Here is a 53611-nt window from a genome sequence, read left to right as displayed (position 1 = left end):
AATGACCATGCACTGAACTGCGATACAGTGAAGAGCTATATCCAAGTTGTGGGAGATGTATTGGTATTGAAAGATGATTTAGCTGGTCCAATTGCAGGAGTTAATCATCCAGTAAATATTATTAATGTTTTAACAAACGATACTAAAAATGGATCGCAAATTTCAGCTTCTGATGTTAATCTTTCAGTAACAGTTGCTGATTCATCAGGATATTTAACATTAAATCCAGACGGAACAATAGTGTTAAAAGAAAATGCACCAGCTGGAACATATGGACTGACTTATCAAGTTTGTGAATTGAACACAACAAATTGCAAAACAGCTGATGTTAAAGTAACTGTTGTTCTTCCAACAATGACTGTAGCAGCAACTAGTTACTGCTCTAATGATGTTCCATATGTGTCATATAATGTAACACCGGATAATTTTACAACAAATAATTTATTGACTGTAAAATGGATTGACAGTGACAACAATGTGGTGGCTACTCAAACGAACTTGCCATTGAGCGGAAGTATCTTATGGCCAGGAGCGATTGTAGACAGTAACGGAATTGGTATTGACTGGCCAGGATGGTTGTTGGCAAATGGACAATGGATTGAAGGTGCAGACGGATTTGAGAAAACAAGAACTGGCGTAACAGTAGAGTTTTCATTAAATCCTACAGTAAGTATAATGGTGAATTATCCACCGGCAACTCCACAATGTAATGCAAGACCAACATTTGAGATTAAAGCTAATAATGACAATGCAGGCCCAATTGATGCTAAAAAAGGTATTAGTACAGCATTAAATATATTCAGTAATGATCGTTTAAATGGAAATTCATTTAATCAAACGGCTGTTGTTTTAAGCACTGCTGTTGCAAATCCTAATTTAATTTTAAATGCAGATGGCTCTGTCGATGTAAAATTAGGAACGCCTTCAGGAACATATCAATTGACTTATCAAATCTGCGAAGCTTCAAACTTATCAAATTGTAGTCAAGCCGTTGTTAATGTAACTGTGGTGAACTCAGAAGATCCTATACCAGCACCACAGATTATTACAAAAGATGATGTACAAGTAAGTGTTGATGGTGTTAATGGACAACTTGAATTTGTAAATATTTTAGATAATGATTTATTGAACGGCTTACCTATTGATCCTACAAATGTGGTGATTTCTAATACACCAAAAAGCCCATATTTTGAATTTAATGCAGACGGGACAGTAAATGTGAAACCAAATACACCTGCAGGAACTTATGCTTTAGTTTATCAAGTATGTGAAAAAGCAAATTCATCAAATTGTAGCTCATCGACATTGAATGTTTTTGTTGAAGTTCCAAATATTGCGATTATCAAAACAGCGGTATTTAATGACGAAAATGCAAATGGATTTGCAAATGCAGGCGAAACCATCAGCTATAAATTTAAAGTAACCAATACAGGTAACGTTCCATTAAAAGGAATTACAATTACAGATCCGTTACCGGGTGTTGTGGTTTCTGGACAAGCAATTAACTTGGAGATTGGCGAATCAAACGACAATAATTTCACAGCTAAATATAAAATTACTCAAAGCGATATTATTGCTGGTACAGTGAGCAATCAGGCGACTGCTCTTGGGAAAAGCGCAAGAGGAGTTGAAGCCGAAGATAAATCTGATGATGTGAGCAATACAGGAGATAATCCAACAGTATTGGATTTAGATGGCTGTAAGGTAAAAGTGCTGAATGCTTTTTCTCCAAATGGAGATTTGAAAAATGCCAGATTCTATATTCAAGGAATCGAATGTTATCCTGACAATACGGTTGAAATTTACAATCGTTGGGGTGTCTTGGTCTTTGATATTGACCACTACAACAATGAAGACCGAGTTTTTGTTGGGTTCTCAGGAGGGCGTGCAACTGTAAAAGAATCAGATGGATTGCCAGGAGGAACGTATTTCTATACGTTGAAATATAAAGATTCTAATTCAAATCAGCACGAGCAGTCAGGTTACTTGTATCTAAATAAATAAAAAATAATAAACGGCTTGACTTTTAGCTGAGCCGTTTTTTAAAGCTTACTAAATGAAAAAATTAATTTTAATTTTCATGTTTTTTTCGGTTGTGTGTTCCGCTCAACAAGATGCGCAGTATACGCAATATATGTATAATACAATTTCGGTGAATCCGGCTTATGCAGGTTCACGAGGCGTTTTAAGTTTGTTTGGATTGTATCGTACACAATGGATTGGGCTTGATGGCGCGCCAGAGACAAGTACATTTTCATTAAACACACCTCTAAGTGATAACAGTAAATTAGGATTGGGTGTTTCTTTGGTCAATGATAAAATCGGGCCAACGGTTGAAAATACTTTATCGGCAGATTTGTCTTATAGCATTCCAACTTCTGAATCATTTAAACTTTCATTCGGAGTAAAAGCAACTGCGAATCTTTTTAATCTTGATGTAAGCAAATTGAGTTTTGAAAACCAAGGAGAGGAGCAATTTCAAGATCTGCAAAATAAATTTACACCAAATGTTGGTGCCGGAGTTTATTGGCATTCAGATAGAGCTTATTTAGGATTTTCTATTCCTAATTTTATCGAAACAAATCGCTATGATGATAATACGACTGCTATTCTTAAAGATAAAATCAATTATTATTTTATTGCAGGTTATGTATTTAATCTTGACAAATTGGAATATATAAGATTCAAACCGGCACTATTAACAAAAATGGTTCAAGGAGCACCGTTGCAAGTAGATGTTTCAGGGAATTTCATGTTTTATGATAAATTTACTGTCGGTCTTGCTTATCGTTGGAGTGCTTCAGTAAGTGCAATGGCAGGTTTTCAGGTATCAAAAGGAATGTATATTGGTTACGGATATGATCATGAAACCACCAATTTAAGACGATACAATTCGGGATCTCATGAAATTTTCCTTCGTTACGAGTTTTTCAATAGTTATAAAAAAATGATCTCTCCAAGATTCTTCTAATTCGATACCATTATGAGAATTAAAATTTTAAGCTTTTCTGTTTTATTTGTTTGCTTTTTTTTCAATGCAAATGCACAATCTACAAACATAAGCTCCGCAGATAAAAAGTACGATGATTATGCTTACGCAGATGCTATAAAAGCCTATGAAAGCCTTGTCGAAAAAGGAACAAAAGATGAAAAAATATTGCAAAGGCTGGCTAATTCCTATTATTTTTTAAGTGAATTGCAATCAGCGTTGCAATGGTATGATGAGTTATTCCGAATGAATGAAGAGCAAGAGCCTGAATATTTATACAGATACGCTCAGTGTTTAAAAGCGTCTGGAAATTATCAAAAAGCGAATGAAGTTTTAGAGAAATTCAATCTAAAAGCAGGTTCAGAAAAAAGAGCTTCTTTGATCAGAAATGAGAAAAATTATTTGGACGGAATTAAGTTTAATTCTGGAAGATATGAAATTGCTGATGCCGGAATAAATTCACCTTATTCGGATTATGGAAGTGTAATTTATGACAAAAAAATTGTTTTTACTTCAGCCAGAGATACGGGCGGAATTACGAAAACAAGTTTTAAATGGACAAACAAATCGTTCTCTAAATTATATATCTCTGATTTGATGCCAGACGGAAGTGTTGGTAACCCAAAGCTGTTTCGTAAAAATCAAAAATCAAAATTCAACGAGTCAACGCCAATTTTTACAAAAGATGGCCGAACAATGTATTTTACCAGAAATAATTTCACAGACGGCAAAAGAGGTCAAAACGACAAACAAGTAACACTTTTGAAACTGTATAAAGCTGATTTTATTGATGGTCAATGGACAAATGAAAAAGAGCTTCCATTCAACAGTGATCAGTACAGTACTGCACATCCAACTTTGAGCATTGATGAAAAAATATTGTATTTTGCCTCAGATATGCCAGGGACTTTAGGACAATCTGATTTGTTTAAAGTTGCAATAAATACCGATGGAAGTTTTGGCCAACCTCAAAATTTAGGTCCAATAATTAATACTGAAGGAAGAGAAACTTTCCCTTTTATTTCGGCAGAAAATGAACTTTATTTTGCTTCTGACGGACGCCCGGGGCTTGGCGGACTTGATGTTTTTGTTGCCAAAATAAATGCAGACAACACCATCGAAGATGATGTGCAAAATGTTGGAGAGCCAGTGAACAGCAAACAAGACGATTTCGGATTTATGCTTGACGGTAAAAACAGAAACGGATATTTTTCGTCTAATAGAAATGGAGGACACGGTTTAGACGATATTTATCGTTTCACTGAAATTAAGAGATTGGTTTGCGAACAAGATTTAATGGGAACAATTACTGATGCGGAATCAAATGAAGTTTTAGCGAATGTAACTTTGGCATTGTTTGACGAAAATTTAAATCCGCTTGCAACAATTGTAACAGATGAAAAAGGAAATTACATTTTTCCAAAGATTAAATGTGGCAAAAAATATTCAATAAGAGCTTCAAAAAGTGATTATGGAATGAAAGATGTTTCAGCATTGCTCAAAAAAGAAAATGGCAAAACAACGTTGGATTTTTCGATGCAAAAAATATTCAAGCCTTTAACAGCTAAAACCATTGAAATTAAAAAGACAGCAGTAAAACCAGTAAAAATTGGTCCAATAAAAATAGGAACCGATTTAGCGAAATTGCTTCATATCCCAATGAACTTTTTTGATTTAGGAAAAGCAACCATCAAAAAAACATCTGAACCAGATTTGCAGAAAGTGGTAGATGTTCTGAACCAGTATCCAAATGTAAAATTAGATATTCGTTCGCATACAGACAGCCGTTCATCATCTGAAAGCAATCAAATTTTATCTGATAAAAGAGCACAATCCACAAAAGATTGGCTTATTAGCAAAGGAATTGATGCAAACCGATTAACTGCAAAAGGATACGGAGAAACAAAATTAATAAACAAGTGTGCAGATGGTGTAAAATGTACCGAAAAGCAACATCAGCAAAACAGACGAAGCGAGTTTATAATCGTTGGTTTGTAATATAAAAACAAAAAGAGCTTTTTTCAATACTATGAAAAAAGCTCTTTTTTTATGGAGATGAAAAAGCGTTAAAAAAACTTATTTTTCACAAAAAACATTTATTATTAATTTCATTCTTTGCAGGATAATTTTGAAAAGCTGAAATACGGTGTATTTTGTTTAAAATGAATGTGTTATATTTTTAAAAAGTTTAGATGGACAACAAATTGTGTCAATTTTTTTATAACTTTATAAATCTAAAATTTTTCAGATATGACTGTAAATCAAATACTAAACGCAAAAGGAAGAAATGTTTATTCCGTGCTTTCAACTACAACAGTTTATGAAGCATTGAAAGTAATGGGCGAAAAAAACATAGGGGCAATTCTTGTAATTGATGGAACTGACCTAAAAGGAATATTATCTGAAAGGGATTATGCTCGAAAAATTGTTTTGAAGGATAAATCGTCAAAAGAGACTTTTGTTCATGAAATTATGGAAAGCAATGTTATCACAGTAAATCTTTCAAATAATATTGAAGATTGCATGGAGCTGATGAGTACAAAAAGATTCAGACATTTGCCTGTTTTAGAAGATGGAACTGTAGTGGGAATTATTTCAATCAGCGATGTTGTAAAAGCAATAATCGAGATTCAAAAAGACACTATAAATCACTTGAATTCTTATATTTCGCAATAAAAGAAAATCAAAAAATATACTTTTATAAATAGTCCTGATTTTGAAGGACTATTTTTTTTGACACCTTAAATTGTTATTTTAACAAAAGAAAGCACTAAAAACGTCCCATTTTAAACTAAGACTTATATCTTTGTAAGCTAGAATAAAAGCTAAAAATAATGAACAAAGAGAGTAAAAGAAGAGAAGCGCTGCTGTATCACGCAGAGCCGACTCCAGGAAAAATTCAGGTAGTTCCAACAAAAAAATACGCAACCCAAAGAGATTTATCATTGGCATATTCGCCTGGTGTTGCAGAGCCATGTTTAGAAATCGCAGCAAACGTTGAAGACGTTTATAAATATACAGCAAAAGGAAATTTAGTTGCCGTAATTTCAAATGGTACAGCTGTTTTAGGACTTGGAGATATTGGACCTGAGGCAGGAAAACCTGTAATGGAGGGGAAAGGTTTGTTATTTAAAATATTCTCTGATATTGACGTTTTTGATATAGAAGTTGATACAAAAAATGTAGAAGAGTTTATCCAGACAGTAAAAAATATTGCGCCAACTTTTGGAGGAATAAATCTTGAAGACATCAAAGCACCAGAATCTTTCGAAATCGAAAGAAGACTTATTGAGGAATTAGATATTCCAGTAATGCACGATGACCAGCATGGAACAGCAATCATTTCTTCGGCTGCGTTGATTAATGCACTTGAATTAGCAGGTAAAAAAGCTGAAGATGTAAAAATGGTAGTTTCTGGTGCAGGATCTGCGGCAATTGCTTGTACTGATTTATATGTTTTATTAGGTGTAAAAGTTGAAAACATCTTAATGTATAATAGTAAAGGGCTTTTAACAAAAGATAATCCTTCACTTTCTGACTTGCAATTAAAATATGCTGTTGATGGTCCGAAAATTGAATTGGCAGAAGCTGTAAAAGGCGCTGATGTTTTCATCGGATTATCTTCAGGTGGTATTTTGTCGCCAGAAATGTTATTAACAATGAAAGACAATCCGATTGTATTTGCAATGGCAAATCCAAATCCGGAAATTGATTATAATTTAGCTGTAGAAACTCGTAAAGATGTTATTATGGCTACAGGCCGTTCTGATTTTCCTAATCAGGTTAACAACGTACTTGGATTCCCATATATTTTTAGAGGAGCGCTTGATGTAAGAGCTAGAAAAATTAATGAAGCGATGAAAATGGCTGCCGTAAAAGCTTTGGCGATTTTGGCAAAAGAACCAGTTCCAGAGCAAGTTAACGTAGCTTATGGTGCAACAAAACTTGGTTTTGGGCAAGAATACATCATTCCTAAACCATTTGATCCACGTTTGATTACAGTTGTAGCTCCTGCAGTTGCAAAAGCTGCAATGGAATCTGGAGTTGCAAAAAATCCAATTACAGACTGGGCTGCTTATGAAGATAAGCTTCGCGAACGTATGGGTAATGATAATAAAATGGTGCGTTTGATTACAAACCGTGCTAAATTAGACCCTAAAAAAGTTGTTTTTGCAGAAGCTGATCAGTTAAATGTATTAAAAGCTGCGCAAATTGTACACGAAGATGGAATTGGTATTCCTGTTTTATTAGGAAACAGAGAAACGATCTTAGAATTAAAAACTGAATTAGGTTTTGATGCAGATTTAGAAATCATTGATCCTAAAACAAACGAAGAAGAAGCGAGACGCAATCGTTTTGCAAATTCATATTGGGAATCAAGAGAACGTAGAGGTGTTTCATTGCTTGATGCTCAGAAATTTATGCGCGAAAGAAATTATTTCGCAGCTATGATGGTGAACGAAGGTGAGGCTGATGCTGTTGTGACTGGATATTCAAGAAGTTACCCAAGCGTAGTAAAACCAATGCTTCAGTTAGTTGAAAAAGCACCAGGAGCTTCACTTGTTGCAACTGCAAACATGATGCTTACGGCACGTGGGCCAATGTTCTTGTCAGATACAGCTATTAATATCGATCCATCTTCTGAAGATTTGGTGAATATCGCATTAATGACGGCTAAAACTGCAAAAATGTTTGGTATTGAGCCAGTTATTGCAATGGTTTCTTATTCGAACTTTGGATCATCCACACATAAAAATGCATCAAAAGTAAGAGAAGCGGTAGCTTATTTGCATAAAAATCATCCAGATATGATTATTGATGGTGAAATTCAAGCAGATTTTGCTTTGAATTCAGAAATGCTTAAAGAAAAATTCCCTTTTTCTAAATTAGCGGGCAAAAAAGTAAATACATTGGTATTCCCTAATTTAGAGGCTGCTAACATTACTTATAAGTTAATGAAGGAATTAAATAAGGCTGGTTCAATTGGTCCAATCATGATGGGACTTGGCAAACCAGTACATATTTTTCAATTAGGAGCAAGTGTTGAAGAAATGGTAAATATGGCAGCAATTGCTGTGATTGATGCTCAAGAAAAAGAAAATAAAAAAAATAAATTAGCCCAATAGTCCGATATAAATAGAAGGTGTTTTTTGTCTTATTTTATGTATATTTGGTGCTATAAATTATTTTTATGATAGCACATTTGCAAGGGAAATTAGTTGAAAAAAATCCCACAGAAGTTGTAATTGATTGTAATGGAGTGGGATACCATGTGAATATATCTTTACATACCTTTTCGCTAATTCCTAATGCTGATTTTATAAAATTGTATACGCATCTTCAAATTAAAGAAGATGCGCATACTTTATTTGGCTTTGTAGAAAAGTCGGAGCGCGAAATATTTAGGATGTTATTGTCTGTTTCAGGTATTGGTGCCAATATTGCCAGAACAATGTTGTCTTCAATAGAACCTAAACAAATTATAAATGCTATTGCATCTGGTGATGTGGGAGTTATCCAATCGATTAAGGGGATTGGTAATAAAACAGCTCAGAGAGTTATACTTGATTTGAAGGAAAAAGTGTTAAAATTGTATGATTTGGATGAAGTTTCAGTAGTTCAAAACAATACAAATAGAGATGAAGCGTTATCTGCATTGGAAGTTTTAGGATTTGTTCGAAAAGCTTCTGAAAAAGTAGTCGAAAAGATCGTAAAAGAAGATCCAGAAGCGACAGCAGAAACGATCATAAAAAGAGCATTAAAAAGCTTGTAACTCAACTAACATAAACCAATTGTATGCGTAAAATTTGTATTTTTTTACTGGTTTTATTTTGCGGTAATGTTTTGCAATCGCAAGTAAATCCGGCAGTTCAAGATACAACAAAAACTCAATTTTCTACAGGAAAAGTAGAGTTGAAAGATCCTCCAAGCATACTTTCGGCATATAAATACGATCCAATATCTGATCGTTATATTTACACCAATTCAGTTGATGGTTTTCCAGTCAATTACCCAATTATTTTAACGCCAAAAGAATATGAAGATTTAGTTCTGAAAGAATCTCGCCGAGATTATTTCAGAAAAAAAGCCGATGCGATAGATGGAAAAAAAGCCGGAAGCGAAGCCGCTAAAAAGAATTTGTTGCCAAGGTATTATGTCAATTCCAATTTCTTCGAAAGTATTTTTGGAAGTAATACAATTGACGTAAAGCCAACAGGTTCTGTCGAAATGGACCTAGGTATAAGATACACCAAGCAAGACAATCCATCATTTTCACCTAGAAATAGATCCAGTCTTACGTTTGATTTCGATCAGCGTATCAGTATGAGTTTAATGGGAAAAGTTGGTACGCGATTAGAAGTAAATGCCAATTACGATACCCAATCTACGTTTGCTTTTCAGAACTTATTTAAATTGGCTTATACGCCTTCTGAAGATGATATCATTCAGAAAGTCGAAGTGGGAAATGTCAGTATGCCTTTGAATAGTACTTTGATTCGTGGTGCTCAGAGTTTATTTGGTGTGAAAACACAATTGCAATTCGGAAAAACTACAATCACCGGGGTTTTCTCTGAACAAAAATCCCAAACTAAAAGTGTTGTAGCCGAAGGAGGTGGAACAGTACAAAATTTTGATTTATATGCATTGGATTATGACAATGACAGACACTTTTTTTTGTCACAATATTTTAGAAACAATTACGATGCTTCATTAAAGAATTACCCACTTATTGATAGCCGTGTACAGATAACAAGGTTAGAGGTTTGGGTGACAAACAAGCAAAACAGAGTAAGTACTACAAGTAATAACCTCAGAAATATTATTGCGCTTCAGGATTTGGGAGAAGGTCAAATTACAGGTATTCCAGATAACGAAGTTGTTGTGATTAGTTCACCAGCAGGTTTTTTTAACAACCCGCCAGATTCACCTTCAGATAATGATAATAACAAATATGACCCTGCTGCTATTGGTCAGCCAGGATCTTATTTGAACTCAAATATTAGGGAAATCGTTACGGCAAAATCAGGTTTTAACAATGCCAATGTTAGCGAAGGAACAGATTATTCTGTTTTAGAAAATGCTCGAAAATTGACTGCAAACGAATATACTTTTAATCCTCAGCTAGGATATATCTCTTTGCAACAGCGTCTTGCTAATGACGAGATTTTAGCTGTTGCGTTTGAATATACAGTTGGAGGGAAAGTGTATCAAGTTGGAGAATTTGGAAGTGATGGTGTTGATGCAACTGTTGTTACAGGAAGCAATAATTCAAATCAGGCCATTATTACCCAAAGTTTGATTTTGAAAATGCTTAAAAGCAATTTGACAAACGTGCAGAATCCGGTTTGGAACTTGATGATGAAAAACGTTTATCAAATTCCGCAGGCGTATCAAATCAAGCAGGATGATTTTAGAATGAACATCTTATATACAGATCCTTCGCCTATAAATTATATTACGCCAGTTATAGGAACTTCTTTTCCGTCTAATCCAACTGCTGATAATAAAGTAGATCAAACACCTTTATTGAATGTCTTTAATTTGGATAGATTGAATTACAACAATGATCCACAGACAGGAGGAGATGGATTTTTCGATTATCTTTCAGGAATTACTGTTGACGTTCAGAACGGCCGAATTATTTTTACGACCAAAGAGCCTTTTGGGGAATTGCTGTTTAAAAAATTACAAAATTCAGGTTCAGGCGAAAATTATAATGATCCAAATACATATAATGCAAATCAGCAGAAATATGTATTTAGAAATATGTATCGCAATACACAATCTGGTGCTTTACAGGATAGCGATAAGAATAAATTCATGCTTCGAGGAAAATATAAATCTTCGGGAAGCAACGGAATCCCAATTGGAGCGTTTAACGTACCGCAAGGTTCTGTTGTTGTAATGGCAGCTGGACGTCGACTTGTTGAAGGTATCGATTATAGTGTGGATTATCAATTGGGGCGTGTCCAGATTTTAGATCCTTCGCTTCAGGCCTCAAATACGCCAATTGAAGTTTCGTTAGAGAATAATTCTATTTTCGGACAACAAACTCGAAGATTTATAGGGTTCAATGTCGAGCACAAAATTTCAGATAAATTTGTTGTTGGTGGAACTTATTTAAAAATGACAGAAAAACCGTTTACACAAAAATCAAGTTATGGCCAGGAATCTGTAAATAATGCAATTTTTGGATTTAACGGAAACTATGCAACGGAGGTTCCGTTTTTAACAAGATTGGTAAATAAACTTCCAAATATCGATACCGATGTTCCTTCTAACCTTTCTATTCGAGGCGAAGTTGCGTTTCTAAAACCTGATGCTCCAAAAGCTAGTGATTTTGAAGGTGAGGCAACTATTTATGTTGATGATTTTGAAGGTTCGCAATCAACCATCGATATGCGATCGGCATATGCATGGAGTTTGGCTTCAACTCCTTTTTTAAATTCAATTACTGATAATACATTTAATGCAAATTCAAGTACACTGGAATATGGATACAAACGTGCAAAATTGGCTTGGTATACTATTGATCCCGTTTTCTATTCTTCAAAACCAGACGGTATTTCAAATGATGATTTATCATTAAATACAACAAGAAGAATTTACAGTAAAGAGTTATATCCAAATACAGATATTGCGCAAGGACAAATTCAAGTAATCAATACGCTGGATTTAACTTATTTTCCATCTGACAGAGGACCATATAACAATAATCCGAATTTTGGTTCTAGCGCAGCTTCCTCAAATTTTGGAGGAATTATGCGCTCGCTTAATTCAACCAATTTTGAGCAAGGAAATGTTGAGTATATCCAGTTTTGGGTATTGGATCCTTATGTAGGAAATGGTGAAGCTCCTGCAAATAATACAGGAAAAATTTATTTCAATTTAGGTGAAATATCTGAAGACGTTTTAAAGGACGGAAGAAAACAGTATGAAAATGGTTTAGGGCCAGATCAGGTAATGGTAAATCCACAACCGCTTTGGGGAGATGTTCCAGCTTCACAGTCGTTGATTTATGCATTTGATACTAATCCAGACAATCGTAGAAATCAAGACGTAGGTCTCGATGGTTTGCCTGATGCCAAAGAAGCTTCTATTTATACGAATTATGCAGCAGAAGAAGATCCGGCTGCTGATAATTACAAATATTATTTAAATACAGATGGAGATGTTATCAACCGTTATAAAAGATACAATGGAACAGAAGGAAACTCTGCTGTAAGTATCGATGATCCAAATCGTGGGTCGACAACGTTACCAGACGTAGAAGATATTAATCGTGACAATACAATGAGCACGATTAATGCTTACTATGAATATAGTATTGAACTAAAACCAGGAATGCAGGTTGGGTCAAATTATATTACAGATATTCGTGAAGTGAGCAATGTTGAATTGCCAAACGGCGGAACTACAAATGCAAGATGGATTCAGTTTAAAATTCCCGTATCAAAACCTCAAAATACAATTGGAAACATCACTGATTTTAGATCGATTCGTTTCATGCGTATGTTTATGACCGGTTTTAGTGATCAAATGACCGTTCGTTTTGGAGCTTTGGATTTAGTACGAGGCGAATGGAGAAGATATACAGGAACTCTTGATGCAAACGATCCCAATCCAGATGATGATGGTGTTCAGTTTGATGTTGCAGCTGTTAATATTCAGGAAAATGGAACAAAATGTCCTGTGAACTACGTAATTCCACCGGGTGTTCAAAGAGAGCAATTGTATAATAATAATACGATAATCAATCAAAATGAGCAGGCTTTGGCAGTTCGAATCGGCGGAACTGGATTGCAATATCAGGATTCAAGAGCAGTATTCAAAAATGTAAGTGTTGATATGCGTCAATACAAAAAATTAAAAATGTTCCTGCACGCAGAATCTCTTCCAAATGAAACCACTTTGTTAGATGATGAGATGGTTGGATTTATTCGTTTTGGTAATGACTTTACACAAAACTATTATCAAGTCGAAATTCCTTTAAAAGTTACACAAACAGGAGGGTCATGTACGATAAGCCCAGATTTGGTTTGGTTGGAAGAAAATAATATTGATTTGGCGCTAGAATTATTGACAAGAATGAAAATCAAGGCAATGCCACTCGATATAAACTCTCCTAAAAGAGATATTAATGGAGTGTATTATCCTGATGATGATCCAGACATGATTTCAAGCGGTGGGGATGGCGACAGCAATTTAAAACTTGGTATTAAAGGAAATCCGAATTTTGGTTTGGTTCGAAATTTAATGGTCGGTGTAAAAAGCAGGGCTGATCATAAGGACATTAAGGGAGAGGTTTGGTTCAATGAGCTCCGTATGTCTGATTTGGATAATAAAGGCGGAATGGCGGCATTGTTGAATGTTGATACCAATATGGCCGATTTTGCAACAATTTCTGCTACAGGAAGAAAAAGTACGATTGGTTTTGGATCTTTAGAGCAAGGTGCTAATGAAAGAGATCGTGAAGATATTCAGCAATATAATATTGTGACAAATTTGAATTTAGGAAAATTATTGCCTCATAAATGGGGAATTAATTTGCCGTTTAATTATGCTATTGGAGAAGAGGTAATTACGCCAGAATATGATCCATTCAATCAGGATATTAAACTGGATCAGTTAATTAGAGAAACAACAGATCCTGCTGAGAAAGAAAACATCAGAACTCGTGCAGTTGATTATACAAAACGCAAAAGCATCAACTTTATAGGAGTAAGAAAAGATAGAGCTCCTGAGCAAAAACCACATGTTTATGATATTGAAAATTTTACGTTTTCACAATCTTATAATCAAGTAGAGCGTCATGATTATGAAGTGGAAAGCTATGAAGATGAGCAGTCGAATTCGGCTGTAAATTATGCTTTTGCTTTTCAGCCAAAAGAAGTTGTGCCTTTCAAGCAGACCAAATTCATGAAGAAAAGTGATTATTGGAAAATTTTAAGTGATTTCAACTTTAATTATTTGCCTTCTAATATTAATTTCAATACAAATATTTTGAGACAAAGCAACCGCCAGCAGTACAGACTTGTTGATGTTGAGGGAATTGGTCTTGATCCGTTATATAGAAGGAATTTTGCCTTTAATTATCAATATGGATTTGGTTTTAACTTGACCAAGTCTTTGAAATTAAATTACACTGCGGCATCAAATAATATTGTCAAAAACTATTTAAATGAAGATAATACGCCTAAAGAAGATTTTAATATTTGGGATGATTATTTAGACATGGGTACGCCAAATCAGCATTTGCAGCAATTGGTGCTAAACTATGAAATTCCGATTAATAAAATTCCAGTTCTGAGTTTTATAAAAGCAAATTATGAATACAAGGCAGATTACAGCTGGCAACGTTCTTCAACAGCTTTGTCTGAATTTGTTGATGATGATGGAATTCAGTATAATTTAGGAAATACAATCCAGAACGCGAATTCAAATACGTTTAGCACAACACTAAATATGAATATGCTTTATAAATATTTAGGATTGACACCAGGTGCAAAGACAGCGGCAAAACCTAAGCAGACAGCACCACCAAAACCAGGAGAAAAAGTGGTAAACACAGCCAAACCTGTGGCTAATAATAGTCCGTTTCTAGATGGTTTGATTGGAGTTTTGACAAGTGTAAAAAACGTTCAGGTAAATTACACTAAAAACAGTGGTACTGTATTGCCGGGTTATACACCAAGTATTGGTTTCTTCGGAACGGCAAAACCATCGTTAGGGTTTATCTTTGGAAGTCAGGATGATGTTCGTTATGAATCTGCAAAAAATGGCTGGTTGACGAATTACGATAATTTCAATCAAAACTTTACTCAGGTTACGAACAATATTTTAAAAATTGCAGCTAATGTTGATTTATTGCCTGATTTAAAGATTGATTTGGCGATGGATCGTACTTATTCTCATAATTCATCAGAGCAGTATAGCGTGATAAATGGCGAATATACACCGTTATCTCCGTATCAATATGGAATGTTTTCGATATCAACGGTTTTGATTAAAACTTCTTTTGCAACAAGCAATGAGTTGGAATCAGCGGCATTTGATGATTTTAGAAATAATCGTTTAGTTATTGCAAATCGTTTGGCCGAAGAACATTATGGACCTGGGGTCGATATACCAAGATATGGAGATGCGAACAATCCAATTCCGGCAGAAGGAGATCCTAATTATGCAATTTATACTGCTAATCAAGGATATCCAATTGGTTTTACAAAAAGCAATCAAGCGGTTTTATTGCCATCATTTTTGGCGGCATATTCAGGCGGAAATGCTTCGAGCAGTTCGACAGATATTTTCAGAAGTTTTCCAATTCCAAATTGGAGCATCAAATACAACGGTTTGATGCGTTACAAATATTTCAAAGATAAGTTCAGACGTTTTTCATTGCAACACAATTACAGGGCATCGTATACAATAAACCAGTTTAGGTCTAATTTTGATTACTTTGAAAATCCTGGCGGGCAAGATGTAAATACCAATTTCTACAACCAAACGGTAATGTCAAATGTGAATTTAGTTGAACAATTCAGTCCGTTGATTCGAGTAGATTTTGAGTTGAAGAGTTCGTTCCGTTTATTAACAGAAATTAAAAGAGACAGAGCCTTGTCTATGAGTTTTGACAATAATTTGTTGACCGAGGTAAAAGGTGTTGAATATGTTGTAGGAATGGGATATCGCTTTAAAGACGTGATATTTTCATCTCGATTGGCTGACAATCCAACGGGAATTATAAAAAGTGATATTAATATAAAAGCTGATTTTTCATATAGAAATAACCAGACATTAGTGCGTTATTTAGATTATGACAATAATCAGTTAGCGGCGGGTCAAAATATTTGGGCATTAAAATTAACAGCAGATTATGCTTTCAGCAAAAATCTAACGGCTATATTTTATTATGATCATTCATTTTCAAAAGCAGTTATTTCGACATCTTTCCCGCTTACAAATATTAGATCAGGATTTACACTTAGATATAATTTCGGAAATTAAATTTAGGATTCTGATCTAAATTTTATTAGAAGATTATTACATTTGTGACTTAATTATTAAATTATCAATTTTCAAACATACTATTATGAGCATACCAGCAAATTTAAAGTACACAAAAGATCACGAATGGGTTAGCATCGACGGAGATGTTGCGACTGTAGGAATTACTCATTTCGCACAAAAAGAGTTAGGAGATATCGTGTATGTTGAGGTAGAAACTTTAGATCAAACATTAGATAAAGACGAAGTTTTTGGAACTGTTGAAGCTGTAAAAACAGTTTCAGATTTATTTTTGCCTTTAACAGGTGAAATCATTGCTTTCAATGATAGTTTAGAAAGTGCTCCAGAAACTGTGAATTCTGATCCTTACGGAGCAGGTTGGATGATCAAAATTAAAATTGCTGATGCATCAGAAATAGATTCATTATTATCTGACGCAGCTTACAAACAACTTATCGGTGCCTAAACAGCTTCTTTTAATTTGGGCGATTATATGCTCAGGAATCATTACGTATTTTTGTTTGACAAATTCGAGTAATATTCCAGCATTTGATTTTCCGAGTATAGATAAAATTGTTCATTTTTGTTTTCATTTTGGATTTACGATTTCGTGGATTTTGTTTTTCAAAAAAGAACTTAAAGGACAGCATGCTAATGATTATAAGGCGTATCTGATTTCATTTATATTTTCAGTTTTTTTTGGAATTACTATCGAAGTTCTGCAAGGAGTTTTGACGACAACAAGAACTCCAGATGTAACTGATGTTTTAGCAAATACGATTGGAGCAACTGCCGGAGTATTTTCTGCTATAGGTTTAAGAAAGAAGATCGACAAAATAATAGGAATATGATTACCCACTTCGGTGGGTTTTTTATTGGAATAAAATGAAGCCTTATAAATAGTGCTTTTTTTTGAATTTAAAATGTATTTTTGTGGCATTCTGATTAAAAAGTTAAATCATGAACATTAAGCAATACCTTGATTCAACGTATCTTAAAACTGCTTCGCAAGCCGGGCTTTCGGAAGCAGATAATAGCGTTGTTGTAAAAAATGCGATTGAGGAAGCAATTGCAGAAGGTTTTAAATTGATTATGATTCGGCCAGAATATGTCAGTTTGGCTAAAAAAATGATTATGGAGGCTAATTCTACTGTGCTTGTTGGTACAGTCATCGATTTTCCGGAAGGCAAATCAGATTTGGAGACCAAAATAAAAGAAGCCAATGAAGCAATTGAAAACGGTGCTGATGATTTGGATTTTGTCTGCAATTATGAAGCTTTCAAGAACGGAGATTTGGCATTGGTAAAAAATGAAATTTTAATAGGTACACAAATCGGCTTAGCTCATAATAAAACGATAAAATGGATTATTGAAACAGCTGCTTTAACGGATAAAGAAATTATTCAGCTTTCGGCTTTGATAAAAAATGTTGTGATATCTAATTTCAAGGAAGAGAATTATTCGTCGGTATTTGTAAAATCGTCAACAGGTTTTTTTAAAACTGAAAATGATTTACCAAACGGAGCTACAGTTCCTGTAATTATTATAATGTTAGAAAATGCATCACCGTTGCCAGTTAAGGCGGCGGGCGGTGTGCGATCATATGAAGATGCAATAGAAATGATTCGTTTAGGAGTTAAACGTATCGGAACTTCGGCAGCAAAAGCAATTGCTAATGGAGAGAATACCCCAAATCAATATTAAATGAAAATTAAAACCTACTTAATTAATAAAAGAGCCCTGACTTTTATTTTTATTTTAGCTTCCCTATTTGTTTTTGCTCAAGAAAATAATACTTATGTTAAATCTGGATTTACAAGTGAACAATTTCCGATCTTTCCAAATTGCGAAAATTTAGCGGATAAAAAATTGGAAGATTGCTTTTATAGAGAAGTTCAGGATTTTGTTTTTCAAAATTTTGAGGTGCCGGAAAATTTAAAGCAAAGCAATCATAAAAGTGAAGTCAAAGTGCTTTTTGAAGTTGATGCGACAGGAGTCTTCAAAGTGATTTATGTAAATACTTCAAATGAGGATTTGTCTGAAGCTGCAAAACGAGTTTTTGCTAAGTTCCCGACAATCAAGCCGTCGACTTATAATGGAAAACCGACCTATTCGAAATATACAATTACGATTAATATTCCTTTAAAAAATTCGGATCAATTAGCGGCAGAAGCTTTGGCAGCATCTCAGATTTTAAAACCAGCTGAAAAGCCTATGACTGAATTGGATAGTATTGTTTACAAAAAATACAATAATCCAGAATTTGAAAGTTATTTGAATGTTCCTTTTTCACATAGTTATTATGCGCAGTTTGATGGCGCTATGAATCAAGTTGGAAGTAATAACCACACAGCTTCAAAACCATTTACATATGCTGAGGTTTCAAAATACTATAATTTGAAAGCAGTAAATGAATCACTTCAGAAGAAGGCATCAACTTGGTTGGGACGAAAATGGTGGAATGAAAATTTAGTTCAGATTCAAGGAGAAGATTATTGGTTGGCTTTAAATCCGATTGTTGATTTGCAACTCGGGAAAGCTTCTGATCTTGACGCTTCCTATACTTATGTAAATACGCGTGCTCTAAATTTTAGAGGTGGTCTCGGAAAAAAATTAAACTTTACAACAACTATTTTTGAAAGTCAAGGACGTTTTGCAGGATATTTTAACGATTATGCTGAATCATTAAAACCTTCTGGAGGAAATCCAGCAATTATTCCGGGAATTGGAATTGCAAAACGTTTTAAAACAGATGCTTATGATTTTCCTCTAGCAGAAGCTGATATTACATATGCTCCGTATAAGTTTTTTGATCTTCAGTTGGGTTATGGAAGAAATTTTATTGGAGACGGATATCGTTCATTGCTTGAAGGTGATGGTGCGAGCCCATATCCGTATTTTAAAATTAATACGACTTTCTGGAAAATCAAATACACTAATACTTATATGTGGTTGAAGGATGTTAGACCGGAAGTTACGGTTGATAAAACATATGCAACAAAATTTATGGCAAACCATTATTTGAGCTGGAATGTTTCAAACAGGCTGAACTTAGGTTTCTTTGAGTCGGTGGTTTGGACAGATACCAACAATAGAGGATTTGATGTGAATTTTGTGAATCCTATTATTTTTTATCGTACGGTCGAATTTACATCTTCTTCAAGAAGCGGAAATGCAATGCTTGGAATTACTGGAAAATATAAATGGAATAACAGTATTAACTTGTATTCACAGTTCTTAATAGATGAATTTTCGGTTTCTGATGTAAAGGCAGGAGATAAGAGCTGGAAGAATAAATTTGGTTTTCAAATTGGAGGGAAATATTTCAATGCATTCGATGTAAAAGATCTTTTGCTGCAGGTAGAATACAATCATGTGCGTCCTTACGTATATTCGCATAGCGCAGTAATTACAAATTATGGGCACAATAATCAAAGTCTTGGGCATCAATGGGGAGGTAATTTCAATGAATTTGTTGTAATTGGAAGATATCATAAAGGACGTCTTTTTGGTGATGCTAAATTTAATATTGGAAAACGCGGATTAGATTTTAATACAGCACAAGACAGCTATAATTATGGAGGTGATATTTATAAAAGTTATGATGTAAAACGTCCATACGATAAAGGAGTGGTAGTAGGGCAAGGGAATAAAACCGATGTTTTTATTGCTGATATACAAGGAGGTTATTTGATAAATCCGATGACAAACTTAAAGCTGTTTGGAAGTTTTATTTATAGAAACTTTGATCCAACTCAAGATACGCCAACAACTTTCAAGCAAAGTACGACTTGGTTTACTATCGGATTGCGTTCAGATATTTTCAATTGGTATTTCGATTACTAGAATTTTTATAAGATTTTTCGAAATAATTGTGTTAAAGATTTGCAAGTCCTTATTTTGTAAAGGTTTTATTGAAAAAAATCTAATTTTTTAGTTCTTTATTCTACAATCTAATTTGTACATTTGCAGCACTCAAAAAAAAATATACAAACAATAGAGGTTTGAACGCTACTAAAAATACAATTTCACTAAAATCAATATTCCTGGATTTCAAAGAGATTACTAAGGCCGGTTTGGCTATTAGTGTTTTGTTTTCTTCAATTGCAGGATATTTGCTAGGTGTAAACGATGAGCATCCTTTTAAATGGAGTGTTTTGCTTGTTTTGTCAATTGGCGGTTACTGCATGGTTGGCGCCTCAAACGCATTCAACCAAGTAATTGAAAAAGACATCGATGCTTTAATGGATCGTACAAAAAATCGTCCAGTTCCTTCAGGACGTATGTCTCCAAAAATGGCTTTGTTTGTAGCAAGTTTACTGACTATTATAGGAATCAGTTTGCTTTATACAATTAATGCTAAGTCAGCAATGTTTGCCGCAATCTCCATATTTTTATATACAAGTATCTATACGCCACTAAAAACGGTAACTTCATTATCTGTTTTTGTGGGGGCTTTTCCTGGTGCAATACCATTTATGTTAGGATGGGTTGCGGCTACAGGTGAGTTTGGAATTGAAGCAGGAACGTTGTTTTTGATTCAGTTTTTCTGGCAATTTCCTCATTTTTGGGCGATCGGTTGGTTTTTGTATGAAGATTATGAAAAAGCAGGAATCTTTATGTTGCCAACAGGAAAGAAAGATAAAGGTACCGCATTGCAAGTTATTTTATATACAATTTGGCTAATTATAGCTTCATTGCTTCCGGTTTTGGGCTATACAGGGCAATTGTTTATTTCTCCAATTGCGGCAGTTTTAGTGTTTTTACTAGGTTTGTGGATGCTTTTTTATGCGGTAAAATTGTATCAGTTGAGAACGGCAAAATCTGCAAGAACATTGATGTTGGTGAGTGTTTCGTACATTTCACTATTGCAGATTGTATTTATAGTAGATAAATTTTTAAGATAGTTATGGAAATGACAATTAAAGCAAGTGATGAACAATTAAGAAAATCAAAATCGGCAAAATTGATTTTGTTATTCGCCATGGTAAGTATGACCATGATGTTTGCAGGACTTACAAGTGCGTTTGTGGTAAGTAAATCAAGAGCTGACTGGTTGAAGGATTTTCAATTGCCAACTGCATTTTATTATAGTACAGCAGTAATTATTGGTTGCAGCGTTACTTTTTATTTAGCAAAAAAAGCAATTCAGAAAGATAATAGAAGCGCAGTTACGGCATTGCTTTTAGGGACTTTGGCTTTAGGGGTTTTGTTTATAGTGTTGCAATTTCAAGGATTTGGACAAATCGTTGAAAAAGGGTATTATTTTACAGGACAAGGTAGCTCAATTACTACAACTTTTCTTTATGTAGTGACTGTGACGCACTTATTGCACTTGGCAGGTGGATTAATTTCACTTTTAATTATAATTTATAATCATTTTAAACAAAAATACAATTCGACTCAAACTCTTGGTATAGAACTAGGTGCGATGTATTGGCACTTTTTGGATTTATTATGGGTGTATTTATTTTTATTTTTATATTTCTTTAAATAAGAAAAAAACGTAAATTTGGGAACTTTTTAACGAATATCTTTTATGGAAGCGACAGTTACTACTGCAAATAACAACGAAAAAACTTGGGGAGGCGGAGAGGATATCCAGCCATTAGGAGCAAGTTATGGTAAAATGATGATGTGGTTTTTTATCGTATCAGATGCCTTGACATTCTCTGGATTTCTTGCTGCTTATGGTTTTTCTAGATTTAAATTTATTGAAACTTGGCCTTTGGCTGACGAAGTGTTTACTCACTTCCCATTTATGCATGGCGTTTCGGCTCCTATGTATTATGTAGCCTTGATGACTTTTATCTTGATTTTCTCATCTGTAACAATGGTATTGGCTGTTGATGCAGGACATCAATTGAAAAAGACAAAGGTTGCAATCTATATGTTCTTGACTATTGTTGGAGGTTTTATTTTCGTTGGTTCTCAAGCTTGGGAGTGGAAAAACTTCATTAAAGGAGAATATGGTGCAGTTGAAACAGCAGGTGGAAGCTTATTGCAGTTTGTTGATAAAGAAGGTAAAAGAGTAGCTCTTAATGAGTTTGCTGTAAAATTGCCAGAACAAAGAGAAGCTTTGACAAGAAGCCATTCAACTTGGTTCATGGAAGATGCAGAAACACAGCCAACATATACAGTTGCGGAAGTACAAGCTGGATTTAAAGCGCATCCTGAATTATTAATAAGAACTGAAAATCTTACTAAAGAGAAAAAGAAAACTGTTTTATCAAGAGAAGACTCTGAAACTCGTTTAGCGACTGCTAAATATGTAGTTGAGGGTGCAAACTTGACTAGAAACGAATACGGAAGTAAATTATTTGCTGATTTCTTCTTCTTCATCACTGGATTCCACGGATTCCACGTATTCTCAGGAGTTATCATTAATATCATTATCTTCTTTAATGTTTTATTAGGAACTTACGAGAAAAGAAGAAGCTACGAAATGGTAGAGAAAGTTGGATTATACTGGCACTTCGTAGATTTAGTTTGGGTATTTGTATTTACAGTTTTCTACTTAGTTTAATTTTTTAAGATTTATTATTATGGCACACGGTCACGAATACGTATCAAATACAAAAAGAATCTGGTTTGTTTTTGCATTACTATCAGTAGTAACTACAGTAGAAGTTATTCTTGGTATCTACAAACCTGCATCATTAGAATTTAATCATTTTGTTGGTTTGAATTTATTGAACTGGATTTTCTATATCCTTACAATTTTCAAAGCATATTATATAGTATGGGCATTTATGCACATGGAAGGTGAAAAAAGCAGCCTTAGATGGTCTGTTGTATCACCAGTCATTTTCCTAGTTTTATATTTACTGTTTATTCTTTTGACAGAAGGACATTATATTTATGGGGTTTTTAAAGATTCTACTATTAAATGGAATTTTTAACATGATATTAATTCGAAAAGAGTCCCGATAACATCGGGATTTTTTTATTTTTGTACCTCAATATTTTCCCGCATAAACAATGAAAAAAAATATAGTTCTCTTTGTACTTTTTGTCTTGCCAATTGTAGCTTATTTATTTTTTGCTTCTGGAGTAAATAGCTTTACAACACTTCCTGTAATAACACCTAAAGTAGCTGACTTTGGAAATTGGAATTCATTAAACGGAAAAAAAATCTCTCTTAATAAGAAGATTACGGTACTTGGTTTTGGAGGTACTAATATTTTAGAAAACCGAGGTAATTATTTTAATCTAAATGAAAAAATCTACAAACGTTATAATGGTTTTGAAGATCTTCAGTTTGTAATTCTGTGTCCACTTGGGACCGAAAATGAGGCAAAAAAAATAGTTGATGCCTTATCTCCTTTTACAGATGTTAAAAATTGGAATTTTGTATTTGCTTCAAATGAAGAAATTCAAAAATTTTATGATGGGCTTCATCTAAAAGAAAAACTAGATAAGAATCTTGAAACTTCAAATGTTTACATAATTGATAAAGAAAGAAATCTTAGAGGAAGAAAAGATAAAGACGAATACAAAGAAGGATACAATACTTTTCATCCTTCTGAGCTGAGTAACGAAATGCTTGATGATTTCAAAATCATTTTATATGAATATCGTGCAGCCCTTAAAAAGAATCACAACGCCACAAAACAACTTTAATTTTTATCGAAATGTTTAAAAACAAATCATATATCGGAATTTCGTTTGTAGTTCTAATTTTTGGAATTTATGCAGTGCCAAAAATCGTAAATAGAATTCAAAACGGTGAAGTTGTAAAAGGAAACCGTTTGGATAATGTTGGTTCTAAGAATGCCAAAGAAGATGGGAAATTGCTAACCATTGGCCCAGCTCCTAAATTTGAATTAACAAATCAGGATGGCGTGAAAGTTTCAAATGAAACATATAAAGGGAAGGTTTATGTTTTGGAGTTTTTCTTTACAACTTGTCCTTCAATTTGCCCAAAAATGAATTTGAGCATGCTGGAAATTGAGAAAACTTTCTTTGGAAATCCAAATTTCGGAATTGTTTCCATAACAATCGATCCAGGCCATGATACGCCTGCAGTCTTAAAAGATCATGCAAAATTAATAGGAGTGAAATCTTCGAATTGGAATTTCCTTACTGGTGACAAAGCAACAATAATGGACTTGTCAAATAAAGGATTTAATTTATATGCTGGTGAAAATGCAAAAGTAAATGGAGGTTTTGAGCATTCGGGTTTATTTGCTTTAATTGACAAAGATGGCAAAATTCGTTGCAGAAAAGATGAGTTTGGAAACCCTATTTTGTATTATGATGGTTTAGATAAAAAAGGAGTTAGAGAAATTCAGGAAGATATTAAAGTATTATTAGAAGAATAAGATGGAAGATAATTCACTAGAAAAAAAATATAATAAATTCATAGTTGCGGTTTCAATTGTAATACCAGTTGTTGTAGCAATTTTATTTGGTGTAAAACTAAAAGATTTTGGATACAATGTTGAGCCATTATCAATGTTGCCTCCGGTTTATGCAACCATAAACGGAATAACGGCTGTTGTTTTAGTTTGGGCTGTGATTGCAATTAAGAATGGAAAACGTGTTTTACACGAGCGGTTAATGACTTTGGCAATTGCTTTGTCTGTAGCTTTTTTAGTGATGTATGTTGCATATCATATGACGGCTGATTCTACTAAATATGGCGGTGAAGGTATTTTGCGCTATGCGTATTTCTTTATTTTGATTACTCATATTTTATTGTCAATAGCAATTATTCCTCTTGTTTTGATCACTTACGTTAGAGCGCTTGCGCAACGTTTTGACAGACATAAAAAAATAGCTAAAATCACTTTTCCGCTTTGGTTGTATGTTGCGATAACAGGAGTTGTGGTTTACTTAATGATTTCTCCTTACTATGTACACTAAAAATAAAATATCAAATTTTAAAATGCTAAAGAATACTAATTTTCAAAGACTTTTTTTTGGATTTTGTCTTTTCTTAATCGGAGTTTCTGCAAATGCGCAATGTGCAATGTGCCGTGCAGCACTGGCGGGAGATTCGAATACTAAAAAAGCAGAAGCAGTAAATGATGGAATTGTATATCTAATGGTAATTCCGTATTTGCTAGTGGGTATAATTGGTTATCTGATTTACAGAATGTACCAATCTAAAAAGAAAAAAGCAGTCTAAATTTAGACTGCTTTTTTTATTTTAATCCATCAACAGAAACATTCACGGTTCCGTTTATTTTGATAAAAGCGATAATCGCTTGATTCGTTAACTGAATTTTATCAAAAACTATATCTTCCATTTTCCCATTTACAAAAACTCCAGGCATTGGCGAATAGTTTTTAAGGTACGAAGCCATACTTTTTTTGCCTTCCTCCAAATTTGGTTGAATGGAATAACGGCAACTTGCTTCCATCTTTCTTAAAATATAGCCTTGCCCCAACCAGCTTGCAGTTCTCATTAATTTGCTTTTGGTATCTAAAACATAATCCAGTTTGTCAAAATAAATTTCCTTGGTTTGCGGATTGTATTGCGGAAATCCGTTCAGATATAATGTTCCGTTTATGGATCCTAAAACATCCAATGCAATAACCATTTTTCCGTCTTTGTGCCAGATAGAAACACTTTTTACGGTTATTTTTTTGCCTCCAGAGCCAAATTCCTGATCAGCAAAATTTTTCGTCATTATTTTAGAAGCATCCGCATAAGTTGATATTGCTGCGATATTAGCACTAACCTGATTCGGGATTTTAGCAACAGGTTTTAAAACAATTTTATTGGCATTGAATTTTGATTCTGGTTGTTTGCCAACAATAGTTTCCATATTGCATTTCATTCCCATATCCAATAAAAAGGAATCGTTTTTGAGTTTTGCGTTTGTTGAATAAACTTCTATTGGAGCAATTCTTAACCAGCTTTCATACGTGTCGCTCATTTGAAATGGCGTACAAATTTTTTCTAGCGCAGTTAAAACATTCGACTTAAAATCCATCGATTTTTCAATTGATTCGTCGATTTTCTTTTCAATTTTTGATTTGAAAATAGAAATTGCTGGATTTATCAAATACGTAATTGGCATGCTTTTTCCAAAAACCATCATAGTTGGGCTTTCGCTCCACTCCAATGATTTGAATTCGGTTTTTGTGTTTAATTTCCAATTGGTCAACGCGACATCGCTTGATAAAGTAATTACGCCGTTCAAATTAAATTCACGAGTATCATAAAGTTCGACTCCTAGTTTTTTTGTTCCAATTCTATATTTTACAGTTGCTTTTAACGGCAAAACAGTTTTGATCTTTTTATCTGGAGAAGTCGGATCGTTTTGAATTTTAATAGGTGCCTGTTTCCAGACTTTCATTTCAATATCATCATCTTCGATATTGTTGTCTTCATAAATTAATCCGTTTAAAAGGGCGTTTGTTTGATTTTCAATGTCCGATAATTTTACAGTTATCGGCAAATTAATAAATGAAGGACTAGCATCATAAACCAGCGGACTTGCATCATCTGGTTCTGGTTTTAAAGTTTCTAATTTTTGAGATGTTGAACAGCCAGCAAGAATTGCAATAGCTATAAATAAAGCGAAAATTGAAGTAAGCTTCATTGGTACAATTTTTTTTAGTGACACAAAATTAAGAAAACAATTAAATAATTGTAAAAAAGTGTAACAATTGCGAAAGACTGCCGTCTTATTTAAATATTAAAACGAAATTATTAACGTTTTGTTATCATAATTTACTTATAAAAAATATTATTATTGTTTTAAAAAATTAACAATACCATGATTGAAATCAAAGATTTGCATAAATCCTATAAAATGGGAAGTTCAGAACTGCATGTGTTAAAAGGCATAAATTTTAATATTGAAGAAGGTGAGCTGGTAGCTATCATGGGATCTTCAGGATCTGGTAAATCGACCCTCCTAAATATTTTGGGAATTTTAGATGAGGCTGATTCTGGAAGTTATACTTTAGATAAAACTCCGATTAAAAAATTGAATGAAACAATAGCGTCAAAATACCGTAATAAATTTTTAGGATTTGTTTTTCAGTCTTTTAACTTAATTAATTATAAAAGTGCACTTGATAATGTAGCGATGCCACTGTATTATCAAGGTATCAAAAGAAAAGAACGTTATGAAATTGCTATGAAATATTTGGAGAAAGTTGGTCTGGGTTCTCACTCGCACCACTTGCCAAATGAACTTTCGGGAGGTCAAAAACAACGTGTTGCAATTGCAAGAGCATTAGCCTCAAATCCGAAAGTTTTGCTTGCCGATGAACCTACTGGAGCTTTGGATACTAAAACTTCTTATGAAGTTATGGAGCTTATTCAAGGAATTAACGATGAAGGTAAAACAATTTTGATCGTTACGCACGAACCCGACATTGCCGCTATGTGCAAGAGAAATGTGGTCCTGAAAGACGGATTAATTATCGATGATAAAAAAGTAGAACAAGTTAGAGCTTCATCTTATGTTTAATATTGAGCGTTGGCAAGAAATATTTGAAGCAATCTCCAAAAATCGGTTGCGAACTTTTTTGACGGGAGTTTCAGTTGCATCTGGAATTTTTATTTTGGTGATTTTGCTTGGAGCGGGAAAAGGTCTTCAAAATGGAATTGAAAAACAATTTGAACGCGACGCCGCAGGAATTATAGAGGTTTGGTCTGGTACAACAACAAAAGAGTACAAAGGACTAAATCCAGGAAGACAAATTCAGTTTAGGAATAGTGATTACAATCAATCAGTTCAAAAATTTGAAGATAAACTAGATTTAAGAGCCTCTACACAGAATTATTGGGGAGCACAATTTGCTTATGGCAAAGAAAATGGAAATTATCAATATAGAGGTGTTGATCCTGATTACGGACAAGTTGAAAATCTAGTTATCGTACAGGGAAGGTATGTCAATGCTAAAGACTTACAAAACAATGAAAAAGTCGCTACTATTGGTATGAAAATAAAAACTGATTTGTTTAAAGATCAGGATGCTCTTGGAAAAGAAATACAGATCAATAATATCAACTTTAAAGTAATTGGGATTTTTACAGATCCGGGAGGGGAAAGAGAAGAAGCAAGAGCCTATTTGCCTTTAACTACAGTGCAAAGAGCTTTTGGAGCCGGTGACAAAATCAGTAATATGTTTTTTACATTGAAAAAAACAAATGATTATGATGAAGCATTGGCGCAGTCTGAAAAATTCACTCAAGATTTAAAAGATTTATTGAAAAGCAAAAACATGGTTGCTCCTGATGATGACAGTGGGGTAGGTGTGTACAATTCGGTTAAAGATGCTAAGCAATTTTATGACTTGAATTTATACATCAGATTGTTTTTTTGGTGGGTTGGTATTTGTACGATCATAGCGGGAGTTGTGGGTGTGAGTAATATTATGCTTATCATTGTTAAAGAAAGAACTAAAGAAATTGGAATTCGAAAAGCACTTGGTGCATCGCCATTTTCAATTATTACAATGATTCTTCACGAATCAATCTTTATTACCACAATTGCTGGTTTTGTAGGATTGTTGATGAGTCTATTATTGTTGGAACTTGTTGGGCCAATGGTACAGAGTGAATATTTCAGAAATCCAGAAGTTGATTTCAGCGTAGCATTGACAACATTAGTTTTGCTTGTTTTCGCGGGCGCAATGGCTGGTTTTTTTCCAGCATACAGAGCAGCCAAAATCAAACCTATTGTAGCACTTAGAGACGAATAATTATGTTTAAGAAAGATAATTGGGACGAAATTTTACAGGCCTTGACTGCAAATCCTTTCAGGACAATCTTGACAGCGTTTGGAGTGTTTTGGGGAATCTTCATTTTGGTGATTTTGCTTGCTGCAGGAAATGGTCTGGAAAACGGAATTAAAAAAGGCTTTGACGGGATCGCCACAAATACCATGTTTATGTGGAGCCAAACGACATCAAAAGCTTATAAAGGTTTGCCTAAAACACGCCGTTATGATTTTAGAAACAGCGACGTTGCAGCTTTAAGAGCCGCGTTGCCGGATTTGTTATATGTTTCACCAAGAAATCAGTTGGGTGATTTTAACGGAACAAATAATGTGGTTCGAGGTACAAAAACTTCTTCGTTTACTATTTATGGAGATTATCCGGAGTTGATTAAGCAACAACCAATGGATATTATTAAAGGTCGTTTTGTAAACCAACAAGATATTGAAGGAAAAAGAAAAGTTGCAGTAATTGGTAAAGGAGTTATCAGCGAACTTTATGGGAAAGAAGAAGAATCTGTAGGGACTTATATAAAAATCAACGGAATAAACTTTATGGTTGTTGGGGTTTATAAATCAAAACAACAAGGTGGAAATGCAGAGCAGGAACAAAAAAACATTTTTATTCCGTTTACGACTTTTCAGCAGGCATTCAATTATGGAGATAAAGTTGGTTGGATGGCAATTACGGCGAAAGATGAAACTTCGATTACCGATTTAAAACCAAAAATCTTGGAAATCATTAAAGCATTGCATTCCGTGCATCCAGCAGATGATAGAGCAGTAGGTAATTTTGATTTGTACGAACAGTTTAACAAAGTGCAAAGTTTGTTTAATATCTTAAAAATCATTGCTTATTTTGTTGGAACATTGGTTTTGATTTCTGGAGTAATCGGGATTTCAAATATTATGCTTATTGTAGTTAAAGAACGTACAAAAGAAATTGGAATTCGAAGAGCTTTAGGGGCTACTCCTGCGGCGATTCGTGGACAAATTTTATCAGAATCTATCTTTTTGACTATTATTTCAGGAATGCTCGGAATAGCCGTCGCCACCGGAATCATAGCTGTGTTAAATATGATTTTGGATTCGATGCCCGCCGACAGCAATACGATGTTTGCCAGTCCGAGCGTAGATTTAGGAGTTGTATTTGTTGCCTTATTAATATTAGTGGGTTCAGGTTTGTTGGCTGGATTTATCCCTGCACAAACCGCAATTAATGTAAAGCCAGTTGACGCTTTACGAACAGAATAATTATCAATCAAAAATATAATCGATTAAACCAAAAACAAAATGAAAAAAGGAGTAACCGTAACCATTTTAATCTTTATTGCTGTAATTTTCTTTGGTGCACTTTATTATTTGTATGCTAAGAATCAAGAGTCGCCAATTGTTTTTCAGACGGAGAAGGCAGAGATTAAAACGATAGTAAAAAACACCATTGCAACGGGTAATATTCAGCCTGATGAAGAGGTCTTAATCAAACCAAATATCTCAGGGATTATTGAAGAAGTATATATCAAAGCTGGCGAGAAAATCAAAGCTGGGGATATGATTGCAAAAATTAGAGTTGTTGCCAATGTCTCAAATGTAAGCAGTACTCAAAATCAAGTGCAAACTGCAAAAATTGCATTAGACAATCAAGAAAAAATCTATCAAAGACAAAAAACTTTGTTTGATAAAGATGTAATTTCTGCAAACGATTTTGATGCAGCTCAAGTGGCTTACAAACAAGCAAAACAAAATTACTTGGCAGCAAAACAAAGCTTGGATATTGTAAAAACAGGTACAACAACATCTTTAGGTAGCTATGCAAATACATTAATTCGTTCAACTGTAAACGGAATGGTATTAGCGGTTCCTGTAAAAGTTGGAAACCAAGTTATCGAAAGTAATAATTTCAACGAAGGAACTACAATTGCTAGTGTGGCTGATGTTGGAAGAATGATTTTCATTGGAAAAATTGACGAATCTGAAGTAGGTAAAATCAAAGTTCAAATGCCAATTGAAATCACTGTTGGAGCTATCGAAAACAAGAAGTTTGAAGCAGTTCTAACTGATATCGCACCAAAAGGTGTAGTAGAAAATGGCGCAATTCAGTTTGAGATCAAAGCTTCTTTGCAAAATAGAGAAGGAACTTTTATCAGAGCTGGCTTAAGTGCAAACGCATCAATCATTTTAGAGAAAGCAGACAAAGTTTTGGCTATTAAAGAATCACTTGTGCAGTTTGACAAAAAAACTCAAAAACCTTACATAGAAGTTGAAACTGCTCCACAGAAATTTCAAAGAAGAGATTTAGTATTGGGAGTTAGCGACGGAATTTATGTTCAAGTTAAAAGTGGCATTGCAGCTTCTGATAAAATCAAAATCTGGAATCAAGGCTTGATTAACGAAGGAGATAAGGATAAAAAATAATTTGATTATTTAAAGGAGTTTTTGGGTTTTTAAAATGTTAAATTTGCGTGGCTCGTTTGCTGTGCTTCATTCAAAATATATGAAAATAAATAAAATAAATAGTCTTGTTTTTGCCATGCTTTTCGGATTTGGATTGTCAGGTCAGGCGCAGACAAAACAATGGACATTAGAGGAATGTGTACGATATGCATTGGATAATAATATCACGATTAAAAATTCGGAATTAGACGTTCAAAATGCTGAAATAAATAAAAAAGATGCTTTCGGTAGATATCTTCCATCTGTAAACGGAAATGCATCGCATTCATGGAATATTGGTTTGAACCAGGATGTGACTACAGGAGTTTTGCGTAATCAGACAACACAGTACTCATCTGTAGGTTTAAATGCTGGAGTTGATATTTACAAAGGGCTGCAAAACCAAAATACATATAGACGAACAAAACTTGCTATTATTGCATCTCAATATCAATTATTGAAAATGCAAGAAGATGTTTCGTTGAACGTTGCGAATGCTTTTCTTCAGATTTTGGGCTATAAAGAAGATTTAAAAATCAAAACAGAACAACTTGCTATTGATGAAAAACGTTTAAAGCGTTCTGAAGAAATGGTAAGTGCCGGAACAATTCCGCGTGGTGATTTATTTGATCTGAAAGCAACTATTGCAACAGATAAGCAAAATATTGCGGTTTCTGAGAATAATTTATTGATCTCAAAGCTGAGTTTAGCACAGCTTTTACAGCTTAAGGAATTTGCTGATTTTGATGTTGTTGATGATACGAATGCAAAAGATGAAAATAATATCATGGCACAAAGTCCAATTGATATTTATAATAAGGCAAAAGAAACTAGAACTGAATTAAAACTGGCACAAACCAATCTTGAAATTGCCGAAAAAAATGTAGCTATTGCAAAAGGAGCCTTTCAGCCAACTCTTAGTGGTTTTTATGGCTTTAACACAAGAGCAAGTTATAGTGATCAGGTAAAGTTTGATTCTAATAATCAGCCTTATACTGTAGGTCCAGACCCACTATTCCAGCAGTTTAGTGATAACAAAGGACACAATTTTGGTTTGCAATTGAATGTTCCAATTTTCAATGGATTCTCAGTTCGAAATAATGTTGAACGAAATAAGGTAAGTTTAGAGAAATCTAAAATAGATTTAGAGCAAAAAAGTTTAGATTTGCAACGTAACGTTTACACTGCATTTACAAACGCAAAAGGAGCGCTTAATACATATGAAGCTGCAACAGTAACATTAGAAGCAAGACAACAAGCTTACAATTACGCAAAAGAAAAGTATGATGTAGGATTGATGAATTCATTTGATTTTACGCAGGCTCAAACATTGTTGACAAATGCACAGTCTGAAGTTATTAGAACGAAATACGATTATATATTTAAAATAAAAATTCTTGAATTCTATTTTGGAATTCCAATTGTTCCAATTCCTGCTAAATAATTTACTATGTCAAAAAAAACAATTTATTTCTTGGTTGGAGGTGCATTTCTTATAATTGCAACTTTAATAGTTCTGTCGAAAAAGGGAGTTATAGGAAATAAGGATGAAGGAAAAGAAGTAGAAATCTCGAAAGTCGTTTCTTCTACGATTGTTGAAACAGTTTCAGCAACAGGAAAAATTCAGCCAGAAATTGAAGTGAAAATTTCGCCAGAAGTTTCAGGAGAAATTATTTTGCTGAATGTTAAAGAAGGGCAAGTAGTAAAAAAAGGGGATTTATTGGTTAAAATAAATCCAGATTTATATACGTCAAGCTATAATCGTTCTGTTTCAAATTTATCAGGAACTAAAGCTGGATTAACACAATCTGAAGCTAGTTTTAAAGAGGCAAAAGCCAATTATGAGCGTAATAAAACTTTGTATGATAAAGGAGTAATTTCAAAATCAGATTGGGATAAGGCAATTGCATCTTTTGAAGTTGCGAAGGCAACAAGACAAAGTTCTTATTATAACGTTCAAAGTGCTTCTGCATCTGTAAATGAAGCGAGAGACAATTTAGGACGTACCACTATTTATTCTCCAGCCGATGGAACAATTTCAGTGCTAAATGTTGAGCTTGGAGAACGTGTTTTAGGAACACAACAAATGGCTGGAACTGAACTTTTGCGAGTTGCAAATTTAAACAATATGGAAGTTGAAGTTGATGTCAACGAAAATGATATTGTGAAAATTAAAATTGGAGACGAAGCTAATGTTGAAGTGGATGCTTATTTGAAAAAGAAATTCAAAGGTGTCGTAACCAGTATATCAAACTCAGCAAGTACGGCCTTGACTTCAGATCAGGTTACAAATTTTAAGGTTAAAGTTCGAATTCTGAAAGAATCATACCAAGATTTATTAGAAGGAAAACCAAATACATATTCACCTTTTAGACCTGGAATGACAGCAACTGTTGACATTATTACAACAACAAAAACAAATGTTTTGGCAGTACCAATCAGTTCTGTTGTTGTAAAATCGGATACTACGGCGGTAAAAGATTTTAAAGTTGAAGATCCAAACGAAGATAAAAAAGCAGCGCCAAAAAGTGATAAAAAATACGAATGTGTTTTTGTGAAAGTAGGCGATAAAGCTAAAATCAGAATCATTAAAACAGGAATTCAAGATGATACTAACATAGAAGTAATGTCTGGATTAAAACCAGGAGATGTTGTAATTACAGGTCCTTACACAACAGTTTCTAAAGACTTGAATTCTGGAGATAAAGTGAAACTTAAAAAGGTAGAAGCTCCTAAGAAATAATTGCTATGATTATTGCATTACATGGCGGATTTTCAATGGAAATGATTTATGTTTTTGGTGCGGCATTAGTAACAATTGCTGTATTTCTTATTTACATACATTATCGCTTATATAGATCAGAATATTATAATGAAGAATATGTTTATTTTTCAGCATTTAAAAAACTGTTCTTGTATGTAGGTTTTTTGATTGTCAGTTTATGCATTGCAATAGGATTGTTTTGGATATTGTCATTCCTTTTTATCGGGATAGCTGTAGCAGTTCAAAAATAATTTTAATTTAAAAAATAAATATTTTGTCTTTTATTCTCAACATCGAAACAGCAACTAAAAATTGTTCAGTATCAATTGCAAAAAATGGAGAAACCATTGTATGCCGGGAAATTGCTGAAGAAGGATATTCGCATGCCGAAAAACTTCATGTTTTTATTGAAGAAATAATTGCCGAATCAAATATCTCGGTTCAAGATTTAGTGGCAATTGCCGTAAGTCAGGGACCGGGTTCTTATACAGGGTTGCGAATTGGCGTTTCTGCAGCAAAAGGATTGTGTTATGCACTAAATATTCCATTGATCGCTGTTGATACGTTGCAGACTCTGGCTTCGCAGGTTTCTATTTCAGAAGGAAAAATTATTCCGATGCTTGACGCTAGAAGAATGGAAGTATATAGTGAAGTTTTTACAGCCGATTTAAAAGCAGAAAGAGCTATTCAAGCCGAAATTATTACCGAAGATTCTTTTGCCGAATATAAAGAAGTACTTTATTTTGTTGGTGATTGTGCTGATAAATGCAAACCTGTTTTGACAAAACAAAACTTTGTCTTTTTAGAAGAAATCAAATATCCTTCTGCACGCGAAATGAGTAAAATCAGTTTTGATAAATATCAAAAAAGCGACACTGTTGATGTCGCTTATTTTGAACCTTATTATTTGAAAGATTTTATGATGCCATTGCCATCAAAAAAATAATTCATTTTATTTTTGAAGTGTAAAAGGCTGAACAGAGATTCCTGCTTCGTCTAAAGCGGCTTTGCAATTCTCTAAAGTTTCAGAAAAAACCGCGCTGTAATTGGCGTTTTTTGCCCAAGGGCGCACTGCAAAATCCACAGAACTTGCTGATAAATTTTTTACAAAAACTTCAGGTGCAGGGGTCTTCAGTACTTTTGGATTTGTGTTCAAAACGTTCAAAAGCACATCTTTTGCTTTTTTAATATCAGAATCATAAGAAATTGAAAAAGTCAAATCGGCTCTTCTTTCTCCTTGCATCGAATAATTGATAATTGTTCCATTTGATAAGGCACCATTTGGAACAAAAACGGTCTGATTATTTCCAGTTAGCATTTTGGTTACAAAAATCTGAATTTCTAAAACAGTTGCAATTACGCCTTGCGCCTCGATTGTATCCCCCACTTTAAAAGGCTTGAAAACAATAATCAGCATGCCACCAGCAAAATTAGAAAGTGAACCTTGAAGTGATAAACCAACTGCAAGTCCCATTGCTCCTAAAATAGTTACAAATGACGTAGTTGGAATTCCGAGTTTTGAAATAACCGTTACAAATAATAAAATTCGCAGGGCCCATAATAAAATATCAGCAAGAAATTTTGTTAGAGTAGGGTCTAATTCACGCTTAACCATCACTCTTCTGATGACTCTGTTGATTAATCTGATGGCGTATAAACCAACAAATAAAATAAAAAATGCTGAGATTAATTTTGGAGCATAGTCCATTACTACCACATCGATAAATCTAGAGGCGTAAGTGCTTAATTGTTCTGGGCTCATAATTGTATTTTAAGAATAAAAAAACCTTCTCAAAAGAGAAGGTGTATATTATTTGCAAATATAAAGAATATTTAATTTTATAAGAAAAGAATGCGTTTTTTATTCTTTTCCTGCTTCCTCAATTTCTGGTTCGCTTGTGTCAACAACAGTTTCAGAAGCGATTGCTCTTGTGTCATCAACAACTTCAGCAGTTTTTTCTTTTACAGTTTCAATAACATCGCTTATGGCGTCTGATGCTTTTTCAGCATATTCGCTTACAACTTCTTTAGCCTGATGTGCGTATTCTGTAGCAGATTCAATTATGGGTTCTGATGCCTCTTTAGCTTTTGCGATGGTTTCTTCGGCAAAAGTCTCCGCTTTTTCAATGTATGGAGCTGCAGCTTCTTTTGCTTGCTCAAAAGTAGTTTCGGCATTGTTTGCCAATTCGGTTACAGATTCTTTAGTTGAACCAAATAAATTTTTTAAAAAAGATGATAATCCCATAGTTTTATATTGATTGGTTTAGAATACAATATTAAACTTTTTCGCAGAATAATAATGTTCTCGTATTGATAATTTGTTGAATACAAGATTACTATAAGGTTAAAAAAAACGTCCGCATTGTGCGGACGTTTTTCGTTTGTATAAATGTTTTTCAGATTAAGCATTCAAAGCTTCAACTGTAATTGCTTCATCGTTCAGCATGCTTTTTAGCATATTTTCGATACCGCTTTTTAAAGTAAAAGTTGATGATGGACAACCGCTGCAAGCACCTTGCAAAATTACTTTTACGGTTTTGTTGTCTTCGTTATAGGAATCAAAAGCGATGTTTCCACCATCTGCCGCAACAGCTGGTTTTACGTATTCTTCCAAAATATTGATGATTTGCTGTGAAGTCACATCTAATTTGTCAAATGCTTCATCTTTTGCTGCTTCATTTTTCGCTTTTGTTTCGATTAAGCTTTCGTCTAAAACAGTTCCTCCGTTTTCGATATATTGTTTGATGAAAGTTCTTAATTCCAAAGTAATTTCATCCCAGTTATTGATTTCATACTTCGTTACCGAAATATAATTTTCATCAATAAAAATTTCTTTTACATATGGGAATTTGAATAATTCCTGCGCAAGCGGAGAAGAAGCGGTTTGATCAATGTTTTTGTATTCAACGGCATTTCTAGTCAACATTCTGCTAACAACAAATTTTAAAGCTGCTGGGTTTGGAGTTGTTTCTCCATACACAGTAATAGGCTGTTTTTTAGGCGCATTTTCGTCAATGTTTACAATAATTCCTCCTTTGTTTACAAAAGCTTCAATTTGTTCTGCAACAGCGTCTTTTACATCGTCCCAATCTACAATGCTGAATCGTTCAATAGCAATAAAATTTCCAGAAATATATACTGTTTTAACAAACGGAAGGTAGAATAATTGCTGTGCAAGAGGTGAAGATTTAGCCTCGTCAATGTTTTTGAACTCAAAATTTTGATTTCTTGTGATGAAATCATCAAACTCAAACTTAAGAATGGTAGGGTTTTGTGTTTCTTTTATAGTGATTTTTGTCATGGTCGCATATTTTTTGCAAATTTAGTAAAGTTATTTTCTACTAATACTTATATTTGGTTTTTTAATAAAATAATTAAGACTCTTTACATATAAATCGTATTAAATTGCAAGAGTCGGAAATTTACTTAAACAAATTTGCCTTTATGGAATTTAGAATCAGAGTTTTATTTATTTTTTTAATTACATCATTTTATTCTTATTCGCAAGAGGGAATTCCTGTATATTCTGATTATTTATCCGACAATCTTTACTTGATCCATCCATCAATGGCCGGTGCGGCAAATTGTGCAAAAATTAGATTGACAGCTAGAAAACAATGGTTTGGAGAGGATGAAGCGCCTTCTTTGCAGACATTAAGTTTTAATGGTCGTATTGGAGAACGTTCTGGAGCCGGAATTATTGTTTTTAATGATAAAAATGGATACCATTCTCAAAAAGGATTGAAACTTACTTATGCACACCACATTTTGTTTTCTAGAGATGAGCTTGATTTGAACCAGCTTTCTTTTGGTATTAGCGGTGGCTTGATTCAGAGCCAATTAGATGAAACGACATTTGGCGGAACTTTTGATCCAATTGTTTTTGGTTCCATCCAAAAAGATTCTTATTTCAATGTCGATGTTGGAGCTTCTTATAATTATTTGAACTTTTATGCACATGCAACAGTTCAAGGACTTTTAGAAACAAGAAGAGAACTATATACTGATTATGAAAGCGATAATTTGAGAAAATTTTTGCTTAGTGCTGGATATGTTTTCGGAAAAAGAGAAAGTTTTACATGGGAGCCTTCGGTATTGCTTCAGGTTTTTGATAAGACAAAAGAAAAATCTATCGACTTGAACATGAAGGGCTACAAAAACGTGGATTTTGGAAGTATATGGGCAGCTTTTTCATATAGAAGAAGTTTTGACGGCGCACAATACAGTACAGGAAGCGGTGTTAAAGCTCAAAAACTGCAATATTTTACGCCAATAATTGGAATCAATTATAACAATTTTATGTTTGCTTATACGTACTCACAAGTTATGGGCGATGTGAAATTTGATACTGGCGCATATCATCAAATTACGTTGGGAATCAATTTATTCTGTAAAAAAGAACGTTACGATTGTAATTGTCCTGCTATTAATTAATTTGCTATGTTAATCAAGTCTGTAAACGGAAAATCACCTCAAATTCCTGAGGATTGCTATGTTGCTGAAAATGCGACAATTGTTGGCGATGTATCTTTTGGACATTCCTGCAGTGTTTGGTTTAATGCTGTTGTTCGCGGTGATGTTCATTTTATTAAAATTGGCAACAAAGTAAACATTCAGGACGGAGCTATTATTCATTGTACGTATCAAAAACATCCAACAATTATTGGTAATAATGTTTCAATAGGACATAATGCAATTGTCCACGGCTGTACAGTTCACGATAATGTTTTGATTGGAATGGGCGCAATTGTGATGGATAATTGTGTAATCGAAAGCAATTCAATTATCGCAGCGGGTGCAGTTATTACTCAAAATACTGTTGTAGAATCTGGAAGCATTTACGCGGGCGTTCCGGCAAAAAAGGTAAAAGATATTGATCAATCTAATTTTGCGGGCGAAATTGAGCGTATTTCAAACAATTACGTGATGTATTCAAGTTGGTTTAAAGACGAAGAACAATAATAAAAAATCCCAATATTTAAATTCCAAATTCAAAAAAAAAATCAAATACTTGAAATTTGGATCCCGATAGCTATCAGGCTTATTTGAGTTTATAAATATTATAAGTTGATTTTTTCAAAGAACGCTGTTTTGTAGCTTTCGCTAATTGGGATTCGCTTGTCACTAATCAAAACTTTATTTTTTTGGATCGATTTGACGTGTTTTATATTAATGATATACGATCTGTGAATTCGGGAAAAGCCTTTGCTGGAAAGTAAATTTTCTAGTTTTATTAAACTTATTAAAGTCAGCGTGAATTTATTGTCTGTAGTATATATTTTTACGTAATCTTTCAGTCCTTCGATGAATAGAATATCAGCAAAATTCATTTTTACATTCTCATATTCAGCTCTTACAAACATAAAATCCTGTTCTAATTCAGGTGGCGTTGTATTTTCAGAAATTGCTTGAATAGCTGTTGCTGGATTTACAATTTGTTGTGCTCTCACAACCGATTTTAAAAAGCGATGAAACGGAATAGGTTTTACTAAATAATCAACTGCACCAAGATTAAAACCTTCTACAGCATAATCAGAATAAGCAGTGGTAAAAATAACCAAAGGCTTTTTTTCGATTGTATTTAAAAAATCAATTCCAGAGAAATGTGGCATTTGAATATCAAGAAAAATTAAATCAACATTGTTTTGATTGATAAAAGACACAGCATCAATAGCATTATTAAAAGTGCTGATCAATTCCAGATAATCTACTTTTTTGACAAAATCCTCTAATAATTCAACTGCTAAAGGTTCATCATCAATAATTACACATTTCATTCTACTGGAAATTAGATTTTTAAAATTTGTTTTTGGTGTTCAAAAGTACTTTTAAATCAGTCAATTAAGTTTTAAAATTTTCATAAAATAAGCAACTGTTTTATAATTATCTCTTAACGTTTTTACACAATCACATTTAGTTGATAGCAGTCTGAATTTCATCTAAATTTAAATTTAGATGAACTCGGTAATAGTGATTGTCTTGTGTTATTGTTAGTTGATGTGCATTTGGATAAAGCAAATCCAAACGGTTTTGAATGTTTACTAAACCAATTCCTGAATTTTCAGGATCTTTGACATAATTTTCAATTGTGTTTTCTATCCAAAAATCCAGACTGTTTTCATGAATGAAAATTTTGATTTTTACGTGTGCGGCGCCTTTGTAATCGGTTCCATATTTAAAAGCATTTTCTACAAATGAAATTAAAAGCAACGGTTCGATAAATTTATTTCGAGTATCGCCATGAACATTTATAACAATGTCTTCAATATTGTTAAGTCGGAGTTTTTGCAGTTCAATATAATTCTGGATATAATTGATCTCTTTTTCTAAAGCCACCGTTTTGTTATCAGTTTCATACAACATGTATCGCATGAGTTCAGATAATGTTACGATGGCATCAGGCACCAAATCAGATTTCTTGTGTGCTAGTGAATAAATGCTGTTTAAGGAGTTGAATAAAAAATGCGGATTCGTTTGTTTGCGCAAATAAATCAATTCAGTACTTGTTCTATGGGTTTCGGCAATTAATTTGTTTTGCTGATTATTATAAAATTCAGTCAATGTTCGGATAATTGCGCTAATTGTAATAATTAAAATATAGAAAAAAGATGGGCCAATTTTAAAAAATAATGGTTGCCTAATTTCGGTTCTTATATGATGGGCTCCTCTCGGAAAAAAATTAGGATCGTCATGCATCATTCTCGGTGGCCTCATGCTTTCGGGTCTTAAATGTTTGAATTCCGGAATAAAATAATTAGTTCGGATAACCATAAAAAGAACAATAAGAGCCAAAGCGAAAATAAAGTATAGCCAATATTTTTTCTCTAATAACAAAGCCGGAACCAAGTAAAAATAGTTTAGATAAAACAGTAGAATTCCTGTGATCCATTGCGCATAGAAATCATTATTGATTCGGAAAGGACTTTCGTAAAATTGAATTAAAGAGGTCAATATAAAGAAAATCCATATGATACAATGAAATAGAATTTTGTTTGAGCTTGTATTTTTAATGGCGTCGATCTTCATTTAGAATTTTATTTTTAATAAAATTAAATCATTTTTCGTTATAGTTGGCGACATATTCTGGTCGAGTTTGCTAACTACTAATTTTGCGGTTTTTAGGGCGTCTTCTTCTGATGAAAAACTTTTTACAGTGCTGATTGCCGGAATAATAGATTGTTTTATCAAAATTTTGTTTTTGGCAGAAATTGTATATCCCCAACCCGCTTGAGTTTTAAAAGAATCGATTTTAAATCTCTCGTTTTTTGCACAAGCTGCAAATTGCAAGACAAGTAAAATAAACAATAAATTCTTCTGGATTTTACTCCAGAAGAATTGTTTTTTTGTATTAATTGTCATCGTCGCTTTGTTCATCAAGAGGTTTAAATTCCCAAGCATCGTCAAAATAACTTGACCCAACTCTTCCTAGCATATAAAATCCGCGGTTATTGATGGCGAAACCAACAGCATCTGTTCTTGTTGCACCTTCCATTGGAGTTCTTTCGACCCAAAGATCTGTTGATGGATTATATTCCCAAACTGTTTTGACACTTTCGCCGCCTACAATATATCCCAAACCGTTCATGCTGAAACTAGAGGCATTCGAACGAGTTATTGCATATTCGTCGTTGTATGTGTAATCGTCATCAATATCTTTGTCAATATCACGTTTTCTAGTCCAAACGTCTGTTGCCGGGTCAAATTCCCAAAAGTCTTCTTGATATACTGCATTGTTGATTCCAGTTCCTAAATAAGCTTTGTCGCCAATTACAAAAACAGTTGCGTTACGTCTTTTGTTTCCGCTAAAGCCATTTACCAAAGTCCAAGTGTTTGTTTGGTCATTATATTGGTAGAAATCTTTCAGGTAATTTCCGTCATAACCAGTTCCAAAATAAGCTTTTCCGCCTACTTGAAATCCTAAGGCACCATAACGTCCTGTTCCTGCAAAATCAGTTTTTTGCGTCCAGCTGTTGCTTGTAGGGTCATATTGGAAAAAATCTTTCAATTTATTTGTACCATCATAGCCAAGACCAACATATCCTTTTTCATTCAAGGCAAAACTTGAAGCTGAACTTCTTCCTACGCCAATAAAATCGGCTTTTTGCTCCCAGTAATCTCCATTAGAATTGTAGGCCCATAAATCTTTCAAATATACATCACCAGTATAGCCGGTTGCTACATATGCATAATCGCCAATAACGAAACTTGTGGCGCTGGATCTTGCCGGACCATCAAATGCCGACTTTTTTACCCAGTTTCCTATTAAATCGTCATCGTCATCATCATTACTGCAGCCTACAAAAACAAGAGCCGAAAATAGAGTCGCGAACAATATTCCTTTTTTCAAATTATTCATAATGTATTAAATTTATTTATTGTTTGTATTTGATGCCAATGCCAAAAATGTATCCGTTGCCTGTATTGAAATTGTATACAGTGTGATTTTCAGAATCAATCAGTTTGTATTGTTTGTTGAAATCATATCCGGCTTTAAAATTCAAAAACCAATTTTCATCAACATTTCTTTCATATTCAAAAGCTGATGTCATTTGTGACAAACCCATTTTAGAAGCTTCATAGTTTAAAACTGATTTTTGATCTAAATGATAATAGTTTCCATTGAAGCTGTTTGTCAAACTGAATTTGTTTCGAACATTATTTAAATATGAAATTTTTGAGTCTGGAAATCCTACCGAAATCAAGCTTTTTTCATTTAATGTATAGTTTATTGATACAATAGGGATGAATTTTGGAGTTCCAAAAACAGTTGATCGCGCAGCTCCAATCGTAATATTTGTGTTAGAGTTCAATTGCTGTTGAATTTCAAAACTCCCCAAAAGAGTAAAATCAGACCAGTCTAAGTTTTCTTGAAAGCTAAACATTTGAGTAAGTGAAAATTTCATTTTTGTTTTATCAAATGCCTGAAATGAATAATCCGTTTTGTTTTGAAATAGATTAAATAGAGCTAGATCTTCAAATTCTGAAAATTCATAATTAACGTTCAGCCTAGCATATTCAGATGTATTTGTGAGCTGGTTTTTCGCATTTATTTTTTTATTGAATAATACTGAAATGTTGCTCTCATTAAAATCAATTTTATCAGTAGGTTCTGTTTTTAAATTCACATTTGCCGAAAAAGTTTCTTGAGCCTTCATACTAAAAAATGAAATTGTAAAAACCAAACATATTAAAAGCCTTATTCTCATTGCCTAATTATTGGCTCAAAAGTAGATGGCTGATGCTTTAAAAAAAAAGAATATATATGTATGGCGTTTTTTGATAGACTAAATCGCTTTTTTAAAGGCTGAAATCGAGATTTGTTTGTCTTGCTACATTATAGATGATTTTTTGCTGTTTGTAGGTCAAAAAACCGCGGTTGTATATGTTATAGTGTGGTGCAGATTACGACATTTTATATTTGGCGAAAAATTTTTATTATGCACAAGTTTATATTGATGTTCTTTTTTGCTATCACGATACTTTCATGTGGAACTGATACTGATGCAGGTGAATTTGTAGTTGGGTCAGATTATTTGGCTTTAAGCAACAAAGCAATTCTAATCGATACTGTTACGGTTGAAATGTCGACAATAAATTTTGATTCGTTGATTACTTCAAATCAAAATAGGATTTTGGTGGGTAATTATGATGATCCTATTTTCGGGAAAGTAAAATCGAATAGTTACTTGCAGTTAGCAGGGCAATCTTACACTTTGAATTCAGGAGGAGGCTCAGATACAGAAGCTGTGAATTATGTTTTTGATTCGATAGCTATGATTTTAAAATACGATAATTATTATTATGGTGATACTACAAAAGTACAGACCTTTAATATTCATCGTTTGACGCAAAGAGTAAAACCAAATACAGAAGATGATAATTTATATAATAATTCATCTTTTGCATACAATGATGAAAGTATTGGAACTATTTCATATAAACCGAGACCAATTGAAAAAGATTCAATTGTAATTAAAATGAGCGATGTTTTTGGTTCGGCACTTTTTCAAAAACTAAAAAAAAGAGAAATTACCGATTTTGATAGTTTTTCGGAATATTTAAAAGGGCTTGTTTTAGTACCGTCTACCTCAAATACATCCAGTCTTATTGGCTTTCATATCGCAGAGAGCAAAGTTAGGATGTATTATTCCAAATATCAGGCTGATACTGAAGAAACTCCCTATATATTGGATTTTTCAATATTGGATGCAACGAAACAATTCAATTCAATTTCTTCAGACAAAACAGGTACAATACTTCAAAGCTTGCCTATTTCCAGCAGTAAACTATCCAGTTCGCTCACAAATCAGCAGGGTTTTATTCAGTCGGGGACAGGCGTGTCTTGCAGGATTGATTTCCCCAATATAAAGCAACTGAAGTATATTTCAGATAACGGCGCAATTGTCAATGCCGAACTTGTTTTAAAGCCCGTTAACAATACTTATTCTGCGAAATATCCTTTAGCAGATTCACTGTCTGTATTTGTAGCTGATAATTTAAACCGAATTAGTGCTTCCTTAGTGAATTCTGCCGGAACCACTGTTTATGGGATTTTGAATAAGAAGAGTGATGAATTTAATGAAAATGTTGGTTATACCATTCCTATTGGGAATTTTTTGCAGAAGGAAATGCTAAAGAAATCAGATTCAAGATCATCTTTGATTCTCACATTGCCAGGGATTTCTAAAACTGTAAACCGAATTGTTTTGGGCGATCAAAAACATTTGGAAAATAAAATTCAACTGAAAATTTATTATATCTCTTATTAAATGAAAAGTAAAATAATTTATTTGATCGGCGCCATTTTATTGTCGCTCACTTCATTTTCTCAAAGTATTTCAAGTTCGCCTTATTCGCTATACGGCGTTGGGAGCGTTTATGATTCTGATTTCGGAATTCTTCCTTCAATTGGTTCATCTGGAATGGCTTTGCCGTCTGATACTTTTATCAATAATTTAAATCCGGCATCGTTGGGCTATCTTTCTCTAAATCATTTTATGTTTGATATTGGGGGAAAAGCTATTGCGACAACTTATCAAAGCAGTTCACGTTCCGAAAAGCGAAATAATTTTCAATTCTCGCACATTGCTTTTGCTTTTCCAGTGACTAAAAATTCAGGTTTTAGTTTAGCGCTTCGCCCATATTCAAGCGCCGCTTTTAAAATTTCAAATCTACAACTGCCAATAGAAAACAGTCAGGAATATTATTGTTTAACAGCGACTGGATCTGGAGGATTGAATAATTTTGATTTCTCATATGGATATAGATTTGGGAAAAAATTCTCACTTGGTTTCTCTGGTTCTGTTTTATTTGGAAGCACTACTGACGAACGAAATTTCTTGATTCAGAATACGCTGACAACAGTCAATAAAAAGACAAACTACAATGGTCTTCGCGCAACATTAGGAGCGCAATATAAGATTGACTCTACCTTTACAATAGCTCCAGTGATTAAATTGCCCGCTCAAATCAAAGCATCAAAAGTGCAGAGCGTTGAGGTCATAGCTGATGAAGTTATAACAACAATTCAATCTGATGTTGCTTCAGATATTGACGATTATTATATGCCTTTGGAAATAGGAGTAGGTATTAGTAAGCGCTTTAAGAATAATTTGAATATGACTTTCGATTATGAAAAAAGCTTTTGGAGCAACACTAGCCAATCTGAATTATACGGAGATTTTGTGAATCAAGACCGGTTCGCGCTTGGTTTTACTTACCGCGCCAAAAAAGATTTCCGAAAATACTGGGACAAGGTTCAATATGCAATGGGAGCGAATTTTGATAACGGACATCTGGAAGTAGATCGGAAAAGGGTAAATAATGCTGCAATTTCGATTGGTCTGTCCTTGCCAATCGAAAATACTCTTACAACACTCAATATTTCCTATTCATACGGACAAAAAGGAAAAATATCAGATAATTTAATAAAAGAAAATTATCATAAATTATCGCTGAATTTGTCTTTAGATGGAATTTGGTTTGTTAAGCGTAAAATTGAATAAGACTCAGAAGTCTTTTTTAACTACAGGATATTTGTAATCTAAAATCGATTCTAATACTGCGGGATTTGAATTTACATAAAATTCAGGTTCACTTTCTTTAAGTTCTGAAAAACCAACTTTTTCACGCAGAATATTTTGCGTCTGACGGGCCACTGCTTCACCAGAATCTATAATTTGGATGTGGTCCGGCAGAATTTTTTTTATCTGAGGAATCAAATAAGGATAATGACTGCAACCCAAAACAAGATAATCAATATTTGCATCAATCATAGGTTTTAAGTACGATTCTAAAAGCGCTGTCATTTCTGGAGAGTTTAGGTTTCCGTCTTCTATAAGCTGTACTAAACCGTGGCCAACTTGCTCAATAATTGTCGTGTTTTGAAACATTTCAGCAGTTTTGTTAAACAGTTCGCTGTTCAAAGTCCCTTTGGTGGCTAAAATGCCAATTACTTGCGTTTTTGAATTATTTGCAGCAGGTTTAATAGCGGGCTCAATTCCTATAAACGGAATGTTATAATCTTCACGAAGTTCGCGAATAGCATTTGTTGTAGCAGTATTACAAGCTACAACAATCAATTTGCAACCTTTTTCAATTAAAAATTCTACATTTTTTTTACTGAGAGCAACAATTTCTTCTTTGGTTTTTTGACCATAAGGAGCATTTTTACTATCGGCTAAGTAAATGGTTTTTTCGTTTGGAAGAAGATTATGAATTTCATTCCAGATTGAAGTTCCCCCAATTCCAGAATCAAAAACGCCTATAGGATTGTTATTCGTCATAAATACAAATTTAGTATTTTTTGAAATAAATTGATATTTGAATTTAATTGAAATCTGCGAATTTTTTATCTTTTTTAGTTTTAATTTATTGTAAAAAAAAACCGCTCAAAGTTTTAAAACAATGAGCAGTTTTTTAATAAAAAGAAATTCGTTTATTAGAATCCTAAATCTTTTTTAACATCAGCAGTGATGTTTGGACCATCAGCTAAGATAAGGCTAGAACCGTCTAAAACGTATTGGTAGCCTTTAGCTTTTCCAACTTTTTGGATAGAAGCTTTCACTTTTTCCATAATTGGTTTCATGATGTCGTTGTCTTTTTGTTGTAGTTCTTTTTGTGCATTGTCTCTGTAATCAACAATTCTTTTTTGCATATCTTGAACTTCTTTAGCACGCTCTGTGTTTACTGCTTCAGTAGCTGTAGTAGATTCAGTTTCGTACTTTTTGATTTTAGTTTGGTATTCGTCTACCATTTTTTTGTATTCAGCGTCGTATGTACCACTTAATTTTTGTAGTTGATTTTGAGCATCTAGCATAGCAGGCATTTTCGACATAATCTCGCTAACATCAACATGGGCAACCTTAGCCTGTGCATTCATTGTGTTACTTGCTCCTAAAATTAAAACGGCAGCAATTAGTAAAGTTTTGATTTGTTTCATCATTTTTAAAATATTAATTAATTATTGGTCGTATTAGGTTTTTGTGTTTCGGCTTCTTTTGCTTTTTTAGCCGCTTCTCTTTCTTCTAATATTTTCTTTCTTCTTTCTTCTAATTCTTTTTTACGTTGCTCGTATATTTTTTGTCTTTCTGCTGCTTTATCTACTGCCGGTTCAGTTGTTGCTGGTGCCGTTTCAGTAGTTGCTGCAGGTTTTGTCGTTGTTCGGTCAGTTTTAACGGCTTCAGTTGTCTTGGCAGCTTCATTTGTTTTTGCAGGTTCAGAAACCGTGCCATTTTTTTTAGCTTCTCTTTCTGCTTGTATGGCTTTTCTTCTATCGTCGTATTCTTTTTTCTTAGCCTCTTGTTCTAATCTTCGATCTTCTATTAGTTTTTCTCTTGCCGCTCTCTTTTCATCAAGTGCTTTTTGTCGGTCTGCCATTGCCGGATTTTCGTCAATTTCATTTTCGCGGGCTTCTTTAGCTTCCTGATCTTTCAATTGTTTTTTAGTCAATTGTTCTCTTTTGTCAGTTCTATTTAAAACTCGGATGACCTGATCACTAATGTCAAATTTTTTATTACTGAAAAGCATTGTCAAATCCGAAGATTTGTCAAAGATGAAATCATAATTTTTGGCTTCGGCAATATCTTGTACAGCAGTAAAAACTTGATCCTGTATCGGTTTTGCTAATGACATTTTTTGATGAATTAGATTTCCGTCAGCGCCAAATTGTTTTTGCTGATAATCCATCATCTCCGTCTCCATGAATTTTATTTCAGTTTCTCTTTCATCAATAAGCTCTTTTGTCAAAAGTGCTTTTTCAGCTTTTAAGCTTTCTTTCAGTTTGTTTATTTCTATTTTTTTTGACTCAATTTCTTGTTTCCATTTTTGAGCTTTCAACTCTAATTGAGCTGTCGCCTCTTTATAGTCAGAAACGTTTTCAAGAATGTACTCCATATCGATGTAGCCAATTCTTGTCGTTCGTGTCTGAGCCTGACTTGTATTTGCTACAATCAAGGCTAAAAATATAAATAAAAACTGTTTTCTCATAACATAACTTTATTTGATGATTTTTAACCAAACGCTAATTGTCTAAAATTGTTGTCCAATAATGAAATGAGTTTCCCATCCATTTGGTTTATTGGTAACAGAATTAGGCAGAGCGTCGAAACCGTAACCGAAATCAATTCCTAACAATCCAAATGCTGGCATGAATACACGTAATCCTACACCTGCTGAACGACTCAAATCAAACGGATTGTAATCCTTAAATTGTGGATATGATGCTCCTGCTTCTAAGAATGTCAACGCATAGATTGATGCTGACGATTTTAGTGTAATAGGATAGCGTAACTCCATAGAAAATTTGTTATAGATTGTTGCTCCAATCTGTTGACCCGCAGCATTTGTTGGAGTCAATGATCCGTTTGGATAACCTCTTAAACCAATAGTTTCTCTACCGTCCATTGAGTATTGCGCCATTCCATCTCCTCCTAAATAAAAACGCTCAAATGGTACAACTCCTCTTGCTTGATCATAAGCTCCTAAGAAACCAAATTCCGTTAATGTTCTTAAGACTAACTTTCCATAAACTTTAGTATACCAATCTGCTTTGAATTTAATTTTATAGTATTCTAACCAATTGTATTTCTTTTGATCGACTTTAGCAACATCTGTATCAGCACTTGCATAATCAGATCCAACGCTTACATATCCAGATTGTCCATTAACAGTTTCTGTTTTCACGTAGTCGCCTGTGTTTAATGGCTGGCCATCAACACCAGATGTTGGAGCTCCTGTATATTGGGTTTTGTATTCCTTTTGGTTCTCTAAATCTCCATAATCAATTCCATTCAATAATGAATACGGAGGTGTTACTTTTGCCGAAATACTAAATTCCGAACCATAAATTGGGAAAATAGGATTCGTACCTTTGTTATTTCTTGTCAGACCAATAGTATAAGCAAGGTTTCGCGATGCTCCATTACCAAAGGTAAATAATCCCGTATAATAATTATTTAAGTCATAATGCTGGTAACTTACAGATTGTGATAATACGAAGAAATCATCAGGCACCGTTAAACGTTTTGCTAAACCAACTTGTACTGTAAAAATATTAAAACTTTTGCTTTTATCAACTGTTCTTGTTGCATAATTGTTGTTGAATTGTTTACTGTACGAAATCGCAGAACTAAATTGTACTGGTTTTTTTCCTCCAAACCAAGGTTCAGAGAATGATAAACTGTACGTTTGGAAATAAGTACTTCCTTGCAAACGAAGCGCTACTTTTTGACCATCTCCCATCGGAAGCGGTTTGTATGACTCTTTGTTGAATATGTTTCTAGCTGAGAAGTTGTTGAACGAAAGACCTAAAGTTCCGATGAAACCACCGCCTCCATAACCTCCTTGAAGTTCAACCTGGCTAGATCCTTTTTCAACAAGTTGATACTCGATATCTACTGTTCCAGCTCCAGCATCAACATTTCTAAATTCAGGTTTAATAGATTCTGGATCAAAGAAACCTAATTGACCAATTTCACGAATTGTTCTAACTAATTCTTCTTTGCTGTATTTGTTTCCAGGTTTAGTTCTTAACTCACGATAAATTACGTGGTCATTTGTTTTGTCGTTTCCTGTAACATAAATTTTGTTGAAATACGCAATTGGACCTTCAGTAACTCTAATTTCAAAATCAATTGTGTCGTTTACTGTTTTTACCTCTACAGCATTGATGTTAGAGAACAGGTAACCGTTGTTTTGGTATAAGTTTGTGATGTCTTCTGCATCAGGTTTTGTTTTGTCAGCAATACGTTTTTCAAGTAAAACTCCATTGTAAGTTTCACCTTTTTTGATTCCTAAATAACGATGCAGAAGCTGATCAGAATAAACAGTATTTCCTAAAAATTTAATGTTTCCGAAGTAATATTTGTTTCCTTCTTCAACCTTAATTTTTATGCCAAGCATATTTTTATCTTTGTTGTAAGCAACAGAGTCAGAGATTATACGTGCATCACGATAACCTTTTTCTTTATAGGCGGCAACAACATTTTCTAAGTCGGTTTTGTATTTTTCAGGAATGAATTTTGAGGCTTTTAAAACACGAAATAAATTCTTTTGTTTCGTATCTTTCATTGCTGCTCTTAATTGAGTATCTGTAAGTTGTTTGTTTCCTTCAAAATCGATGTTGCTGATTTTTACCTTGTCACCTTTATCTATACGTACAAGCATATTTACTTGATTTCCAGCAGTAGTATCAGGTGTGTTTGTAATGATAACTTTTGTGTTATAATAACCTTCTTTTTTGTATTTGTTTTCAATATAGTTTTTAGTTGTCGTAATTAAGTTTTCGTTGACAATTTTATTTTTTGTCAAGTTATTGTCCTTAATAAGTCCTTCGACTTTGCTTTTCTTAACCCCCACAATTTTTACTTCATTCAATTTAGGTAGCTCAACAATATCTAAATCAAGGTAAATACTGTCGTTTTCTACTTTGTTAACATAAAATGAAATTTCGTCAAAAAGGCCAAGTTTACCTAATTTTTTGATAGCACTACTGATTTCTTCACCAGGCACTGTTATTTCCTGTCCTTTTTGAAGGCCAGAAAAAGTAACAACAGTTTGTTCATTGAAGCTTATTTTACCAACAACAGAAACTTTAGCAAGAATATATTTTTTTCCTTGATCAAAAGGAACTCGATCTTGTGCTTTTATTTGTGAAAAACTACCCAAAAGTAGTAGGGTAAGGACTATTTGTACTCTTTTTTGTAACACTAAAAAATTATTTAATTTGTTCACTTGTTTTTCCAAATCTACGTTCTCTTTTTTGATAACTAATGATAGCCTCATATAAATCTTGATCTTTAAAGTCTGGCCACAAGACATTCGTAAAATACAATTCTGCATAGGCGATCTGCCACAGCAAAAAATTACTTATTCTATGTTCTCCACTTGTTCTTATTAATAAATCTACGTCTGGTAAATTTTGCGTGTAAAGATGCTCATTTATAATTGAATCGTCAATAGTGTCTAATGAAATTATATTATTTTTAACTTTATCACTGATGATTCTTACGGCATTTACCAATTCTTCTCGTGATCCGTAACTTAAAGCCAGTGTAAGGGTTAATCGAGTGTTATTTTTGGTCTTCTCGATAACGTCTAAAAGTTCTTTTTGGGCTGATTTTGGTAATTTGTCAAGATTTCCAATAGCATTTAGCCTGATATTGTTTTCTTGTAAAGTAACTAGCTCTTTTTTTAGAGAGTTGATCAATATTTTCATTAAAGCTTCAACTTCTAGTTTTGGGCGATTCCAGTTTTCAGTAGAAAAAGCATATAATGTTAAATACTCAATGCCAAGTTTGGCACAAGTTGTAATTGTTTTTTTTACTGATTTTGTGCCATTTTCATGACCAAAAGCACGTAAAAAACCTTGTTGTTTAGCCCAACGCCCGTTTCCGTCCATAATAATGGCAAGATGTTTAGGCAAATTTGTGTGATCTATAGAGTCTAGTAAATTCATTGTATTATTCTGCGCAATAGCAAGGTTTTTGTCCAAAGGTATAGGTTAATGTAATACCAGAGAAGACATACCAGTCGTTATTATTTAAATTTCCAAAACGCAAATCCGAAAAATTGCTGTTTGTTGGATTGCTTCCGTCAATATTATCTGTAAAAGTATAGCGAGCGCCAATTTCAGCTCCTATAACAAAATGTGGTGTAACATTTGATTTGATTCCCAAAGTCATCGGAATGGCAATTGAGCTCGAAGTTTTGTATTTGTATGTATCGCCTCCGTCAATGTATAAATCATCATAAAAAAAGTAACTTAAACCTGAATGTATATAAGGTGTAACTTTTGTGTGATAATCATGCAGATTAAAATCGAAAAAATTAAATTCTAAACCAGCCGAAAGCTCTTTTATATTGTTTCTAAAACTGTATCCTCTTCTGTTTCTTCCTGTTTCGTCTGAATCTAGGTCGTTTCCGGAAACTGTAGATTGGGTATACGAAAAACGGTACGCATGACGCGGACTTTTATTCCATTTATATAATACGCCAAAAGCCAGCTTGTCTGGATTGATGTATGTTGTACTTCCTACGTCGCCAATAAAGTTGCTTCCACCAAGAAAAACACCAATCTCATGGATCTGAGCATTAAGTGTAATAAAGGGGAAAAAACATAACAATAAATTAAAAATTTTCTTCATTTAATTCAAAATTGCGTGCAAATATAATAATTATCGATACGAATCAACGTTGCTTTGATTAAATGTGCTTTTTTTTCAATTTACATTATGATTTTGAGACATTTAATGCGGATTCGATACATGCAGAACGAGAAAAAGTGGTATTATCGTATAGTAGGGTGTCAGAAAAGGACTTAATTTCTCTTGTCTTCGCCCCAGAGCAATTTGTTTCTCAAAGTTTTCAGGAAAGTTTCGCCAGGAATCTCTACCATTTTGATTTTATAGTCTGTTTTTTTGATTTTTAAGATCGATTCATTTTTCACAGATGAAATTCTGGAGTCCAATGAAACTAGATATTGGTCTTCTCTTCCAGAAACTCGCAAAGTGATTTCAGTATCGTCAGGAATAACAAGTGGTCTGGCGGTTAAATTGTGTGGTGCTATAGGCGTTATAACTAAACTTTTTACATCAGGCGTTAAAATAGGTCCCCCACAACTCAAGGAGTATCCAGTAGAACCAGTTGGCGTTGAAATGATTAGGCCGTCGGCCCAATAAGAATTTAGGTATTCGTTATTTAAATAAGTTTCTACGGTAATCATCGAAGTAGTGTCTTTACGGCTAACGGTGACTTCGTTCATTGCAAAATTCAATTCTGCGAAAGCTTCATTATTTGGTTCAGAAGTTAGGCCAAGTAGTGTTCTTTCTGAAGTGGTGTAATTTTGATCGATCACGTATTGCAGTAAAATGTCAATGTTTTCTTTTTGGACTTTGGCAAGAAAGCCTAATCGGCCTGCATTGATTCCTAAAAGAGGTACGCCAGAATTTCGAACCAAAGCAGCAGATCTTAAAACTGTTCCATCTCCACCAATACTAATCAACATTTCAAAACTATTATCTAGAATCGTGCTCGATGAAAAGGTTTTGTACTCTTTTTTTACAAGCTGTTTTTCATAAAGCATTTCCAGGAAATTTTCTTCAATAACAATTTCAACATTATTGGAGGTGAAAAACAAAAAAATGTCTTTTATAATAGGCTCGGTGCTGTTTTGATAATATTGTCCGTAGATGGCTATTTTCATTGTTTTTTAATTAGATAATTTGTCAATGTGTC

47 protein-coding genes are annotated in these 53611 nt (G+C 33.7%); 31 read left to right on the top strand and 16 right to left on the bottom strand.

Annotated features, from left to right (window positions below):
- The 19 genes from H600_RS22630 to H600_RS0121385 all read left to right on the top strand — a co-directional run.
- Positions 1 to 2004 (top strand): T9SS type B sorting domain-containing protein (locus tag H600_RS22630; protein ID WP_209320137.1); only part of this gene is annotated, 2004 nt, incomplete at its 5' end.
- Positions 2005 to 2056: 52 nt separating this feature from the next.
- Positions 2057 to 2971, top strand: a complete 915-nt coding sequence (locus H600_RS0121470) for a PorP/SprF family type IX secretion system membrane protein (RefSeq protein WP_026730721.1) — start codon at positions 2057 to 2059, stop codon at positions 2969 to 2971.
- Positions 2972 to 2983: 12 nt separating this feature from the next.
- Entirely contained in the window at positions 2984 to 4987 is a 2004-nt protein-coding gene (locus H600_RS0121465) for an OmpA family protein (RefSeq protein WP_026730720.1), read from the top strand.
- Between the two features lie 252 nt (positions 4988 to 5239).
- Positions 5240 to 5665: a CBS domain-containing protein gene (locus H600_RS0121460; protein ID WP_026730719.1), complete on the top strand. Its 426-nt coding sequence runs from the start codon at positions 5240 to 5242 to the stop codon at positions 5663 to 5665.
- 158 nt (positions 5666 to 5823) lie between these two features.
- Entirely contained in the window at positions 5824 to 8115 is a 2292-nt protein-coding gene (locus tag H600_RS0121455; RefSeq protein ID WP_026730718.1) for an NADP-dependent malic enzyme, read from the top strand.
- A gap of 65 nt (positions 8116 to 8180) precedes the next feature.
- Positions 8181 to 8762: a Holliday junction branch migration protein RuvA gene (gene ruvA, locus H600_RS0121450; protein ID WP_026730717.1), complete on the top strand. Its 582-nt coding sequence runs from the start codon at positions 8181 to 8183 to the stop codon at positions 8760 to 8762.
- A gap of 23 nt (positions 8763 to 8785) precedes the next feature.
- Positions 8786 to 15994, top strand: coding sequence for a T9SS outer membrane translocon Sov/SprA (gene sov, locus H600_RS0121445; RefSeq protein ID WP_026730716.1), 7209 nt, complete (start codon positions 8786 to 8788; stop codon positions 15992 to 15994).
- Positions 15995 to 16079: 85 nt separating this feature from the next.
- Entirely contained in the window at positions 16080 to 16460 is a 381-nt protein-coding gene (gene gcvH, locus H600_RS0121440; RefSeq protein WP_026730715.1) for a glycine cleavage system protein GcvH, read from the top strand.
- The gene (locus H600_RS0121435; RefSeq protein WP_026730714.1) at positions 16453 to 16845 is read left to right on the top strand and encodes a VanZ family protein; all 393 of its coding nucleotides are present in this window, start codon (positions 16453 to 16455) and stop codon (positions 16843 to 16845) included. Before gcvH ends, H600_RS0121435 begins: the two co-directional genes overlap by 8 nt.
- A gap of 109 nt (positions 16846 to 16954) precedes the next feature.
- The gene (gene deoC / locus H600_RS0121430) at positions 16955 to 17698 is read left to right on the top strand and encodes a deoxyribose-phosphate aldolase (protein WP_026730713.1); all 744 of its coding nucleotides are present in this window, start codon (positions 16955 to 16957) and stop codon (positions 17696 to 17698) included.
- Positions 17699 to 19840 carry an energy transducer TonB gene (locus H600_RS0121425; protein ID WP_035108806.1) on the top strand — a complete coding sequence of 714 codons (2142 nt, stop codon included), beginning with the start codon at positions 17699 to 17701 and terminating at the stop codon, positions 19838 to 19840. It begins immediately after the preceding gene.
- Positions 19841 to 19998: 158 nt separating this feature from the next.
- Positions 19999 to 20901 (top strand): heme o synthase, encoded by a 903-nt coding sequence (gene cyoE / locus H600_RS0121420; RefSeq protein ID WP_026730711.1) that lies wholly within the window; start codon positions 19999 to 20001, stop codon positions 20899 to 20901.
- 2 nt (positions 20902 to 20903) lie between these two features.
- Positions 20904 to 21491 (top strand): cytochrome c oxidase subunit 3, encoded by a 588-nt coding sequence (locus H600_RS0121415; RefSeq protein ID WP_026730710.1) that lies wholly within the window; start codon positions 20904 to 20906, stop codon positions 21489 to 21491.
- 42 nt (positions 21492 to 21533) lie between these two features.
- Positions 21534 to 22520 carry a cytochrome c oxidase subunit 3 gene (locus H600_RS0121410; protein ID WP_026730709.1) on the top strand — a complete coding sequence of 329 codons (987 nt, stop codon included), beginning with the start codon at positions 21534 to 21536 and terminating at the stop codon, positions 22518 to 22520.
- Positions 22521 to 22539: 19 nt separating this feature from the next.
- Positions 22540 to 22896 (top strand): cytochrome C oxidase subunit IV family protein, encoded by a 357-nt coding sequence (locus H600_RS0121405; RefSeq protein ID WP_026730708.1) that lies wholly within the window; start codon positions 22540 to 22542, stop codon positions 22894 to 22896.
- A 79-nt stretch (positions 22897 to 22975) separates the two neighbouring features.
- Positions 22976 to 23617: a hypothetical protein gene (locus tag H600_RS0121400; RefSeq protein ID WP_026730707.1), complete on the top strand. Its 642-nt coding sequence runs from the start codon at positions 22976 to 22978 to the stop codon at positions 23615 to 23617.
- An 11-nt stretch (positions 23618 to 23628) separates the two neighbouring features.
- A complete protein-coding gene (locus H600_RS0121395; RefSeq protein ID WP_026730706.1) occupies positions 23629 to 24318 on the top strand; it encodes an SCO family protein in 690 nt (229 codons plus the stop codon).
- Position 24319: 1 nt separating this feature from the next.
- The gene (locus tag H600_RS0121390) at positions 24320 to 24862 is read left to right on the top strand and encodes a DUF420 domain-containing protein (protein WP_026730705.1); all 543 of its coding nucleotides are present in this window, start codon (positions 24320 to 24322) and stop codon (positions 24860 to 24862) included.
- Positions 24863 to 24884: 22 nt separating this feature from the next.
- Positions 24885 to 25127: a hypothetical protein gene (locus H600_RS0121385; RefSeq protein WP_051234487.1), complete on the top strand. Its 243-nt coding sequence runs from the start codon at positions 24885 to 24887 to the stop codon at positions 25125 to 25127.
- Between the two features lie 16 nt (positions 25128 to 25143).
- Here H600_RS0121385 and H600_RS0121380 read toward each other — a convergent pair whose 3' ends face one another.
- Positions 25144 to 26550, bottom strand: coding sequence for a DUF4403 family protein (locus tag H600_RS0121380; protein WP_026730703.1), 1407 nt, complete (start codon positions 26548 to 26550; stop codon positions 25144 to 25146).
- Positions 26551 to 26727: 177 nt separating this feature from the next.
- Here H600_RS0121380 and H600_RS0121375 point away from each other — a divergent pair, with 177 nt between their 5' ends.
- The 8 genes from H600_RS0121375 to tsaB all read left to right on the top strand — a co-directional run bounded on the left by H600_RS0121375 (position 26728) and on the right by tsaB (position 34823).
- Positions 26728 to 27429: an ABC transporter ATP-binding protein gene (locus H600_RS0121375; protein WP_026730702.1), complete on the top strand. Its 702-nt coding sequence runs from the start codon at positions 26728 to 26730 to the stop codon at positions 27427 to 27429.
- Complete coding sequence (locus H600_RS0121370; RefSeq protein WP_026730701.1) at positions 27422 to 28666, top strand: ABC transporter permease; 1245 nt, start codon at positions 27422 to 27424, stop codon at positions 28664 to 28666. Before H600_RS0121375 ends, H600_RS0121370 begins: the two co-directional genes overlap by 8 nt.
- 2 nt (positions 28667 to 28668) lie before the next feature.
- Entirely contained in the window at positions 28669 to 29934 is a 1266-nt protein-coding gene (locus H600_RS0121365; protein WP_026730700.1) for an ABC transporter permease, read from the top strand.
- A 39-nt stretch (positions 29935 to 29973) separates the two neighbouring features.
- Positions 29974 to 31095, top strand: a complete 1122-nt coding sequence (locus H600_RS0121360) for an efflux RND transporter periplasmic adaptor subunit (protein ID WP_026730699.1) — start codon at positions 29974 to 29976, stop codon at positions 31093 to 31095.
- Between the two features lie 79 nt (positions 31096 to 31174).
- Positions 31175 to 32557, top strand: coding sequence for a TolC family protein (locus H600_RS0121355; protein ID WP_026730698.1), 1383 nt, complete (start codon positions 31175 to 31177; stop codon positions 32555 to 32557).
- Between the two features lie 6 nt (positions 32558 to 32563).
- Entirely contained in the window at positions 32564 to 33856 is a 1293-nt protein-coding gene (locus H600_RS0121350) for an efflux RND transporter periplasmic adaptor subunit (protein WP_026730697.1), read from the top strand.
- A gap of 5 nt (positions 33857 to 33861) precedes the next feature.
- On the top strand, positions 33862 to 34128 hold the full coding sequence (locus H600_RS0121345; RefSeq protein WP_026730696.1) for a hypothetical protein: 267 nt from the start codon (positions 33862 to 33864) through the stop codon (positions 34126 to 34128).
- Positions 34129 to 34151: 23 nt separating this feature from the next.
- Positions 34152 to 34823: a tRNA (adenosine(37)-N6)-threonylcarbamoyltransferase complex dimerization subunit type 1 TsaB gene (gene tsaB, locus H600_RS0121340; protein ID WP_026730695.1), complete on the top strand. Its 672-nt coding sequence runs from the start codon at positions 34152 to 34154 to the stop codon at positions 34821 to 34823.
- A 6-nt stretch (positions 34824 to 34829) separates the two neighbouring features.
- Here tsaB and H600_RS0121335 read toward each other — a convergent pair whose 3' ends face one another.
- The 3 genes from H600_RS0121335 to H600_RS0121325 form a co-directional block, all read right to left on the bottom strand.
- Complete coding sequence (locus H600_RS0121335) at positions 34830 to 35639, bottom strand: mechanosensitive ion channel family protein (protein ID WP_026730694.1); 810 nt, start codon at positions 35637 to 35639, stop codon at positions 34830 to 34832.
- Between the two features lie 99 nt (positions 35640 to 35738).
- Complete coding sequence (locus H600_RS0121330) at positions 35739 to 36122, bottom strand: hypothetical protein (RefSeq protein ID WP_026730693.1); 384 nt, start codon at positions 36120 to 36122, stop codon at positions 35739 to 35741.
- 156 nt (positions 36123 to 36278) lie between these two features.
- Positions 36279 to 37178, bottom strand: a complete 900-nt coding sequence (locus H600_RS0121325) for a NifU family protein (RefSeq protein WP_026730692.1) — start codon at positions 37176 to 37178, stop codon at positions 36279 to 36281.
- Positions 37179 to 37321: 143 nt separating this feature from the next.
- Between H600_RS0121325 and H600_RS0121320 the strand changes: the two genes are divergently transcribed.
- Together H600_RS0121320 and H600_RS0121315 are read left to right on the top strand one after the other, a co-directional pair.
- Complete coding sequence (locus H600_RS0121320; RefSeq protein ID WP_026730691.1) at positions 37322 to 38311, top strand: PorP/SprF family type IX secretion system membrane protein; 990 nt, start codon at positions 37322 to 37324, stop codon at positions 38309 to 38311.
- Positions 38312 to 38317: 6 nt separating this feature from the next.
- Entirely contained in the window at positions 38318 to 38839 is a 522-nt protein-coding gene (locus H600_RS0121315) for a gamma carbonic anhydrase family protein (protein ID WP_026730690.1), read from the top strand.
- A 98-nt stretch (positions 38840 to 38937) separates the two neighbouring features.
- Here H600_RS0121315 and H600_RS0121310 read toward each other — a convergent pair whose 3' ends face one another.
- The 5 genes from H600_RS0121310 to H600_RS0121290 all read right to left on the bottom strand — a co-directional run bounded on the left by H600_RS0121310 (position 38938) and on the right by H600_RS0121290 (position 43032).
- A complete protein-coding gene (locus H600_RS0121310) occupies positions 38938 to 39654 on the bottom strand; it encodes a LytR/AlgR family response regulator transcription factor (protein ID WP_026730689.1) in 717 nt (238 codons plus the stop codon).
- 136 nt (positions 39655 to 39790) lie between these two features.
- On the bottom strand, positions 39791 to 40903 hold the full coding sequence (locus H600_RS0121305; RefSeq protein WP_026730688.1) for a sensor histidine kinase: 1113 nt from the start codon (positions 40901 to 40903) through the stop codon (positions 39791 to 39793).
- Complete coding sequence (locus H600_RS0121300) at positions 40904 to 41236, bottom strand: DUF4907 domain-containing protein (RefSeq protein WP_026730687.1); 333 nt, start codon at positions 41234 to 41236, stop codon at positions 40904 to 40906.
- Positions 41226 to 42233: a Kelch repeat-containing protein gene (locus H600_RS0121295; protein WP_026730686.1), complete on the bottom strand. Its 1008-nt coding sequence runs from the start codon at positions 42231 to 42233 to the stop codon at positions 41226 to 41228. Before H600_RS0121295 ends, H600_RS0121300 begins: the two co-directional genes overlap by 11 nt.
- A gap of 16 nt (positions 42234 to 42249) precedes the next feature.
- Complete coding sequence (locus H600_RS0121290) at positions 42250 to 43032, bottom strand: DUF6268 family outer membrane beta-barrel protein (RefSeq protein ID WP_245176611.1); 783 nt, start codon at positions 43030 to 43032, stop codon at positions 42250 to 42252.
- A 282-nt stretch (positions 43033 to 43314) separates the two neighbouring features.
- Here H600_RS0121290 and H600_RS0121285 point away from each other — a divergent pair, with 282 nt between their 5' ends.
- Together H600_RS0121285 and bamG are read left to right on the top strand one after the other, a co-directional pair.
- On the top strand, positions 43315 to 44646 hold the full coding sequence (locus tag H600_RS0121285; RefSeq protein WP_035108819.1) for a DUF4270 family protein: 1332 nt from the start codon (positions 43315 to 43317) through the stop codon (positions 44644 to 44646).
- Complete coding sequence (bamG, locus tag H600_RS0121280) at positions 44647 to 45882, top strand: BamG family beta-barrel-assembly machinery protein (protein ID WP_026730683.1); 1236 nt, start codon at positions 44647 to 44649, stop codon at positions 45880 to 45882.
- A gap of 3 nt (positions 45883 to 45885) precedes the next feature.
- Here bamG and murI read toward each other — a convergent pair whose 3' ends face one another.
- From murI to H600_RS0121245, 7 genes are all read right to left on the bottom strand, one after another.
- The gene (gene murI / locus H600_RS0121275; protein ID WP_026730682.1) at positions 45886 to 46662 is read right to left on the bottom strand and encodes a glutamate racemase; all 777 of its coding nucleotides are present in this window, start codon (positions 46660 to 46662) and stop codon (positions 45886 to 45888) included.
- Between the two features lie 155 nt (positions 46663 to 46817).
- Entirely contained in the window at positions 46818 to 47321 is a 504-nt protein-coding gene (locus H600_RS0121270; protein ID WP_209320136.1) for an OmpH/Skp family outer membrane protein, read from the bottom strand.
- 14 nt (positions 47322 to 47335) lie between these two features.
- A complete protein-coding gene (locus tag H600_RS0121265) occupies positions 47336 to 48364 on the bottom strand; it encodes an OmpH/Skp family outer membrane protein (RefSeq protein WP_026730680.1) in 1029 nt (342 codons plus the stop codon).
- A gap of 42 nt (positions 48365 to 48406) precedes the next feature.
- Positions 48407 to 51160, bottom strand: a complete 2754-nt coding sequence (locus H600_RS0121260; RefSeq protein WP_035108804.1) for a BamA/OMP85 family outer membrane protein — start codon at positions 51158 to 51160, stop codon at positions 48407 to 48409.
- Complete coding sequence (locus H600_RS0121255) at positions 51093 to 51833, bottom strand: undecaprenyl pyrophosphate synthase (protein WP_026730678.1); 741 nt, start codon at positions 51831 to 51833, stop codon at positions 51093 to 51095. Before H600_RS0121255 ends, H600_RS0121260 begins: the two co-directional genes overlap by 68 nt.
- Before the next feature lie 4 nt (positions 51834 to 51837).
- Positions 51838 to 52521, bottom strand: a complete 684-nt coding sequence (gene porG, locus H600_RS0121250) for a type IX secretion system protein PorG (protein ID WP_026730677.1) — start codon at positions 52519 to 52521, stop codon at positions 51838 to 51840.
- Positions 52522 to 52694: 173 nt separating this feature from the next.
- On the bottom strand, positions 52695 to 53579 hold the full coding sequence (locus H600_RS0121245) for an NAD kinase (protein ID WP_026730676.1): 885 nt from the start codon (positions 53577 to 53579) through the stop codon (positions 52695 to 52697).
- Positions 53580 to 53611 lie beyond the last annotated feature (32 nt).

Origin of the sequence: Flavobacterium denitrificans DSM 15936 (assembly GCF_000425445.1) — a bacterium.
GTDB classification, from domain to species: domain Bacteria; phylum Bacteroidota; class Bacteroidia; order Flavobacteriales; family Flavobacteriaceae; genus Flavobacterium; species Flavobacterium denitrificans.
This window is presented reverse-complemented; position numbering and strand designations above follow the sequence as displayed.

What these genes read in the sequence shown, in the direction of transcription:
- H600_RS0121395 (WP_026730706.1), top strand. Translation starts at nt 23,629, where the DNA reads ATGTTTAAAAACAAATCATATATCGGAATTTCGTTTGTAGTTCTAATT.
- H600_RS0121360 (WP_026730699.1), top strand. Translation starts at nt 29,974, where the DNA reads ATGAAAAAAGGAGTAACCGTAACCATTTTAATCTTTATTGCTGTAATT.
- H600_RS0121285 (WP_035108819.1), top strand. Translation starts at nt 43,315, where the DNA reads ATGCACAAGTTTATATTGATGTTCTTTTTTGCTATCACGATACTTTCA.
- gcvH (WP_026730715.1), top strand. Translation starts at nt 16,080, where the DNA reads ATGAGCATACCAGCAAATTTAAAGTACACAAAAGATCACGAATGGGTT.
- H600_RS0121415 (WP_026730710.1), top strand. Translation starts at nt 20,904, where the DNA reads ATGGAAATGACAATTAAAGCAAGTGATGAACAATTAAGAAAATCAAAA.
- H600_RS0121265 (WP_026730680.1), bottom strand. Translation starts at nt 48,364, where the DNA reads ATGAGAAAACAGTTTTTATTTATATTTTTAGCCTTGATTGTAGCAAAT.
- H600_RS0121455 (WP_026730718.1), top strand. Translation starts at nt 5,824, where the DNA reads ATGAACAAAGAGAGTAAAAGAAGAGAAGCGCTGCTGTATCACGCAGAG.
- bamG (WP_026730683.1), top strand. Translation starts at nt 44,647, where the DNA reads ATGAAAAGTAAAATAATTTATTTGATCGGCGCCATTTTATTGTCGCTC.
- H600_RS0121345 (WP_026730696.1), top strand. Translation starts at nt 33,862, where the DNA reads ATGATTATTGCATTACATGGCGGATTTTCAATGGAAATGATTTATGTT.
- murI (WP_026730682.1), bottom strand. Translation starts at nt 46,662, where the DNA reads ATGACGAATAACAATCCTATAGGCGTTTTTGATTCTGGAATTGGGGGA.
- H600_RS0121355 (WP_026730698.1), top strand. Translation starts at nt 31,175, where the DNA reads ATGAAAATAAATAAAATAAATAGTCTTGTTTTTGCCATGCTTTTCGGA.
- H600_RS0121320 (WP_026730691.1), top strand. Translation starts at nt 37,322, where the DNA reads ATGGAATTTAGAATCAGAGTTTTATTTATTTTTTTAATTACATCATTT.
- H600_RS0121270 (WP_209320136.1), bottom strand. Translation starts at nt 47,321, where the DNA reads ATGATGAAACAAATCAAAACTTTACTAATTGCTGCCGTTTTAATTTTA.
- H600_RS0121290 (WP_245176611.1), bottom strand. Translation starts at nt 43,032, where the DNA reads ATGAAGGCTCAAGAAACTTTTTCGGCAAATGTGAATTTAAAAACAGAA.
- H600_RS0121300 (WP_026730687.1), bottom strand. Translation starts at nt 41,236, where the DNA reads ATGACAATTAATACAAAAAAACAATTCTTCTGGAGTAAAATCCAGAAG.
- H600_RS0121330 (WP_026730693.1), bottom strand. Translation starts at nt 36,122, where the DNA reads ATGGGATTATCATCTTTTTTAAAAAATTTATTTGGTTCAACTAAAGAA.
- H600_RS0121260 (WP_035108804.1), bottom strand. Translation starts at nt 51,160, where the DNA reads ATGAGGCTATCATTAGTTATCAAAAAAGAGAACGTAGATTTGGAAAAA.
- H600_RS0121375 (WP_026730702.1), top strand. Translation starts at nt 26,728, where the DNA reads ATGATTGAAATCAAAGATTTGCATAAATCCTATAAAATGGGAAGTTCA.
- ruvA (WP_026730717.1), top strand. Translation starts at nt 8,181, where the DNA reads ATGATAGCACATTTGCAAGGGAAATTAGTTGAAAAAAATCCCACAGAA.
- H600_RS0121305 (WP_026730688.1), bottom strand. Translation starts at nt 40,903, where the DNA reads ATGAAGATCGACGCCATTAAAAATACAAGCTCAAACAAAATTCTATTT.
- H600_RS0121425 (WP_035108806.1), top strand. Translation starts at nt 17,699, where the DNA reads ATGAAAATTAAAACCTACTTAATTAATAAAAGAGCCCTGACTTTTATT.
- H600_RS0121370 (WP_026730701.1), top strand. Translation starts at nt 27,422, where the DNA reads ATGTTTAATATTGAGCGTTGGCAAGAAATATTTGAAGCAATCTCCAAA.
- sov (WP_026730716.1), top strand. Translation starts at nt 8,786, where the DNA reads ATGCGTAAAATTTGTATTTTTTTACTGGTTTTATTTTGCGGTAATGTT.
- H600_RS0121380 (WP_026730703.1), bottom strand. Translation starts at nt 26,550, where the DNA reads ATGAAGCTTACTTCAATTTTCGCTTTATTTATAGCTATTGCAATTCTT.
- H600_RS0121460 (WP_026730719.1), top strand. Translation starts at nt 5,240, where the DNA reads ATGACTGTAAATCAAATACTAAACGCAAAAGGAAGAAATGTTTATTCC.
- H600_RS0121470 (WP_026730721.1), top strand. Translation starts at nt 2,057, where the DNA reads ATGAAAAAATTAATTTTAATTTTCATGTTTTTTTCGGTTGTGTGTTCC.
- deoC (WP_026730713.1), top strand. Translation starts at nt 16,955, where the DNA reads ATGAACATTAAGCAATACCTTGATTCAACGTATCTTAAAACTGCTTCG.
- H600_RS0121390 (WP_026730705.1), top strand. Translation starts at nt 24,320, where the DNA reads ATGGAAGATAATTCACTAGAAAAAAAATATAATAAATTCATAGTTGCG.
- H600_RS0121315 (WP_026730690.1), top strand. Translation starts at nt 38,318, where the DNA reads ATGTTAATCAAGTCTGTAAACGGAAAATCACCTCAAATTCCTGAGGAT.
- H600_RS0121405 (WP_026730708.1), top strand. Translation starts at nt 22,540, where the DNA reads ATGGCACACGGTCACGAATACGTATCAAATACAAAAAGAATCTGGTTT.
- porG (WP_026730677.1), bottom strand. Translation starts at nt 52,521, where the DNA reads ATGAAGAAAATTTTTAATTTATTGTTATGTTTTTTCCCCTTTATTACA.
- H600_RS0121310 (WP_026730689.1), bottom strand. Translation starts at nt 39,654, where the DNA reads ATGAAATGTGTAATTATTGATGATGAACCTTTAGCAGTTGAATTATTA.
- H600_RS0121365 (WP_026730700.1), top strand. Translation starts at nt 28,669, where the DNA reads ATGTTTAAGAAAGATAATTGGGACGAAATTTTACAGGCCTTGACTGCA.
- H600_RS0121295 (WP_026730686.1), bottom strand. Translation starts at nt 42,233, where the DNA reads ATGAATAATTTGAAAAAAGGAATATTGTTCGCGACTCTATTTTCGGCT.
- H600_RS0121410 (WP_026730709.1), top strand. Translation starts at nt 21,534, where the DNA reads ATGGAAGCGACAGTTACTACTGCAAATAACAACGAAAAAACTTGGGGA.
- H600_RS0121350 (WP_026730697.1), top strand. Translation starts at nt 32,564, where the DNA reads ATGTCAAAAAAAACAATTTATTTCTTGGTTGGAGGTGCATTTCTTATA.
- H600_RS0121465 (WP_026730720.1), top strand. Translation starts at nt 2,984, where the DNA reads ATGAGAATTAAAATTTTAAGCTTTTCTGTTTTATTTGTTTGCTTTTTT.
- H600_RS0121245 (WP_026730676.1), bottom strand. Translation starts at nt 53,579, where the DNA reads ATGAAAATAGCCATCTACGGACAATATTATCAAAACAGCACCGAGCCT.
- H600_RS0121325 (WP_026730692.1), bottom strand. Translation starts at nt 37,178, where the DNA reads ATGACAAAAATCACTATAAAAGAAACACAAAACCCTACCATTCTTAAG.
- H600_RS0121385 (WP_051234487.1), top strand. Translation starts at nt 24,885, where the DNA reads ATGCTAAAGAATACTAATTTTCAAAGACTTTTTTTTGGATTTTGTCTT.
- H600_RS0121400 (WP_026730707.1), top strand. Translation starts at nt 22,976, where the DNA reads ATGAAAAAAAATATAGTTCTCTTTGTACTTTTTGTCTTGCCAATTGTA.
- H600_RS0121255 (WP_026730678.1), bottom strand. Translation starts at nt 51,833, where the DNA reads ATGAATTTACTAGACTCTATAGATCACACAAATTTGCCTAAACATCTT.
- H600_RS0121335 (WP_026730694.1), bottom strand. Translation starts at nt 35,639, where the DNA reads ATGAGCCCAGAACAATTAAGCACTTACGCCTCTAGATTTATCGATGTG.